Annotated in this window: 53 protein-coding genes and 1 other annotated feature (2 of these 54 only partly in view); of the genes, 37 read left to right on the top strand and 16 right to left on the bottom strand. The window is 43.4% G+C overall.

The window, feature by feature from the left end; all coding sequences use genetic code 11:
• A protein-coding gene (locus IEY18_RS01555) for a cytochrome C assembly family protein (RefSeq protein ID WP_188917138.1) crosses the window boundary here: on the bottom strand, nucleotides 1-678 show its 5' portion. Its footprint begins 114 nt before the window's first position; only the first 678 of its 792 coding nucleotides appear in the window; the start codon lies at nucleotides 676-678; the stop codon falls past the left edge of the window.
• 510 nt (nucleotides 679-1,188) lie between these two features.
• On the opposite strand from IEY18_RS01555, the gene ffh reads away from it, so the two are divergent.
• From ffh to IEY18_RS01505, 10 genes are all read left to right on the top strand, one after another.
• Nucleotides 1,189-2,562, top strand: a complete 1,374-nt coding sequence (ffh, locus tag IEY18_RS01550; protein WP_188917136.1) for a signal recognition particle protein — start codon at nucleotides 1,189-1,191, stop codon at nucleotides 2,560-2,562.
• A 201-nt stretch (nucleotides 2,563-2,763) separates the two neighbouring features.
• Nucleotides 2,764-3,012, top strand: coding sequence for a 30S ribosomal protein S16 (rpsP, locus tag IEY18_RS01545; protein WP_188917134.1), 249 nt, complete (start codon nucleotides 2,764-2,766; stop codon nucleotides 3,010-3,012).
• Nucleotides 3,013-3,032: 20 nt separating this feature from the next.
• Entirely contained in the window at nucleotides 3,033-3,563 is a 531-nt protein-coding gene (rimM, locus tag IEY18_RS01540) for a ribosome maturation factor RimM (RefSeq protein ID WP_188917132.1), read from the top strand.
• A 14-nt stretch (nucleotides 3,564-3,577) separates the two neighbouring features.
• Complete coding sequence (gene trmD / locus IEY18_RS01535) at nucleotides 3,578-4,324, top strand: tRNA (guanosine(37)-N1)-methyltransferase TrmD (protein WP_188917130.1); 747 nt, start codon at nucleotides 3,578-3,580, stop codon at nucleotides 4,322-4,324.
• Between the two features lie 33 nt (nucleotides 4,325-4,357).
• The gene (gene rplS / locus IEY18_RS01530) at nucleotides 4,358-4,711 is read left to right on the top strand and encodes a 50S ribosomal protein L19 (protein ID WP_188917128.1); all 354 of its coding nucleotides are present in this window, start codon (nucleotides 4,358-4,360) and stop codon (nucleotides 4,709-4,711) included.
• A gap of 195 nt (nucleotides 4,712-4,906) precedes the next feature.
• Nucleotides 4,907-5,998 carry a 3-deoxy-7-phosphoheptulonate synthase gene (locus IEY18_RS01525; RefSeq protein WP_188917126.1) on the top strand — a complete coding sequence of 364 codons (1,092 nt, stop codon included), beginning with the start codon at nucleotides 4,907-4,909 and terminating at the stop codon, nucleotides 5,996-5,998.
• A gap of 12 nt (nucleotides 5,999-6,010) precedes the next feature.
• Entirely contained in the window at nucleotides 6,011-7,150 is a 1,140-nt protein-coding gene (tyrA, locus tag IEY18_RS01520; RefSeq protein ID WP_188917124.1) for a bifunctional chorismate mutase/prephenate dehydrogenase, read from the top strand.
• Between the two features lie 216 nt (nucleotides 7,151-7,366).
• Entirely contained in the window at nucleotides 7,367-9,025 is a 1,659-nt protein-coding gene (gene hcp, locus IEY18_RS01515) for a hydroxylamine reductase (protein ID WP_188917122.1), read from the top strand.
• Nucleotides 9,026-9,090: 65 nt separating this feature from the next.
• Nucleotides 9,091-10,173, top strand: a complete 1,083-nt coding sequence (locus IEY18_RS01510; RefSeq protein WP_188917120.1) for an FAD-binding oxidoreductase — start codon at nucleotides 9,091-9,093, stop codon at nucleotides 10,171-10,173.
• 135 nt (nucleotides 10,174-10,308) lie between these two features.
• Nucleotides 10,309-10,644, top strand: coding sequence for a hypothetical protein (locus tag IEY18_RS01505; RefSeq protein WP_188917118.1), 336 nt, complete (start codon nucleotides 10,309-10,311; stop codon nucleotides 10,642-10,644).
• Between the two features lie 69 nt (nucleotides 10,645-10,713).
• Here IEY18_RS01505 and IEY18_RS01500 read toward each other — a convergent pair whose 3' ends face one another.
• Both IEY18_RS01500 and hpf read right to left on the bottom strand, forming a co-directional pair.
• Entirely contained in the window at nucleotides 10,714-12,705 is a 1,992-nt protein-coding gene (locus IEY18_RS01500; RefSeq protein WP_188917115.1) for a chorismate mutase, read from the bottom strand.
• 58 nt (nucleotides 12,706-12,763) lie between these two features.
• Nucleotides 12,764-12,881, bottom strand: a sequence feature (Phe leader region).
• 108 nt (nucleotides 12,882-12,989) lie between these two features.
• Nucleotides 12,990-13,352: a ribosome hibernation-promoting factor, HPF/YfiA family gene (gene hpf, locus IEY18_RS01495; RefSeq protein ID WP_188917113.1), complete on the bottom strand. Its 363-nt coding sequence runs from the start codon at nucleotides 13,350-13,352 to the stop codon at nucleotides 12,990-12,992.
• Between the two features lie 407 nt (nucleotides 13,353-13,759).
• Between hpf and IEY18_RS01490 the strand changes: the two genes are divergently transcribed.
• Nucleotides 13,760-14,437 (top strand): cytochrome b/b6 domain-containing protein, encoded by a 678-nt coding sequence (locus IEY18_RS01490; protein ID WP_188917111.1) that lies wholly within the window; start codon nucleotides 13,760-13,762, stop codon nucleotides 14,435-14,437.
• A 117-nt stretch (nucleotides 14,438-14,554) separates the two neighbouring features.
• Here the strand turns inward: IEY18_RS01490 and IEY18_RS01485 are convergent, their stop codons facing one another.
• Nucleotides 14,555-15,004, bottom strand: coding sequence for a c-type cytochrome (locus IEY18_RS01485; RefSeq protein ID WP_188917867.1), 450 nt, complete (start codon nucleotides 15,002-15,004; stop codon nucleotides 14,555-14,557).
• 209 nt (nucleotides 15,005-15,213) lie between these two features.
• Here IEY18_RS01485 and trpR point away from each other — a divergent pair, with 209 nt between their 5' ends.
• A complete protein-coding gene (gene trpR / locus IEY18_RS01480; protein ID WP_188917109.1) occupies nucleotides 15,214-15,501 on the top strand; it encodes a trp operon repressor in 288 nt (95 codons plus the stop codon).
• Here trpR and IEY18_RS01475 read toward each other — a convergent pair.
• Both IEY18_RS01475 and slyD read right to left on the bottom strand, forming a co-directional pair.
• Nucleotides 15,498-15,872, bottom strand: coding sequence for a hypothetical protein (locus IEY18_RS01475; RefSeq protein WP_188917107.1), 375 nt, complete (start codon nucleotides 15,870-15,872; stop codon nucleotides 15,498-15,500). The genes trpR and IEY18_RS01475 overlap by 4 nt on opposite strands.
• A 180-nt stretch (nucleotides 15,873-16,052) precedes the next feature.
• On the bottom strand, nucleotides 16,053-16,643 hold the full coding sequence (gene slyD / locus IEY18_RS01470; protein ID WP_188917105.1) for a peptidylprolyl isomerase: 591 nt from the start codon (nucleotides 16,641-16,643) through the stop codon (nucleotides 16,053-16,055).
• Nucleotides 16,644-17,224: 581 nt separating this feature from the next.
• Here slyD and thrA point away from each other — a divergent pair.
• Genes thrA through thrC form a run of 3 tightly spaced genes read left to right on the top strand, consistent with a single transcriptional unit; the run spans nucleotide 17,225 to nucleotide 21,947 of the window.
• Nucleotides 17,225-19,693, top strand: coding sequence for a bifunctional aspartate kinase/homoserine dehydrogenase I (thrA, locus tag IEY18_RS01465; protein WP_188917103.1), 2,469 nt, complete (start codon nucleotides 17,225-17,227; stop codon nucleotides 19,691-19,693).
• Nucleotides 19,690-20,628, top strand: coding sequence for a homoserine kinase (gene thrB / locus IEY18_RS01460; protein ID WP_188917101.1), 939 nt, complete (start codon nucleotides 19,690-19,692; stop codon nucleotides 20,626-20,628). Before thrA ends, thrB begins: the two co-directional genes overlap by 4 nt.
• A gap of 35 nt (nucleotides 20,629-20,663) precedes the next feature.
• Nucleotides 20,664-21,947, top strand: a complete 1,284-nt coding sequence (thrC, locus tag IEY18_RS01455) for a threonine synthase (RefSeq protein WP_188917099.1) — start codon at nucleotides 20,664-20,666, stop codon at nucleotides 21,945-21,947.
• Between the two features lie 124 nt (nucleotides 21,948-22,071).
• Here thrC and nfo read toward each other — a convergent pair whose 3' ends face one another.
• A complete protein-coding gene (gene nfo, locus IEY18_RS01450) occupies nucleotides 22,072-22,923 on the bottom strand; it encodes a deoxyribonuclease IV (protein WP_188917097.1) in 852 nt (283 codons plus the stop codon).
• Between the two features lie 309 nt (nucleotides 22,924-23,232).
• On the opposite strand from nfo, the gene IEY18_RS01445 reads away from it, so the two are divergent.
• Nucleotides 23,233-23,778 carry a hemerythrin domain-containing protein gene (locus IEY18_RS01445; protein WP_188917095.1) on the top strand — a complete coding sequence of 182 codons (546 nt, stop codon included), beginning with the start codon at nucleotides 23,233-23,235 and terminating at the stop codon, nucleotides 23,776-23,778.
• 104 nt (nucleotides 23,779-23,882) lie between these two features.
• Here IEY18_RS01445 and IEY18_RS01440 read toward each other — a convergent pair whose 3' ends face one another.
• The 5 genes from IEY18_RS01440 to IEY18_RS01420 form a co-directional block, all read right to left on the bottom strand.
• On the bottom strand, nucleotides 23,883-24,068 hold the full coding sequence (locus tag IEY18_RS01440; protein WP_188917093.1) for a DUF3545 family protein: 186 nt from the start codon (nucleotides 24,066-24,068) through the stop codon (nucleotides 23,883-23,885).
• 229 nt (nucleotides 24,069-24,297) lie between these two features.
• The gene (gene pgi / locus IEY18_RS01435) at nucleotides 24,298-25,935 is read right to left on the bottom strand and encodes a glucose-6-phosphate isomerase (RefSeq protein ID WP_188917091.1); all 1,638 of its coding nucleotides are present in this window, start codon (nucleotides 25,933-25,935) and stop codon (nucleotides 24,298-24,300) included.
• A gap of 18 nt (nucleotides 25,936-25,953) precedes the next feature.
• Nucleotides 25,954-26,907 (bottom strand): transaldolase, encoded by a 954-nt coding sequence (tal, locus tag IEY18_RS01430; protein ID WP_188917089.1) that lies wholly within the window; start codon nucleotides 26,905-26,907, stop codon nucleotides 25,954-25,956.
• Nucleotides 26,908-27,208: 301 nt separating this feature from the next.
• Nucleotides 27,209-28,315: an OmpA family protein gene (locus IEY18_RS01425; RefSeq protein WP_188917086.1), complete on the bottom strand. Its 1,107-nt coding sequence runs from the start codon at nucleotides 28,313-28,315 to the stop codon at nucleotides 27,209-27,211.
• A 204-nt stretch (nucleotides 28,316-28,519) separates the two neighbouring features.
• Complete coding sequence (locus tag IEY18_RS01420; protein ID WP_188917084.1) at nucleotides 28,520-30,886, bottom strand: phosphoketolase family protein; 2,367 nt, start codon at nucleotides 30,884-30,886, stop codon at nucleotides 28,520-28,522.
• A gap of 391 nt (nucleotides 30,887-31,277) precedes the next feature.
• Here IEY18_RS01420 and IEY18_RS01415 point away from each other — a divergent pair, with 391 nt between their 5' ends.
• The 3 genes from IEY18_RS01415 to IEY18_RS01405 all read left to right on the top strand — a co-directional run bounded on the left by IEY18_RS01415 (nucleotide 31,278) and on the right by IEY18_RS01405 (nucleotide 34,541).
• Nucleotides 31,278-32,708, top strand: coding sequence for an alanine/glycine:cation symporter family protein (locus IEY18_RS01415; RefSeq protein WP_188917082.1), 1,431 nt, complete (start codon nucleotides 31,278-31,280; stop codon nucleotides 32,706-32,708).
• Between the two features lie 145 nt (nucleotides 32,709-32,853).
• Complete coding sequence (yaaA, locus tag IEY18_RS01410; protein ID WP_188917080.1) at nucleotides 32,854-33,630, top strand: peroxide stress protein YaaA; 777 nt, start codon at nucleotides 32,854-32,856, stop codon at nucleotides 33,628-33,630.
• A 614-nt stretch (nucleotides 33,631-34,244) separates the two neighbouring features.
• On the top strand, nucleotides 34,245-34,541 hold the full coding sequence (locus IEY18_RS01405; RefSeq protein WP_188917078.1) for an ArsR/SmtB family transcription factor: 297 nt from the start codon (nucleotides 34,245-34,247) through the stop codon (nucleotides 34,539-34,541).
• A gap of 58 nt (nucleotides 34,542-34,599) precedes the next feature.
• On the opposite strand, the gene rpsT is transcribed toward IEY18_RS01405, so the two are convergent.
• Entirely contained in the window at nucleotides 34,600-34,866 is a 267-nt protein-coding gene (gene rpsT / locus IEY18_RS01400) for a 30S ribosomal protein S20 (RefSeq protein ID WP_188917076.1), read from the bottom strand.
• Between the two features lie 251 nt (nucleotides 34,867-35,117).
• On the opposite strand from rpsT, the gene murJ reads away from it, so the two are divergent.
• From murJ to IEY18_RS01340, 12 genes are all read left to right on the top strand, one after another.
• A complete protein-coding gene (murJ, locus tag IEY18_RS01395; protein WP_188917075.1) occupies nucleotides 35,118-36,677 on the top strand; it encodes a murein biosynthesis integral membrane protein MurJ in 1,560 nt (519 codons plus the stop codon).
• Nucleotides 36,678-36,745: 68 nt separating this feature from the next.
• Nucleotides 36,746-37,681 (top strand): bifunctional riboflavin kinase/FAD synthetase, encoded by a 936-nt coding sequence (ribF, locus tag IEY18_RS01390; protein WP_188917072.1) that lies wholly within the window; start codon nucleotides 36,746-36,748, stop codon nucleotides 37,679-37,681.
• Between the two features lie 31 nt (nucleotides 37,682-37,712).
• Nucleotides 37,713-40,535, top strand: a complete 2,823-nt coding sequence (gene ileS, locus IEY18_RS01385) for an isoleucine--tRNA ligase (protein ID WP_188917071.1) — start codon at nucleotides 37,713-37,715, stop codon at nucleotides 40,533-40,535.
• Nucleotides 40,536-40,553: 18 nt separating this feature from the next.
• Nucleotides 40,554-41,063 (top strand): signal peptidase II, encoded by a 510-nt coding sequence (lspA, locus tag IEY18_RS01380; protein WP_188917069.1) that lies wholly within the window; start codon nucleotides 40,554-40,556, stop codon nucleotides 41,061-41,063.
• The gene (gene fkpB / locus IEY18_RS01375) at nucleotides 41,032-41,487 is read left to right on the top strand and encodes an FKBP-type peptidyl-prolyl cis-trans isomerase (protein WP_283103662.1); all 456 of its coding nucleotides are present in this window, start codon (nucleotides 41,032-41,034) and stop codon (nucleotides 41,485-41,487) included. Before lspA ends, fkpB begins: the two co-directional genes overlap by 32 nt.
• Nucleotides 41,488-41,509: 22 nt before the next feature.
• Nucleotides 41,510-42,439: a 4-hydroxy-3-methylbut-2-enyl diphosphate reductase gene (ispH, locus tag IEY18_RS01370; protein ID WP_188917865.1), complete on the top strand. Its 930-nt coding sequence runs from the start codon at nucleotides 41,510-41,512 to the stop codon at nucleotides 42,437-42,439.
• A 377-nt stretch (nucleotides 42,440-42,816) separates the two neighbouring features.
• A complete protein-coding gene (pilV, locus tag IEY18_RS01365; RefSeq protein ID WP_188917065.1) occupies nucleotides 42,817-43,362 on the top strand; it encodes a type IV pilus modification protein PilV in 546 nt (181 codons plus the stop codon).
• Nucleotides 43,363-44,355, top strand: a complete 993-nt coding sequence (locus IEY18_RS01360) for a PilW family protein (RefSeq protein WP_268244240.1) — start codon at nucleotides 43,363-43,365, stop codon at nucleotides 44,353-44,355.
• Between the two features lie 10 nt (nucleotides 44,356-44,365).
• Nucleotides 44,366-44,794, top strand: coding sequence for a pilus assembly PilX family protein (locus tag IEY18_RS01355; RefSeq protein WP_188917861.1), 429 nt, complete (start codon nucleotides 44,366-44,368; stop codon nucleotides 44,792-44,794).
• Nucleotides 44,795-44,797: 3 nt separating this feature from the next.
• The gene (locus IEY18_RS01350; RefSeq protein WP_188917063.1) at nucleotides 44,798-48,349 is read left to right on the top strand and encodes a pilus assembly protein; all 3,552 of its coding nucleotides are present in this window, start codon (nucleotides 44,798-44,800) and stop codon (nucleotides 48,347-48,349) included.
• A gap of 9 nt (nucleotides 48,350-48,358) precedes the next feature.
• Nucleotides 48,359-48,748: a type IV pilin protein gene (locus IEY18_RS01345; protein ID WP_188917061.1), complete on the top strand. Its 390-nt coding sequence runs from the start codon at nucleotides 48,359-48,361 to the stop codon at nucleotides 48,746-48,748.
• A complete protein-coding gene (locus IEY18_RS01340; RefSeq protein ID WP_487250675.1) occupies nucleotides 48,745-49,047 on the top strand; it encodes a TapY2 family type IVa secretion system protein in 303 nt (100 codons plus the stop codon). The genes IEY18_RS01345 and IEY18_RS01340 overlap by 4 nt, the downstream gene beginning before the upstream one ends.
• 191 nt (nucleotides 49,048-49,238) lie before the next feature.
• Here IEY18_RS01340 and IEY18_RS01335 read toward each other — a convergent pair whose 3' ends face one another.
• Together IEY18_RS01335 and IEY18_RS01330 are read right to left on the bottom strand one after the other, a co-directional pair.
• Nucleotides 49,239-49,754, bottom strand: a complete 516-nt coding sequence (locus IEY18_RS01335) for a GspH/FimT family pseudopilin (RefSeq protein WP_188917057.1) — start codon at nucleotides 49,752-49,754, stop codon at nucleotides 49,239-49,241.
• A 116-nt stretch (nucleotides 49,755-49,870) separates the two neighbouring features.
• Nucleotides 49,871-50,380, bottom strand: a complete 510-nt coding sequence (locus tag IEY18_RS01330; RefSeq protein ID WP_188917055.1) for a GspH/FimT family pseudopilin — start codon at nucleotides 50,378-50,380, stop codon at nucleotides 49,871-49,873.
• Between the two features lie 238 nt (nucleotides 50,381-50,618).
• Here IEY18_RS01330 and IEY18_RS01325 point away from each other — a divergent pair, with 238 nt between their 5' ends.
• Nucleotides 50,619-50,957, top strand: coding sequence for a P-II family nitrogen regulator (locus IEY18_RS01325; RefSeq protein WP_188917052.1), 339 nt, complete (start codon nucleotides 50,619-50,621; stop codon nucleotides 50,955-50,957).
• Nucleotides 50,958-51,023: 66 nt separating this feature from the next.
• Here IEY18_RS01325 and ettA read toward each other — a convergent pair whose 3' ends face one another.
• Nucleotides 51,024-52,691 carry an energy-dependent translational throttle protein EttA gene (gene ettA / locus IEY18_RS01320; protein ID WP_188917050.1) on the bottom strand — a complete coding sequence of 556 codons (1,668 nt, stop codon included), beginning with the start codon at nucleotides 52,689-52,691 and terminating at the stop codon, nucleotides 51,024-51,026.
• Between the two features lie 185 nt (nucleotides 52,692-52,876).
• Here ettA and glyA point away from each other — a divergent pair, with 185 nt between their 5' ends.
• The 5 genes from glyA to ribBA all read left to right on the top strand — a co-directional run.
• Complete coding sequence (gene glyA, locus IEY18_RS01315) at nucleotides 52,877-54,133, top strand: serine hydroxymethyltransferase (RefSeq protein WP_188917048.1); 1,257 nt, start codon at nucleotides 52,877-52,879, stop codon at nucleotides 54,131-54,133.
• A 140-nt stretch (nucleotides 54,134-54,273) separates the two neighbouring features.
• Nucleotides 54,274-54,723 (top strand): transcriptional regulator NrdR, encoded by a 450-nt coding sequence (gene nrdR, locus IEY18_RS01310; RefSeq protein ID WP_188917046.1) that lies wholly within the window; start codon nucleotides 54,274-54,276, stop codon nucleotides 54,721-54,723.
• Between the two features lie 45 nt (nucleotides 54,724-54,768).
• Nucleotides 54,769-55,899, top strand: a complete 1,131-nt coding sequence (gene ribD, locus IEY18_RS01305; protein WP_188917043.1) for a bifunctional diaminohydroxyphosphoribosylaminopyrimidine deaminase/5-amino-6-(5-phosphoribosylamino)uracil reductase RibD — start codon at nucleotides 54,769-54,771, stop codon at nucleotides 55,897-55,899.
• Nucleotides 55,899-56,570 (top strand): riboflavin synthase, encoded by a 672-nt coding sequence (locus IEY18_RS01300; RefSeq protein WP_188917041.1) that lies wholly within the window; start codon nucleotides 55,899-55,901, stop codon nucleotides 56,568-56,570. The genes ribD and IEY18_RS01300 overlap by 1 nt, the downstream gene beginning before the upstream one ends.
• Before the next feature lie 54 nt (nucleotides 56,571-56,624).
• Nucleotides 56,625-57,671, top strand: partial view of a bifunctional 3,4-dihydroxy-2-butanone-4-phosphate synthase/GTP cyclohydrolase II gene (gene ribBA, locus IEY18_RS01295; RefSeq protein WP_188917039.1) — the 5' portion only. 57 nt of this gene lie beyond the right edge of the window; the window shows 1,047 of its 1,104 coding nt (coding positions 1-1,047); the start codon lies at nucleotides 56,625-56,627; its stop codon lies beyond the right edge, outside the window.

Raw genomic sequence — 57,671 nt, 5'->3', positions numbered from 1 at the left:
GAAGTGTTGCCACAGCATTGCGACATACACACACCAAGCCATTATCGATAGAATGGCTTTGTGGCCTTTACCATCACCAAACATGTCTTCAAGGAAGATAAAGCCAGTGGCAAGGGATAAGCTTAACATAATGAGGCCCATTATAACGAGGTGATACAGCTGTTTTTCGACCGTCATCAGCGGCGGAATTGCAGGGCTAAGCATAAATTGCTTTTGCTTCAGTTTTTTCTGAATAAAGGACAGCTGAATCGCATAAAGCGCGGCAATCATGAGCGCGCTGTATGCGACTAATGACAAAACCACATGGGTCAGCACCGCAGGATTTGCATCGAATTGCGTTATATATTTTGGTGGCAGTAACCACATTAAAGCGACAGACATCATTGAAAGTGCAAACACAACGGGCACGACAACGATGACCTTGATGCGAGACATCACAAGGGTAAAAGTAAAAGCAATAATCCAACTGACAGAAGAAATAACATTGGTAATGCTGAAGTTTTGGCCTTCTTGGGTAAAGATAGCTTGATATAGGATAAAACCATGCAGAACAACGGCGACAGCGGCTGATGCGGCAACAAGTTTGCGATTGGGGCCGTCAGCATGAAAAAGTCTACTTGTCACTAAGACCAGTGCGATGCAATAAAACAACAAAGCTGATGCGGAAAGGATGGCCATTGGGTTAGAACCTATTTAATAATTGTGAATGACGAATTCAGTGTTGCGAAAGGGCAACTCTGAATGTCTTGAAGTCAATTGTGTACCATTTTGTAAGAAACGATATACAACTCATAAATTGCATGACAACCCCGGTTGTTATCCAACCGTGATCTTGATGAAATCAAGACACTTACTTCTATGCATAGGATAACATGACCCAAAGGAGTTTGGGCAGTGATATCAATGGCAAATTTTAGCAGTTACTATTTGATTCGCTTAATTTCTATGGGCGTAAACAGTATGGATTCTTTGCTGTACTACGAATCAAACATGCGATGACGCAGTGTAGCGAACTTACCTTGATTGAATATTAACAAAAATTGCCAAATTCCATGATTTCAGAATGAGAGCTAGCCAATAAAACTCAGCTTGCTTCAGCACAAGTTGCGTATCGCGGTGGCATATTATACTGGCATCGCTATAATACCAGCCCATTAATGAACATTCTAAGACGGTAAGTACTACACCATGTTTGAGAACCTATCCGACAGGCTGTCCAGCGCACTGAAAAATATCAGTGGTCGCGGTCGACTCACAGAAGACAATATTAAAGAGACGTTACGTGAAGTGCGTATGGCTCTGTTAGAGGCAGATGTCGCATTGCCTGTTGTTCGTGACTTTGTAGCAAGCGTTAAAGAGCGGGCAGTTGGACAGGAAGTTTCTAAAAGCCTGACACCAGGCCAAGTGTTCATCAAGATTGTTCAGCAAGAACTTGAACGCGCTATGGGTAAGGGGAATGAATCCCTAGATCTTGCTGCCCAGCCACCAGCTGTCATTATGATGGCCGGTCTACAGGGGGCGGGTAAAACCACCAGTGTTGCGAAGCTGTCGAAGTTTTTAAAAACTCGAGAGAAGAAATCGGTTCTTGTGGTGAGTGCGGATGTTTATCGCCCCGCAGCGATTAAACAGTTAGAAACGTTGGCAAGTGAAGTAGAGGTTGAGTTTTTCCCATCGGATGTGACTCAGAAGCCTGTCGATATCGCAACGGCTGCGATTGCTCATGCCAAGCTCAAGTTCATCGATGTTGTTATTGTCGATACCGCGGGTCGTTTGCATGTAGATGAAGCGATGATGGACGAGATCAAAGAGCTTCATGCGGCCGTCAACCCGGTAGAGACGCTTTTTGTTGTTGACGCCATGACGGGTCAAGATGCTGCCAATACAGCAAAGTCATTTAATGAAGCGCTTCCGCTGACCGGTGTTGTTTTGACCAAGGTTGACGGTGATGCGCGTGGCGGTGCGGCGTTGTCGATTCGCCATATTACTGGCAAACCAATTAAATTCTTAGGTGTTGGTGAGAAAACCGACGCACTAGAAGCATTCCATCCTGATCGTGTTGCTTCACGGATTCTAGGAATGGGTGACGTTCTGTCATTGATTGAAGAAGTTGAGCGTGGTGTCGATAAAGATAAGGCGCTAAAACTTGCTTCTAAAGTGAAGAAAGGCGGCAGCTTCGATTTAGAAGATTTCAGAGAGCAGCTCAATCAGATGAAGAATATGGGCGGCATGATGAGCATGATTGAGAAGCTACCCGGTGTTGGCCAATTGCCACCAGAGGCACTCGCACAAGTGCAAGATGGCAAAATGACGGGGCAAATGGAAGCGATCATTAACTCAATGACGCCCGGAGAACGTAAACGTCCTGATATTATTAAGGGCTCTCGTAAGCGTCGTATTGCGATGGGGTCAGGTACGCAAATTCAAGATGTTAACCGCCTTTTAAAGCAATTTACTCAGATGCAAAAAATGATGAAGAAAATGTCAGGTAAAGGCGGCATGAAGAAAATGATGCGCGGAATGAGTGGGATGTTACCACCAGGCATGAAGATGCCGGGTCGCTAAATCAATTTATAAACCAAATTTTGGCTTGTTTTTACCTTAGGTAAAACGCTTTGCAGCACTAGGAATCGCCGGATTTTTGTTGCATTAGTTGAAAAGTCAGGTAAAATCTTCCGGCTTTCTTTCTGGGGCTCTTCGCGAACACGGGGTTCCAGTTTTTATTTTTGCTTGAACATAAGCAAATCATTAGAGGATAAAAAACGCATGGTTACCATTCGTTTAGCTCGTGGTGGCGCTAAAAAGCGTCCATTTTACAACATCGTAGTTACTGACAGCCGTAACGCCCGTGACGGTCGTTTCATCGAGCGTGTTGGTTTCTTTAACCCACTAGCCAAAGGCCAAGAAGAAACGTTACGTATCGATCTTGAGCGTATTGAGCATTGGGTTGCTACTGGCGCTGCTACTTCAGAGCGTGTAGCTAAGCTAATCAAAGACGCTAAAGCTGCGGCTTAATAGCGTAAAGGTATAGATTGATGAGCAGTAATCAACAACCTGTTGTACTTGGCAAATTAGGAGCCAGTTACGGCATCAAAGGTTGGATGAAAATCACCACCTATACCGATTCTGTTGAAGGTATTTTTGACTATTCACCTTGGTTGATTAAAGAGCAAGGCGAATGGCGCGAAGTGAAGGTTGTCCAGTGGCGCTATCAAGGTAAAGCAGTTGTTGCTGAGCTTGAAGGTGTTACCACCCGTGAAAAAGCACAAGAGTTAACCAATTGTGAGATCGGCATTGCCGTTGAACAAATGGAACAGCTTCCAGAAGATGAATTCTACTGGCGTGATTTGATTGGGTGTGAAGTGATTAACTCAACTGGCTATAACATGGGTAAGGTTCAAGAAATCGTCGAGACGGGTTCAAATGATGTCTTACTCGTGAAAGCCAACGCAAAAGATGGCTTTGGCAAAACGGAACGTATGATCCCTTTTGTCACCGAACAGTTCATTCAAAAAGTGGACTTGACGGCAAAACAGATAGTCGTGGATTGGGATCCTGACTTTTAGTCGAGGTACAACATATGTGGTTAGGGGTCGTTACCCTGTTTCCCGAAATGTTTCGTGCCGTTACTGATTATGGAGTCACGGGTCGAGCCGTCAACAAGGGCTTATTAGAGTTGCAAACGTGGAATCCAAGAGATTTCACCCATGATAAACACAATACTGTGGATGACCGACCTTATGGCGGTGGCCCCGGTATGTTGATGATGGTGCAACCGCTAAGAGATGCCATTCATGCTGCAAAAGCTGCAGCTGGTGAAGGCGCAAAAGTGATTTACCTATCTCCTCAAGGTCGTAAGCTGGATCAGCGCGGCGCTGAAGAGTTGGCAAAATCAGACAGTTTGGTACTAGTTTGTGGACGCTATGAAGGTGTTGATGAGCGAATTATCCAAACTGAAGTAGATGAAGAATGGTCAATCGGTGATTACGTGCTTTCGGGCGGTGAGTTACCTGCAATGACATTAATCGATTCAGTATCGCGCTTGATTCCTGGTGTTCTAGGTAAACAAGCATCTGCAGAGCAAGATTCTTTCTCTGACGGGTTGCTGGATTGTCCTCACTACACGCGTCCTGAAACCTTGGATGGGATGGAAGTTCCCCCAGTATTGTTAAGTGGCAACCACGAAAAAATTCGACTCTGGCGTTTACAGCAAAGTCTCGGTAGAACTTTTCTCAGACGACCAGAATTAATTGAAAATCTAGCTCTGACTGACGAACAAACGACATTACTGCAACAGTTCATTGAACAAATGAATCAAAGTGAATAGTCGCAGCTCAGTTATTACTAGGACGGAGTAAATATGAACAACATCATTAAAATGCTCAACGATGAGCAAATGAAAACAGACGTACCTGAGTTTGGCCCTGGTGACACAGTTGTCGTTAAGGTACGTGTAAAAGAAGGTAACAAAGAGCGTCTACAGGCGTTCGAAGGTGTGGTTATCGCTAAGCGTAACCGTGGTCTTCACTCTGCTTTCACTGTACGTAAAATCTCTAATGGTGAAGGTGTTGAGCGTGCTTTCCAAACGCACAGCCCTCTAATTTCAAGCATTGATGTGAAGCGTCGTGGTCGTGTTCGTCGCGCTAAGCTTTACTACCTACGTGAGCGTTCAGGTAAGTCTGCGCGTATCCGTGAGAAGTTGGCAACTAAGTAAAACTAGTTTCCGAAAAAACATAATGCTGTGTTCGCACAAGAAACCGCCCTCGAGGCGGTTTTTTGTGTTTTTAGGACTATTAAAATCTTTTACTTGATATTGTCACTTCATCAGGGCATATTGTCACAACGATGTAATGGTGTAGCAGTACAGCATTGCAAAATTTAGTAAATAGCCAATACTCAGGTGAGACAAATGCAACAAGATACCATCAACAATGTTCATATTAGTTCAGAGCAGGTGCTCGTAACACCTGAGGCGTTAAAGCAGCAGCTGCCGTTGTCGCAACACGCTTATCAATACATTGTTGATGCGCGAAAGACCGTTGCAGATATTGTTCATAAACGAGATAACCGAGTGCTGGTGGTGACAGGGCCGTGTTCAATTCATGATATCGATGCTGCGAAAGAATACGCATTAAAACTAAAAAAGTTACACGATGAGCTGAGCGATGAGTTTTACATCTTGATGCGTGTTTACTTTGAAAAGCCTAGAACGACGGTGGGCTGGAAAGGTTTAATCAATGATCCAGATATGGATGAGTCATTCAACGTTGACAAAGGTTTGCGCCAAGCGCGTGAGTTAATGATCTGGTTAGCAGAACTTGAACTACCGGTAGCTACTGAAGCGCTTGACCCTATTAGCCCGCAATATTTATCTGAGCTGGTAACTTGGTCTGCAATTGGCGCTCGAACTACAGAGTCGCAAACCCACCGTGAAATGGCTTCTGGGTTATCAATGCCTGTCGGCTTCAAAAACGGTACGGATGGAAAGCTAGATGTAGCGATTAATGCGCTGAAATCTGCCGCAAGCAGCCATCGGTTCATTGGGATCAATCAACAAGGTCAAGTGGCTTTATTGCAAACCGCAGGTAACCCTGATGGTCACGTTATTTTGCGAGGCGGTAAGCAGCCAAACTATGATGCCAATAGTGTGAGCCAGTGTGAGCAGCAATTGCATAATTCAGGTCAAAATGCGCGGCTTATTATTGACTGTAGCCATGGCAACTCTTCGAAAGATCATCGCCGCCAACAGGCCGTTTGCGAAGATATTTTCGGCCAAATCGCAACCGGAAATCGTTCAATTATTGGTGTCATGCTTGAAAGTCATTTAAATGAAGGTAACCAGCCGAGTAACAAACAGTTGAGCGAACTGGATTATGGCGTATCGATTACTGATGCTTGTATTGATTGGCAAACGACCGAGGTCTTATTACGCAAAGGTGCTGAGCAATTAAAGCCGATTTTGCCATCTCGATTTGCTATGCTCGATGCAGCAAATGCTTAAGGGAATCGCATCATGAATGAGAAGACAACAGAGGATTTAGAAAAGCTGAGAGATTTGATCGACGGTGTCGACCAACAGCTTTTGCACCTGTTAAGAAAACGGCTTGATTTGGTCGCGCAAGTTGGTGCTGTGAAGCATAGCGCAGGCTTACCCATATATGCGCCCCAGCGTGAAGCTGCCATGCTAGGCAAACGCCGTGCAGAAGCCGAAGCTATGAACATTTCACCACAATTGATTGAAGACATCTTACGCCGCTTAATGCGTGAGTCATACTTAAATGAGAAAGATGTTGGCTTCAAACAAGTAAAACAAGATGTTGGAAATGTGGTCATTGTGGGCGGAGAAGGCCAACTAGGACGACTCTTTGGCCAAATGCTGACTTTGTCTGGCTATCCGGTCAAAACACTGGATAAAGACGATTGGGCACAAGCTGATACGCTGTTTGCAGAAGCAGGCCTTGTCATCGTGACCGTACCGATCTCCATTACGTGTGATGTGATCCGCAATAAACTGACTCAGTTGCCAGAAGGCTGTATTTTAGCGGATTTAACCTCGATCAAGACCGAGCCGATGGCAGCAATGTTAGCGGCTCACAACGGTCCTGTATTGGGTATGCACCCCATGTTTGGTCCTGATGTCGGTAGCTTGGCTAAACAGGTTGTCGTGGTTTGCCATGGCCGTGAACAAGAAAAATATCAATGGTTGCTTGAGCAAATTGAAATTTGGGGAGCGAGACTGGTAGAAGCTGAACCAGAGCGCCACGATAAGGCCATGCAACTTGTGCAAGCGATGCGGCATTTCTCGTCGTTTGTTTACGGGTTGAATCTTTGTAAAGAACAGGCAGATATTGATACTTTACTGCAATTTAGTTCTCCGATTTACCGACTTGAGTTAGCAATGGTTGGGCGTCTGTTTGCGCAAAGCCCAGAGCTTTACGCTGATATTATTTTTGCGCAGCAAGATAGTATGGAAGCGATTGGCGATTACCTAGAAAATTATCAACGCGCACTGGAGTTGCTTAAGTCTGGTGATCGTCAAGGCTTCATTGATAGCTTCAGTCAGGTGGCTACTTGGTTTGGGGATTTTGCGCCTCAATTCCAACAAGAAAGTCGTGCCATGCTGCAGTCTGTAAATGATATGAAGTCAAATTAGGCAAGTCATATCATTGCTGGAATATACGAGATAAAGAACCAAAAGAGAGCTACCGGCTCTCTTTTTTTTTTGTGCAATTTAGAAAACACTAAAGGTGATCTTATTCATAGTTTTTGAATCTCATCTGAAAAATGGCTGTTGCTTCTAATTTGAACGGTTAAACTACAACAAAACATGCAAAAAAAAAGCATGATTAAATAACTAGGAGTATATGCCGTGTTTTGTATTCAATGTGAGCAAACTATCCGTACACCAGCTGGCAATGGCTGTAGCTACACGCAAGGAATGTGTGGCAAGCTAGCGTCAACATCAGATCTTCAAGATTTACTCATTTACATGCTTCAAGGCGTTTCAGCTTATGCCGTGAAAGCGCGTGAATTTGGTATCATCGATGCCGAGATTGATACCTTTGTTCCTCAAGCTTTTTTCTCAACGTTAACCAACGTGAACTTTGATGATGAGCGTCTCGTTGAATATACCCAGCAAGCGAATGCTTATCGTGCGCGCTTAAAAACAGCGTATGAAGCAGCGTGTCAAGAAGCTGGTCAAACGCCTGCTGTACTTCCTGAAACTGCGACTTTGGTTCTCGGAACTTCAAAAGTAGAAATGCTTGAGCAGGCGAGTATCGCCGCTCCTAACCGTGGTGATGTGCATGAAGATATTCTAGGCTTGCGTCTTCTATGTCTGTATGGACTCAAAGGTGCAGCAGCGTACATGGAACATGCACGCGTACTTGATCAAACTGATGCAGAAGTCGCTGGACGTTTCCATGAAATCATGTCGTTCCTAGGTGAAGATTCTACCGACGCCGATAAACTGTTTGCGACTTCAATGGAAATTGGACAGTTGAACTACCGCGTGATGGAAATGCTAAATACCGGCGAAACGACGGCTTTTGGTCACCCTGAACCTACGCAAGTAAACACTAAGCCAGTTAAAGGTAAGGCTATTCTTGTTTCAGGTCACGACATGGTTGACCTAGAGTTGATCTTGAAGCAAACCGAAGGCAAAGGCATTAACGTATATACCCATGGCGAAATGTTGCCTGCGTTGGCTTACCCTGAGTTGAAGAAGTACCCACACCTTGTTGGTAACTACGGCAGTGCTTGGCAAAACCAGCAGAAAGAATTTGCTAACTTCCCAGGCGCGGTCGTGATGACTTCTAACTGCATCATTGATCCAAATGTTGGTTCTTATTCTGACCGTATCTTTACGCGCAGTATTGTCGGTTGGCCGGGTGTCACGCATCTAACAAGTGAAGATTTCACGCCTGTTATCGAAAAAGCATTAGCGCTTGATGGCTTCACTTATGATGAGATTCCACATGAAATTACCATTGGTTTTGCGCACAACGCATTGATGGCTGCAGCACCAACTGTTGTCGAAAATGTAAAAAATGGTTCTATTAAGCACTTCTTCCTAATTGGTGGTTGTGATGGCGACAAGAACGAGCGGAGTTACTTCACTGATCTTGCACGTTCAGTACCTGAAGACACTGTGATCTTGACGCTTGGCTGTGGTAAGTACAAGTTCAACAAGCTTGAGTTTGGCGATATCAATGGCATTCCACGTTTGCTAGATATCGGTCAGTGTAATGATGCGTACTCTGCGATTCAGCTTGCGATTGCACTTTCTGAAATCTTTGAGTGTGACATCAACGAATTGCCATTAAGCCTTGTTTTATCTTGGTTCGAGCAAAAAGCAATTGTTGTATTGTTGACCTTACTATCACTTGGTGTGAAGAACATTCGTACTGGCCCAACGCCACCAGCGTTCTTAACTGAAAACCTAGCTAAGATCCTAGAAGATCAGTTTGGCCTGAAGAATACTTCAACAGTTGAAGATGACCTTAATGCAATGATTAAAGTTGCTTAATTGTCGGCTATTGCGCAGATTAACTTTATGTTGATCTGCGCTTTTTCTTTTTAAAGTAGTGTTCTATGGGAGATGCTGAAGTGATTGCTAAGCAGCTCGCTGCCGGTACATGGCAGCAAGGTGAAATTCGCCTCGTTTGTACGGAAAAATGGCAAGAAACTCATGATGTCGTAAGTTTTCGATTTGAGGGAACTGAGCCTGTTAAGTTTAATTTTAAGCCGGGTCAGTTTTTAACATTTGTTCTAGATATCAAAGGCGAAACGGTTTATCGCAGTTATACCATTTCTTCTTCACCGTCTCGCCCATATTCTCTAGTTGTTACAGTTAAACGAATTCAAGATGGATTGGTATCTAACTATTTGGCTGATACTTTGCAAGTTGGTCATAGTGTTATTGTAAATGGACCTAGTGGTGTCTTTAACCTCGTTGATGTGCCAGCAACACAGAAGTATTTTTTCTTGAGCGCAGGTTGCGGCATTACGCCAATGTATTCAATGTCACGCTGGCTCACCGATACTCAAGTTGGGGCAGATATTGCTTTTGTTCATTGTGCCCGTAGCCCGGAAGATGTCATTTTTAAATCGTCTTTAGAGCGGATGGCGCAAAATAACCAAGAATTCAAACTGGGTTATGTCTTGGAGCAAGACGCGGAACGAGAGTCAAATATTGAACAGGTTGCTTCAGGTCGACTTAATGAGCACACGTTACAGCAATTGGTTCCCGATTTTAAAGAACGAACTGTTTTTGTCTGTGGCCCTGAACCCTATATGGCTGCAATGAAGTCGATGCTAGATGAGCTTGGTTTTAATATGGATAACTTCCATCAAGAAAGCTTTGGCGATCCGGCTCTAGTGAACGCCAAAGTAGCAGTTGATCAGAGTGACAGCCTAAAAGGCTTCATGATGAAAATTGGCGATCGCATGCGAGAGCTGAAATCGGAGCAAACCATATTAGATGGTGTCGAAGCTGAAGGGCTACCGATGATCGCCGCGTGTCGTAGTGGTGTTTGTGGTGCTTGCAAATGCCAAGTTGTTGAAGGTGAAGTTGAGTCCACTAGTCAAATGGCATTGACCCCAGATGAAATCGCAAATGGATTTGTGCTTGCCTGTTCAACAAAGCTGAAGTCAGATATTACCTTGAAGGTGTAGCGGTTAAGTCTATTTGTGCATGTAAAGAGAAGATTCTGTTCGCAAAAGTTGCACAAGTAGACATCAGAACGTATGGTTAAAGGCAGAAGGGAATCCTTCTGCTTTTTTTATTTGGTAATGGCTGGAGCAATTTATATGAATTCTTCAACTTCTCAAGCTATACCGATGGAAGATCCCAGTTTGGGACATTTACTATATGGATTGATGACTGGTTTCCCACTGCTCTTGTTGCCAGTTTTTTTAAGCTTGACGATTAACTTGTCACAACGACAAAACGATGTTGGTGAGCTCATTGCGACTCACCTGAAGTGGCAGAAACATTCGATTGCCGGATTGATGGTAATGTTGGTGCTCGCGTACGTGTTACCGCAGTTTTGGTTGAGTATAGTGCTGGCGACGACAGCTTTTACTTGGTTTACTTTACGGATCGTAAAAGGCTGGCTTTCTCTTGCCGATGGGCGTTTGATCTAGTTGAATATTGTAAGTTCTGGATAAATTGAAAAACGAGCCTCAAGGGCTCGTTTTTATTTTTGGTTTAAGCTAGTTTTGATGTAGCTGCCTTAACAGCTTGCCATGTTGCCCTTGGATAAGACCGCTTTCATTGTGCGTCGCAGTACCATCGACTGGTAACACAATCGCATCTGCACCAAGTGACTTTAATGCTTGGGTTTGACACTCAAATGAGACAAGCTCAACGGCATAACTTAAATTGGCCACGACGGGTAAGTGGCTTATACGTTTTAACTCAATTATACCCGCTAAATCTAAGGCTGGCTTTGCGGATTGGTCAAAGGTTCTGATACCAGACTCACACAGGAGTACTTGCTGATTGCCTTGCTCAAGTACAATGTCTGCAGATTTCAGTAATTCGTCAATACTGGCCATGGTATTGCGCTCAAGAATAACCGGAATGTGCAAAGAGCCGACTAGGGACAACAAATCTTGGTTAAACATTTGTTTACCACAAACTTGCAGCATATCAACCACTGGCGCGATTTTACCAATGTCGGGTTGCTGTTCAATCTTGGCTATTGCAACTAAATCAAACTGGTGTAGTGCATGACAAAGTGCTCTTAGTTTTTGTGGCATTTCAGCAACTTGGTTCAAGCCTTGGATAATGACCGCTTGATAACCCGCTTCTTTGATTAATTTCGCTTGTTGCCCCATGACTTCGACGTCATTACCAAGGGTGAGCTGCGCTAGCGCATTGAAGTTTCCGGAACCTATGCTCAATTGGCGATCAACGATCTCAGTAGCTTGTTGTTTGTATTCTTTTGCAGAACGCCTTTGTGCAGGGGCTTCTAAATCATTTTGCAATGGTTCGGTTACATCAGCTTTAGACGTGTCCGGCTCAATCATTAATTGACTGTTACTGAGCTGTGTTGGTTTTACTGTTTCACAGGGGTAGCACCCAAGTACTTTAATAAAACGCGTAATTCGCTCAATCTCTACCAGTGCGGCTTGCATATTGTCACTTGCGAGGTTGGCGTCAATATCCAAATAAAACATCTCTTCCCAAGGGGTTCCGGGAATAGGGCGAGACTCCAGCTTGCTCATATTCAGATCATGTGCTTTTAAGACGAGGAGAGCTTCAACTAACGCGCCAGGCTTTTGACCTGTCGCCATAATTAATGTGCATTTCGCTGGCAATTGCGAAGGGACAGCGACGGACTTTCTGGCAACGACAATAAAACGGCTTTGATTAATATTTTGGTTTGCGAGGCCTTTCTCTATCGCTTCGAGCTGATAAAGTGCGCCGCCTTCGGCACTTCCTATGGCGGCGACAGAGTGGCAATCGGCTTGAAGTACTTTTTCCATCGCTTCTGCGCTGCTTGAGCAATACTCGAGTTTAAACTCCGGATGGAGCCCCAAGAATCGACTGCACTGGCTAATTGGTTGAGGGTGCGCGTAAACAGTTTTAATGTCATTGCTACGGCTACCTTGTTTCGCTAATAAACAATGCCCGACTTCTATCGTTGTCTCGCCAACAATAGAAAGGCTTGTGTGTTGCAGTACGTCATAAACTTCGTTAATTGAGCCCGATGAAGTATTCTCGATTGGTAAAAAGCCATAGTCTGCGTGCCCTGATTCGACCGAATGGACAATTTCATCGAAGCTTTGGCAGCCTAGATCGAGCATTTCGACTTGTCTGCGTTGACAGTAGCGGTTTGCTGCGAGGTATGAATATGAGCCTCGAGCGCCTAAATAAGCAATACAATATTGTTGCTTTTGGGTTTCCGGATTTGCGCGCCCGTGTAGATAGGCCTGTTGGTTGAGAACTGAATCTTCAATAATACCTTGGTATAGCGAGAGCACATAATGGGCATCTAAGCCCTTTTCTCGACCTTGTTTTACGAGTCGCTCCAAGAGTTCTTTTTCTCTTTGAGTGTCGCGAATTGGTCGAACATCAACTTCTTTGCTTTTTGCAACTTCTAGGCTTAGCGATCTTCTCTTTGCCAGCAGCTCTAGTAAATCATTGTCTAAAGAGGTGATCTCTTGTCGAGTTTGATTGAGTGCTTGTGGTTTATTCATGCTGACCTCAGTTGCGCCCTAATTCTTATAGGGGAAATTATTTAGCTTGATGACTTCAAACAAAAAAGCCTCCCGTTTGGGAGGCTTAGGATTTTCACTTTCGTTTTTACACGTAAAATCCGCCTCCAAATCAGCAGAGAATAAAAAAGAAAGTAAAAATATTGCGAGAATTCGTTTTCATAGGAGTTAAATTAATGCCCGGAGCTAGACGCTGTCAACGAAAATTTATTCATCTTCAATAAAAAGCGCACCCGAAGGTGCGCTTGTGAAAATTAAAACGGATATCAAGCTGCGTAACCCTCCGTATCTTCATCGTCGAAGTCATCGTCAACTGACTCAGCCATTGGCTCTAGTGAGGCGTGACGTTGTGCTTCGGGTTTATGTGTCAGGCGATTTAATTGCTTCTCAAGCTTTTGACCCATTGCATTAATTGCTGCGTAAAGGTCTTTGTCTTTCGCCTGGGCGAATAATTTGTGGCCAGGAATGCCGACGTTTGCTTCTATCTTAAAATTGAGCTTTTCCTGGCTCAGGATAATATGTGGATTAATCAGCTGCACATCGTGTCGAGATAGCTTCTCCAAGCGGCTTTCAACACGTTCGCGAATAGAGGTTGTGACTTCAAATTGTTTACTTGTAATCTTTACCATATGTCTAACCTTTTGCTGTTTCCTTGAGTTCAGACTACCAAGCTTTGCCAGCAAAGTCGTGAAGGAAATCACATTTCGAATTACTTTTAATGTTGTTCGCTTCAAATTTGATCACTTAAACCATATCTGAAGTTTTTGCTGCAAAAAGCCTTGTAATGCTAAGAAACTGGCGTCATATTAGAGTGGATAAGCTTCACTACGTATATACCTTTTCTTCTATTTTTCTCGTTTAATTTCTCTAATATGGTAATAAGCACTGAGGTAAATCAAGTGTCTGTGATTGCCACCATTTGCCGATTTATTCAACTAAAGCTTCAGTGCATACTATGAGTGTAGACGATAAAGCGATATTTCGAACAAATGCTTTATCGGCCAAAGGACACTTATAAGTACAGAAAGGAATAGCTATGTCATTAAAACAGCAGCGTATGAAAATCTGGGACTTCCCAACACGTTTTTTTCATTGGGCCATGCTGAGTTTATTGGTCACGCTGTGGTGGACTGCGAACGAAGGCGAAATGACATGGCACCAATATGCAGCATATAGTTTAATGATTCTAATTGTCACTCGCATTATTTGGGGTTTTATTGGCAGTGACACGGCAAGGTTTAACCATTTCATTCTCTCACCTCGGCGAGTTGTAGAGTATATAAAACTCATCAAACAAAGTGGTGTAAAGCCTCATGTTGGCCATAATCCGTTGGGCGGATATATGGTCATCGCTTTGTTAGTTGTGCTGACATTACAATTGGCTTGTGGATTGTTTGCAACGGATGAGATTTTTAGTGAAGGTCCCTTTGTCGCCTATGTTAGCAGTGAGTTTGCGTCGGCTGCGACTTGGTTGCATAAAAAGAATTTTGATTTGCTGTTAGTGCTCGCTTCGGTTCATATTTTCGCTGTATTGGTACATCAGTGGCGAGGAGATAAATTAATTTTACCAATGATTCATGGGTATAAGGTCATTCATTCCGCAAGGGAAACGTCATTGATTTTTGTCTCGACTTGGCGCTGGCTTATCGTCGCTTTATTCGTTTCATCTATTGTCGGCTACGTTTTGATTTACCCACTTACGCTCGCCTTTTAAAATTAGCGGAACCGATGCTCATCAAAAGAAACCCGACTTCTATTGAGTCGGGTTTTAGATGTCATCGAAATCATGAGCATGTTTTTGTTAGCTTTTAGTAATTATTACGTTGCTATATTAATCTTTTTTGTAGCTATCATGACAGCTCTTGCAATTTTTACCGGTTGCGCCAAATGCTTTTTTGATCGCTTTTTTATCTCCAGTTTTCGCAACAACTGCTAGGTTGGCAGCCGCTTTTTGGAATTGTTCCATGATTTGATCAAATTCGGCTTTTTCTTGCCAAATTTTTGGAAGTGCTTCAGTACCGCTATCTACGGTTTTTGTCAGGAAGCCTTCAGCAGGGATGTGCGCTAGCGCTGCGACATTGGCTGCACGTTGTTCGAATACTTGTTGGTCATATGGCTTTTTACCTTTAAGCATTGCAGCCATATCACCAAAGTTATGGGCAATTACACCAAATGCAGACTTCCGATAATGAATCGCGTCTTCATCTTTTTTAAAGTTTGCTGCTTGTGCGCCGCCGACAACTGCAATGGATGCGATTAAAGCGATGATGGTTCCCTTCATGACTTGCTTCTCTCTTTTGTGGTTATTTGTGATCAAGGTCATTCTACATTTTTTTTGTTAGAAAACTAGCAGCCCATAAAACCAATTTGTTAATTATTATTTATGGTGCATTTATAAGATGATTTAATTGTTCAATTTTCTTCAGTGCTTGAATTTTCTATGTTTCTAAGACAGTATTTGTGTACTGTTACGGCAATACGAGTTGGATCATGAAGGCAAATTGGGATTCAGTAGTGGAGAAGATCCTCATTCATAGTAATGAGAAAGAGTTGTCAGTGCTCATGGCACTGTTACTCACTGAAGATGAAAGAGCTGCAATAGCAGGGAGGATGAAGGTTTTTCAGTTACTATTGGATTCAGAATTGAGCCAGAGACAAATTGCCTCAGAGTATCAAGTGAGTATTGCAACGATTACCCGATGTTCCAACTATTTAAAAAATATGAGCACCGAGCATCGTGAGCGGGTGAGGCAAATTTTGTGTCATCAATCGCTTTAAGCCAAAGCTTGTTTAGGGGTTTTATGTCTGCGATATGCTTTACGACGAGCAAGGATATAAAGACTATAGCTCATTAAAATAATGGCCATTACTATGGCACTACTTAAGTCGACTTTGAAAAAAAACAAAGCTAAAAATAGAAATGTAAATGGCATAAAGTCGTAAAAGAACTCAGGCAGTACACCCGGTTTTCTTCTACGTTCCTTGTCGGTTCTGCGGTTTTTGGAGCGTAAGTTATAAATCCTTGCGCCAAGCCAGAAAAGAATGGTTGCTGAAATAAGCGCTATATTTTGTTCTAATAAAATAATGCTCGAGCTACCAAGGGTGATGTAACCCAAAGGCAAAGCCTCGTATATTGTCCGTGTTAACATTAAGCAATCCTTCGCTTGTGTGATCTAGATACCCACTCATTATAAGCCAATAAAAAAAGACCACACAAAAATTTGCATGGTCTTTTCGCTTTATAACTGCATTTTCATACGAAGGTGCGAAACGCTAGTCGCAATTTCCCCTTTAGATATGAATATAGTGTGATTTTATGAAGTTGAGACTTACTCGCGGCAGCCGCAGCCACCATTCCCGTCACAACCTTCTTTCTTCTCATGTTCGTGGTCATGATCGCCACCGCCACAACATCCGCCTTCTTTTTCGCCAGAGCCGCCACAGCAGCCGCCTTCAGAAGCGTGCAAATGTCCATGGGCAACTTCTTCTTCAGTTGCTTCACGAACAGAAACAACTTCAACGCTGAAGCTCAACTCTTTGCCTGCAAGTGGGTGGTTACCATCGACAACAACGACGTCATCTCTGATTTCAGTGATTTGAACAGGGCGCTGGCCCATTTCTGTTTCAGCGATGAAGCGCATGCCTGGTACTAGATCTTCTGCATCGCCAAATGCTTCAAGAGGAACTTCTTGAATTAGGCCTTCATGGCTAGGGCCATATGCGTTTTCAGCGGCAACGGTTACGTCAAACTTGTCACCCTCTTCTTTGCCTTCTAGCTCGGCTTCCAGCCCTGGGATCAAATTTTCTGAACCATGAAGATAAAGTAATGGCTCACCATCGAAAGAGTTTTCAATTTGTTGACCCTGGTCATCGGATAAACGGTAATGGATGCTTACCGCGCTGTTTTGGGTGATTTTCATATCGCCTCCATTTCTGAATGTGGCGCGAATCATAGCGTGAAAAAACTGATCTGGCGATAATTCGAGTCTGCTTATGTTAATTAATGCACAGCTTTTGAAGAATTGTTTGAATTAGGCTTGAAGTTTGCTAGGGCGTTTTTAAAGGTAAAAAATGCCAAGTTTGACTAATTAGTCAAAAATAGTGAATTGTATTTAAACTTGGAACACAGACTTTTTAATATAATATAGCCTATTGAAGGCTGTCTTTAGACCATAAATACAGGCGCTTATAAGATAGTTGTTATGTTTGTGAATGAAAGGTAAAAAATATTCACTTTGAAAAGGTTGACAAGAGTATGCGAAAAAAGCAATTCTGTAGTCACTTAAAGAACTTATTGGTCACTTTAGACGGTTAATCATGTATCGCCAGTATCTAGTCGAAACTCGCATTATTACCACCACAACAATCATTATTGATGTTGGGGCGGGCTGATACACCCTAAAGAAAAAAGATTTACACAAGCCCGCTTCCCAACATGAAGCGGGTTTTTTGTTTAAGCCTACTTCATCAAAAAGAAAGGCGCGGTTCACGGAGAATGAATATGAGAGTAATGAAGTTTGGCGGTACCTCCCTTGCGAATTGGCAGCGTTTTTCTATGGCTGCAAATATCGTTGCAAGCGCAGCGAAAGAAGAACCGATAGCAACGGTATTATCCGCGCCAGCAACGGTAACTAACGCGTTACTTGAGCTGACGGATATGGCTGAAAAAGGCAAAGACTATCAGGATGTTTTAGCGCAGGTAGAACGAGTATTTAATACGCTTTATGCGCATGCTTCGGAGCAGCTGCTGTCAAAAGAGCAACATGATACGTTAAGCGCAACTTTAGCCACACAAATTGAAGAGTGGAAAAGCAAACTTGCTGGTGTAAAACTTCTCGGTGTATGTCCTGATAGTATTCGGGCGCAAGTTGTTGTCTCCGGTGAACGTTTAAGTACAGGCCTAATGGTTGAGGTGCTTCGAGCCAAGGGATTAACCAGTGATAAGTTAGATCCGCAAGCACTATTCCTCGCCCATGGAACGCCACTTGAATCGTCAGTGGATATTAGCCTAAGTAAGCCACGTTTCAGCCTCGTACCTCTTGATGAAAGCCGTGTTTGGGTCATGCCTGGATATACGGCAGCAAATGCAGAAGGTGAAGTTGTAACGCTTGGGCGAAACGGCTCAGATTATTCTGCCGCAGTTCTTGCTGCTTGTCTTGACGCGAGTCGTTGTGAAATCTGGACGGATGTTGATGGGGTTTATAATACTGATCCCCGTGTGGTGACTGATGCCAAATTGCTTTCACAATTGAGCTATCAAGAGGCGATGGAGCTATCGTATTTTGGGGCGAAAGTCTTGCACCCCAAAACCATCGCCCCGATTGCTCAGTATCATATTCCTTGTTATATCCGTAACAGCTTCAACCCAGATGCGCCAGGTACTTTGGTATCCAGTGCTGAGGATAAGACTGGGTTAGAAGTAAAAGCTATTTCGAACCTTGATGATCAAAGTATGTTTGATGTTTCAGGGCCAGGAATGAAAGGAATGGTGGGCATGGCAAGCCGTATGCTAGGCGCGATTAGTCGTGCAGGTGTTTCGGTATCATTGATTACTCAAAGTTCATCTGAATACAGCATGAGCTTTTGTGTTGCCACCAAAGACGCTAGCAAAGTTCTATGGGCACTTGAGCAAGAGTTTGAACTGGAATTAAAGAGTGAATTGCTGGAGCCTGTTGAGGTTCGCCATGATTTAGCAATTGTGTCTCTCATTGGTGACGGAATGCGCACCCATAAAGGCGTTGCTGCCAAGTTCTTTAAGGCGCTTGCACAAGCGAGTGTCAATATCATTGCGATTGCTCAAGGATCGTCAGAGCGATCAATTTCAACCGTCATTGAACAACGTAAAACAAAGCATGCAATTTCAGCGTGTCATCAAGGATTCTTTGATGTTCAGCAGTACTTAGATGTATTCCTCGTAGGCTGTGGTAACGTTGGTGCCGGTTTGCTTGAGCAAATTGATCAACAACAAGAAATGCTTAAAGAGCTTCATATCAGTATTCGCGTTTGTGGTATTGCCAATTCGGAAAAAATGCTCCTCAACGCTCAGGGGATCCCTTTAAGTCATTGGCAGCAAGAGTTGAATGAGAGTGAAACAGCTTCAGATATCCCGGCACTTCTCGCTTGGGCTAAAGAGCAGCAATTGCTTAACCCGGTTATGGTTGATTGTACCTCTAGCAGTTTTATTGCCGATCAGTATGTTGCTGTGATGGAGTCTGGGTTACATGTCGTTACTCCAAACAAAAAAGCGAATACTCGCGATTATGCTTATTACCAAGCATTGCGTCAGGTAGCGTTGAAACAGCGCCGTCAGTTTCTATACGAAACAACGGTTGGCGCCGGTCTTCCTGTCATCGACAATTTGAAAAAGCTTCAATATGCCGGTGATAAAGTGCACAAGTTTAGCGGCATATTGTCGGGTTCTTTATCCTACATATTTGGTATGTTGGATGAAGGCATGAGTTTATCTGAAGCGACGACAATTGCGCGCGAGAAGTGTTTTACTGAGCCGGATCCCCGTGATGATTTGAGCGGGATGGATGTGGCTCGTAAAGTTCTGATCCTTGCCCGTGAAACCGGGATGGAGCTTGAACTAGATGATGTTATTGTTGACTCTGTATTACCTGAACATTTTGACGCTTCAGGGGATGTTGACACCTTTATGGCAAATTTAAGCCAGCTTGATGAAGAGATTGCACAGCGCATCAATGAAGCAAAAGCGCAGGGTAAAGTATTGCGTTATGTCGGCCAAATTGAAGAGGGTAAATGCCATGTCCGTATTATTGAAGTTGATAATACAGACCCGCTTTATAGTGTCAAAGGTGGTGAAAACGCTCTGGCGTTCTATAGCCGCTATTATCAGCCCATTCCATTTGTATTGCGCGGATATGGCGCAGGTACAGAAGTTACTGCAGCAGGGGCATTCTCTGATGTACTGAGAACATTGAACTGGACGCGGGAGATCGGCGCATGAGTTTGACAGTATATGCTCCTGCATCGATGGGAAATGTTGGGGTTGGCTTTGACTTGTTAGGCGCTGCATTAGCGCCAATTGATGGTAGCTTGCTGGGTGATCGCGTCACAATTGAAGCCGCAGGAACTGGTATAGAGCTAACATTAAGTGGACCTTGGGCTGATAAGTTGCCGCAAGAGCCACAAGACAACATTGTTTATCAATGTGCAGAATTCTTTTTGGAACAAGCCAATGTATCTGCCAATGGTTTAAAACTGAACTTAGAAAAAAACCTACCCGTAGGTAGCGGCTTAGGTTCAAGTGCCAGCTCTGTCGTCGCAGCACTATATGCATTAAATGAGTTCTTTGATGCACCGTTCGCCGAGCAAGACTTGCTTAAACTCATGGGTGATTTTGAAGGTAAAATTAGTGGTTCAGTTCACTATGATAATGTTGCGCCAAGTTATTTAGGCGGGATGCAACTCATGTTGGAAGCAGCAGATCGTATCTGTGACTCTATTCCGGCATTTGATTCCTGGTACTGGGTTGTCGCATATCCTGGTATATCTTTATCAACGGCTAGAATGCGTGAACTTATGCCCGAACAATACGATAAAGCCACGGCAATTGATTTTGGACGTTATCTTTCTGCTTTTGTGCATGCAAGCTATCAGCAGAATCAAGAACTCGCTATCGCCGTCCTTAAGGATGTATTAGCTGAACCCTATCGTGCAAGCTCGATACCAGGCTATGAACAAGCTCGCCAAAGTCTTGGAGAACTCGGAATGCTGGCAAGTGGTATTTCTGGTAGTGGCCCGACGTTGTTTAGTGTGACTCAAGATCTAGAAACAGCAAAGCAGGCAAAAGCGCTACTCGAGCAAGATTATCTTTCACAAGATGGGGGATTTGCCCACATCTGTAAATTGGATATGCAAGGGACTCGTCGAGTCGACTAAATTTTCCAATTAAACTCATCAAGGCAGATTTTAATATGCAGTTATACAATTTAAAGCATCCGACCCAAGTGGTGAACTTCAGTGAGGCAGTAACACTGGGGTTAGGTAAAGACCGAGGGCTTTTCTTTCCAACCGAAATCCCACAGATTAAAGATATTGATGCTTTATTGGCTTTGCCTTTTGCTGAGCGTAGCAAAAAGGTTTTAGGTGCTTGGTTGGCCGAAGAGCTTGGGCAAGATGTTGTGGATGGACTTGTGGATCGCGCTTTTAATTTTGAAGCGCCAGTAGCTCAAGTTGATGATCGCCGCAGCTGTTTAGAGCTGTTCCATGGTCCAACTTTGGCGTTTAAAGATTTTGGTGCACGTTTTATGGCGCAGTGTGTAAGCCATTTAGCGGGTGATAAGCAGTTGACTATCCTAACTGCTACTTCAGGGGATACCGGTGCAGCGGTTGCCGATGCTTTTTATGGCTTAGCGAATGTTAACGTGGTGGTGCTGTACCCAGAAGGTAAAATTAGTGAACTGCAAGAAAAAATGTTTACTACTCTTGGAAAAAACATCCATACGGTTGCAGTTCAATCAGACTTTGATGATTGCCAAACGATGGTGAAACAAGCATTTGACGATCCAGAAGTTCGCGATGGTTTACATTTAAACTCAGCCAACTCTATCAATATTAGTCGTTTGTTGGCTCAGATATGCTATTACTTTGAAGCTGTCGCTCAGTTCTATACACAGCACCAGCAAGCACCTGTCGTTGCTGTTCCTAGTGGTAACTTTGGTAATTTAACTGCAGGATTATTTGCTAAGGCGATGGGGCTACCGATTCAGCGCTTTGTCGCTGCAACGAATAGTAATGATACCGTGCCGCGCTACTTGGCATCTGGTCAATGGCTCGCGAATCCTACTGTTGCGACGATGTCGAATGCAATGGATGTCTCTGAACCAAGCAATTGGCCAAGAGTTGAAGCAATTTGTGCGAAACTAGAATGGCCTTTAGCAGATATTCAAGGTGTAATGGTTAACGAAACTGATACAAGCAAAGCTTTAAAACAATTAGAGCAAGTGGGTTATCAATCAGAGCCCCACGCGGCGATTGCTGCACACGCATTGACGTTGACGATGGATGTATCGGAAAAAGGCCTGTTTCTTGGAACAGCGCACCCTGCTAAGTTTAAAGATGTCGTCGATCGTGAACTTGGTACCGATCTACCGCTACCAGCAGAACTCGCAGCAGTCGCGAATAAGCCAAGCTTGTCGGTTTCTCTGAATGCTGATTTTGCTGAGCTGAAAGCGCATATGTTTAAAGTGTTAAAATAAATTTGATGGTTGTATAAAAAGGAGCTTCGGCTCCTTTTTGTTTTATCAATTCCGCGTAACGTTTTAGTATCTGCAAGACCCTATCTAAGAGATAAAAATCCTCAGCATTAGACGATTTTTATCGCTACGTGCTTAAGCTATTTAGCCAGTTAATTTCCTCAGGCCATATCTCAGGCTCAACCGTTTCTAAAATGAGTGGAATTGAACGTGTTGCGTCAAGCTGCATGATAAACTCGAATGCAGTTTTGCCTATATGGCCCTTTCCTAGTGAAGCATGCCGATCGACGCGGCTGTTAAGTGCAGTTTTACTGTCGTTGAGATGCATCGCTTTTAAATACTGATTCCCAACGATTGAATGGAAAGCGGCAAAAGTTGTTTGGCACCCTTGTCTCGAACTTAAATCATACCCAGCAGCAAATAGATGGCAAGTGTCTAGACACACGCCGACTCGACATTTATCTTCTACGCCATGGATAATCTGCGCAAGTTGCTCAAAGCTATAGCCGAGGTTCGATCCTTGGCCTGCGGTATTTTCAATGACGGCTGTAACCGACGTTGATTTGTCGAGGGCGATATTGATTGACTCACTTATTCGCTGTAAGCATTTGTCCTCTGAAATTTTCCGAAGGTGGGAGCCTGGATGGAAGTTTAAGAGCTCAAGGCCGAGTTGCTCACAACGATAGAGCTCTTCGGTAAAAGCTGTTCTGGATTTGTCAATCAGCTCATCGTCGGGATGACCTAAGTTAATCAGATAGCTATCATGGGGAAGGATAGTATTGGGTGTAAATCCCAAGTCGTGACAGTGTTGCTTAAACTGTTCAATCTCTTGTGGCGCTAATTCCTTTGCCTGCCATCGACGCTGATTTTTGGTAAATAATGCAAAAGCCGTGGCGCCAATTTTATTCGCATTAATTGGAGCGTTTCTCACGCCGCCTGCAGCACTCACATGTGCTCCGATAAACCGTTTGGGTTGCATTTAGTGATAACCTTGCAGGTAAGAAGAAGGGGGAGTGGCCCCAAAAATAAGCCACTCAGTTTAGGTTTTGAAATAGCTCAGTTCAAGCCGTTGTGTCTATTTTCACCGATACGTAGGTGACTGAAAGTCAGAAATGCATTGAATTGGGCGTTACCTTGCAGAATTGACATTTTGCTTTTAACTCTATGGAGATCAGATTGTTGGAAGTTGATCTTCATCATGTAAAAACAAATTAGCTATCTGTTATATTGTGCGTTCTTTCACCACTTAACTATTATAAAGTTGAGAATTTATTCGATGGAGACGGCTATGCTTCCTAGATTGAAGAATGACCATAAGCATATCGCAATACTGCTTAAGATACTGAAAAATAAGTACAAACGATTAGCGGATGGTGAGTATATAAGTTTCAGCCTTATTCGAGATATTGTTGAATATATGCAAGGATATGCCGAGCATAGTCACCACCCTCTTGAAGACATCGTTTATGAATATTGCTTAACGAAAGTATCCGCTGAAGATAAATCGAAGCGCCTATTCGCTGAACATGACCGATTAATTGAAGCGTCTGCTTCTTTGATGTCGACTTTAAGCCTTATCTTAAATGACGTTGTTGTGGCTAGGGAGCAAGTGGTTCAAGATCTTCAAGACTATGTCGTGCTTCAAGAAGCGCATATGTTATTTGAGGAAGCAGAGATTTTTCCATTACTTGCCTCAACAATGGATGAAGAAGACTGGCAAAAGATTACGACTATATGTGAAGAAAAGCTTGTTGAAGACCCTCTGTTTAGCAATGATGATAATCAGTTATTCGAAGAGCTCAAGCAGCATATCGCAAAGGACGAAGAAAGGTGACTCTCTCAGTTTACCGAGGAGACTCATCGCTAAATATGAGATGTCTATTTAGGTGAACAAAGAGCAACAAAAAAGAGCGCTTTATGCGCTCTTTTTGATTGTTGTTACAACAGAATAGTATCAATATCTAACTCGAAGCTGTCATCAATATCTTGCAGCTCTTTCATTAAGCGCTGTCTATCTTTTATGGCTTCAATTTCACGCCATTTACGCTTTTTGCTCGAGCTTCTTGAGCGGGTAGGTTTCTCAACGACATTATCTAGCGCACTACCATAATCTAAACGATCCATGGCGACCTCCTGTAGTATTGATACTGTACAATTACTTAATAGCATGTTTTTTCAGCATAGTGCAATAGATATGTTTCAATCATGTTAATGAATGATGGCATTTTCAAGAAGCGTTAAGAAAGCCATGCAAGGTGCCGTCTAGGGTTGGACGCAGTGAGAGGCTAAAAAAACAAAAGCCAGCGAACGCTGGCTTTTTGAACAGGTGTTTATTGTCCTAAATTAAGAACAGCTACAGGGTGCCTTGTCGAAATAGGTTAATTAGCCCGTTGCTTGATGCATCGAGTGTTTGGCTCGGCTTGCTGGATTCAAGACGCTCTAGTACGTCATTGCCAAGGATTTTTCCGAGCTCAACACCCCATTGATCAAAGGAGTTAAGCTGCCATATCACACCTTGGACAAAAGTTCGGTGTTCATAGAGGGCTATGAGTGCACCAAGGGTGTCAGGGGTTAGTTTATCCATTAACAAGGTGTTGCTTGGCTTATTTCCCGGCATGACCTTATGTTTAGCGATAAGCGCCTTGTCTTGCTCATTGAGTGAGCTAGAAGAAAGCTCTGACAGAGACTCTTCGTAAGTTCGGCCTTGCATTAATGCCTGGGTTTGTCCAAAACAATTTGAAGCAAGTTGTATATGGTGTTCCCCGATAGGGTTATGGCTTTGCAAAGGCATAATAAAATCAGCTGGAATGAGCCCTGTTCCTTGATGCAATAACTGGTGATACGCATGTTGTCCGTTGGTGCCTTCTCCGCCCCAAATCACCGGTCCGGTACTGTAATCCACTGACGCGCCATTTAACGTTGTTGTTTTACCGTTACTTTCCATATCAAGCTGCTGGAAATAAGCCGGAAGGCCGCGTAGATAATGATCGTAAGTCAGAACAACATTTGACTGGGCACCATAGAAGTTTGTATACCACAAAGACAACATGGCCATAATTACAGGCATATTTTCTTCAAAAGGTGCGCTGGCGAAGTGCTTATCCATCTTGTTTGCACCTGCGAGCAAAGCTTTGAAGTTGTCCATGCCAATAAGCATCGCAATTGGCAAGCCAATCGCGGACCACAAAGAGTAGCGACCACCAACCCAGTCCCACATCGGGAAGATATTCTTGGGATCAATTCCAAATTCAGTTGCCTTGGCAACGTTGGATGTAATTGCAACAAAATGATGGGCTACATCTTGCTGTTTAGCCCCATGTTCCAGCAACCAGGCTTTTGCCGTGAGTGTATTGGTTAGTGTTTCTTGAGTGCCAAATGATTTAGATGACATGAGAAACAGCGTCGTTTCTGGGTTTAAGCCTTTGAGTTTCTCACTAATCGAGGTGCCGTCAACATTGGCAACAAAATGGCAATTAACGTGTCCACTCCAATATGGGCGAAGTGCTTGCGAGACCACTTTGGGCCCTAAGAAAGAGCCGCCAATCCCGATGCTAACAACATCAGTCATCTTTTTGCCAGTATAACCTTGCCACCGCCCCGAAGTCACAGCGTCAATAAATTGCGCCATCTTATCAAGTGTGGTTTGAATCTCTGGCGCAATATTGATGTCATCAACAAGTGTTGCTTTACCTGAATTGTCCCTTAATGCGGTATGAAGCACAGCTCGTTGTTCGGTGGTGTTGATTTTATCACCCTTGAACATCGCTGCGATATGCGTGCTTAAATTCGACTCTTTTGCCAACTGAAACAATAAAGAGAGCGTTTTATCGGTGGCTCTGTTTTTTGAGTAATCAAGAAACAACCCCGCAGCACTGAGAGACATGTTGTCAAATCGCTGTGAATCTTGTGCAAACAAGTCTCGCATGTGTGGAATTTCTTGGACGTGATCTGTTAAAGCCAACCAACTTGGAAGTTGAGTGAGTTTAGTCATAATTGTGGCCTCTACTCTTTACTGAAGTTTCTCTTTCAGCATCACTTCTAATTTGTCTTGATCCACGGCAAAGTTGCGAATGCCTTCTGCTAGCTTTTCAACGGCCATTGGGTTCTGATTAAACTCCCAACGGAATTCAGACTCACTTAAAGAGAAAGGCTGTTCTTTTTGTGGTTGCTCTTGTAAGAGTTTGCGCTCAATCACTTGATTTGAGTTAGCCAGTTCTTCCAATAGAGCTGGGCCAATGGTCAGTCTGTCACAACCCGCTAGCTCGATTATCTCACCAGTGTTTCTGAAGCTCGCTCCCATGACTACGGTTTTATAGTCATGCTGTTTATAGTAATTGTAGATTTCGGTCACTGACAGGACACCAGGATCGTCCTTTGCGCTGTAATCTTGACCAGTATCCTTTTTGTACCAATCTAAAATCCGGCCCACAAATGGTGAGATAAGGTAAACATGCGCCTCAGCACACGCGCGAGCTTGTGCAAAGCTGAACAACAAAGTGAGGTTACAGTTTACACCTTCAAGTTCGAGTTCTTTTGCTGCACATATGCCTTCCCATGTTGCAGCGAGTTTGATCAGAATACGCGACTTATCGATTCCCGCTTCTTTATAGAGACGAATAAGCTTGTGTGCTTTCTCTATAGAGCCTTGTTTGTCGAATGATAATCTTGCATCGACTTCCGTAGAAATTCGGCCCGGAACGAGCTTGAGGGCTTCTACACCGATATTCACAGCTAACTTATCGCCAGCATCTATGATTTGTTGCGGCAGCAGGTTGCTTTGCGATTTAGCCCATGCAATAGCATCGTCGATGAGTGGCGCATACTCTGGGATTTCTGAAGCTTTAAGAATCAAAGATGGGTTTGTGGTGGCATCTTGCGGGTGATAACGTTTGATTGCCTCAATATCACCGGTGTCAGCAACTATGGTAGTAAGAGATTTCAACTGCTCTAGCGTTGTAGCCATACAAAAATATCCTTCTTTAATTCGTAAATCCGAAAACATAATTCTCAATACGCACTATTAGAAGCGATTTCGTACAAAATGCCAACCATGTATGAAAAATAATTACATATAAGATATGAAATCTTTAAGACGGAGTTGTGAATATCATTAAGGCTGTAGAAAATTTGGTCTAATTAAGTGGGGCGCGTTACACCGCGCGGCTTTGATTTGTTGAGCAATTGGGTAAACGGTAATAAAAAAGACTAGGTGAAGACTCACCTAGTCTTGAATATATTGAAGGATGTTTAAAGTCTAAACTGACTTATTTAAGCAGTGGTTTTTTCTCACTACCTGTCACTAAACCTTCAATGCGACGGTTCGCAGCATTGGCTTCAGCAGAGCTTCCTTCAATGAGAGGCATCGTCACACCATAACCTTTCGCAGTGACGCGACTTTGGCTAATGCCATAGCGCTCCACTAGAATCTTCGCAACTGCATTTGCGCGCTTCTCTGACAGCGTCAAGTTGTAGCTTGCAGAACCGACATTTGAAGCATGGCCCGAAATGGCTACTTTAGAGTTCGGGTACTTATTCATGAAATCAGCTAGACGCTCAATTTCACTGTAAGAGGCCGTTTTTACAACTGAAGAGTTATTATCAAATTTCGCGGCAATTTGGATTTTTTCTACTTTATCTACATAGATAGAGCAGCCGTACTTGTCGACCTGGTGATTTGAAGGCGTGCCTTGACAGCGATCCATATCATCCATCACACCATCACCGTCAGAATCAACTGGCTCGGCAACAACCGGTGCAGCCGCAACGGGAGCTGGCTTCGCAACTTCGCCAAAACGGTAGCTTAGCTCCAGACCATAATAGTTGCTCTCGAGATCCAGAGTATTCCACTTATCTTCGTCTAGGTTTTCGTAACGACGGTATTTAGCGGCAAGGTTTAGCTTTTCTGTAAGCTTGTATGCGATACCGGCACCAAAGTATGGTGAGACATCATTGTCGCTATAGTATTCAGAACCGTACTGCTTATTGTTAGAAATAAGGTAGTTCAATGCACCAGCTTCCACCGTAAACAACCAGCGCTCGGCGACAGGCCAGAAAGAGTTCAGACCAATGGAGACACCTTTCACACCAACATCGTTCATTGCGTTGCTGTAGTCTACCCACTCGGTCTTACCTAGATTACGATAACCCAGTTCAATACCGATATTCTCGTTGAGTAGGTAACCACCAAATACATCAAATGCATAAGGCTCATCTTCACCACAAACCTTCATGGTTTTTTGGTCACAATTCGGCTCGTAGTTATTTAGACCAAGGCCTGCACCAACGTACCATGGTGAAAGCTCTTGCTCTGCATGTGCCGCAAACGGAAGGATTGAGGCAAGTAATGCGATTTTAAGTGTTTTGTTCATCATTAATAATTCCTTTATTTTATTGTTCACCAGTGCGCCATGGCTCGTATGGCGAGTCTGCTCTTTTTATTGGGCGATTCATTTTTTGTCGCAAACTGTGACAATTATCCATTTTATTACTGGAAAATTCCATAAGTAGTTGCTAGAAAGCAAAAAAAAACACCCGAAAGGATGCTTTTTTGTAATCTTTTTGTTCAAGTTAACGAATTAACGAGTCCAAACCCAATTTTCGATTTCTTTCGGGTCAACACCATTTTCTTTGATGTAGTTGCCATGGTCAACTAGGCGCTTCAACATATCCGTTGTAATAGCAACGTGCTGAGTTTCGTCGATCACACCTTGTTGGAATAGCTTGTAAGCCATATCAATCACTAAGTGGTAACGAGAGGTACCGTTACGAACACCCATATCAAATGGTGTTGTCGTTGAGCCTTCCTCTTCGTAACCTTTAATACGGAAGCGAGAGTTGCCTTTGTAATCAAATACAAGCTTCTTAATGGTGTTTGGATAGCCGTGGTAGTTGAATACAACACCTTTATCAGCCGTAAACACTTCATCCATTAACCAAGGCTTGCTTTGGAAGTCAAGGCTACCAAGACCACTACTGGTTAACTCAGTGACGCTGACGAAACGGATGCGAACACGTGGAAGCATTTCTCTGATGAGAACAAGTGCCGCCATTGCCTCTTGAGTGACATAGTCACCACATGCCGCAAGTACAACATCAGGATTATCATCAGATGCAAAATCCCAAACCATAACACCGTCATCGGCTTGCTTGCGTGCTTCATCAAGGGTTAGCCACTGTGGAAGCTCTTTCTTACCCGCAACGATGATGTTTAACTTGTCACGACCTTCGTATGCTTTCTCGGTGTATACAAGCGTGCTGTTACCATCAGCAGGTAAATAAGCTGAGATGATGTGCGGGTGCTTCTCGAGCATCGCTCCGAGGAACGACGGGTTCTGGTGCGAGTAACCATTGTGATCTTGACGCTCTAATAGTGAAGATAGAACGACGTTACATGCCGGAACCGGTTTGCGGAAGTGCACGCCTTGGCTCGCATAAACATACTTACAGTATTGATCAGCCATAGACGAAACGACTTGTGAGAATGCTTCATAAGTTGGGAACATCGCGTGACGACCAGTAACGGTGTAACCATGCATCATGCCGAAAAGTAAGTTCTCTGAAAGTAGTTCTACAACACGGCCATCGCGAGTCATGTCATTGTCCCAGCTTTCGATTGGCCATGTCCAACCACGGCTGGTTTCTTCGAACACTGCCTGTAGCTGATTCGAGTACGTTTCGTCAGGGCAGAAGATACGTAAGTTGCGTTGATCTCTGTTGAGTTTAAATGCATCGCGCATCCACTCACCCATTTTGTACATTGATTCACCGCGAGTTCCGCGAGGTGTTTCAGCGCCATAACCGAGCTTTTCGAGATCTGGCTTTGCAAGTGAACGAACGACTTCACCGCCATAGCTTAAGTGTTGGCGACCACAACACAGATCTTTCCTAGGAATAAGCGACTGAATATCTTTATCAAAGATCAGTTCACCAGCTTCATTCATTTCATATAATTCATGGAATTTGTAGCTGTCTAACCAAGTATTTAGAGCGTCAAGGTGGCCTTTATCGGTTGCACACTTGTTGACGATAACTTGGTGCGAATCACAGTTACCTTCAAGCTTTTTCCCACCAAACTCAGCAGTACCTGTCCAGCCTTTTGCTGTGCGCATAAGAATGACTGGCCAACGTGGTTTGCAAATATCTTCACCGGCACGAGCTCGGGTTTGAATGTCATTGATCATTTCGTAAGAAAGATCCATCGCATTCGCCATTTGTACGTAAACGTCTTCTTCTAGCTCATCATCAACAATGATTGGGTGGTAACCCAGGCCGCGGAATTCGAGATCCAGCTCTTCATGGCTCATACGCCCCATACGTGTTGGGCCAGAAATTTTATAACCATTGATATGAACGATAGGCAGAACTGCACCGTTATTGACTGGGTCGACTAAACGGTTTGCATACCAAGATGCGGCTAATGGACCGGTTTCAGCCTCGCCATCGCCCACAAGACATGCTGCAATTAAGTCAGGATTGTCGAGTACAGCACCCCAAGCAACAGAAAGCGAATAACCTAGCTCACCACCCTCTAGGATCTGGCCAGGTGCTTCAGGGTTTGCATGCGAAGGGTAACCATAAGCGGCAGAAAACTTTTGACAGATATCTGTAATACCATCTTCATTGTATGGGATGACATCTGGATAATAGTGGCTTAACGAGCCTTCTACGAATAGGTTTGCTTGCACAGCAGGGAAGCCGTGACCAGGACCAACAAGGTAAACAAATGAACGGTTGTGATTCACAATCAAACGGTTCACGTTTGCATACACAAAGTTAATACCCGGGCAGGTACCCCAGTGGCCTAGAAGTCTTGGCTTAATGTCTTCGTGTTTTAGTTCACGTTTGAAAAGAACGTTTTGCTTTAGATAGATCTGCGACGTTGCAAGAAAGTTAGTGGCACGAACTAGTTTCTTAAGTGCAGTAATCTCTTGTGGTTGTGTCATTATTAGCCTCACTCGAGCATTCGAAAAGTTAATTATCTCTGTTGGTGAACACTATATTTGTAATTTAATTACAATAACGTGCTCTACATCCAGTTTTTCGCTGTAAACCGAACCAAACTGTTCATTTTGGGTGTGTGAATGTAAGTTATTGGTCGATATTTAACCACTTGGCGCTCTGTTTGGTTGTGATGGCGATCTGGTTTTTTAGTGTTTGTGTGTGGGTTGTGCGTATTCGTTGGGTTGTAGGGGTGTAAGATCGAATTAAATTGGTGTAATAATTTAACAAGCTCGCCAGTAGTTTGGATTTTTGTCGTTTTGACCTTTATGCTTGCTAACCATAACTATACGAAAGTGCCTGCCGGCACCCCATAACTATAAGAAGTAAAAATTTATGTTAGAAGAAAGTGTTAGTTTTTTGAATTCATTACTTTGGGGTAATTTAATTATTTATGGCCTTGTTGGGGCAGGGTTGTATTTTACCGTTCGGCTCGGTTTTATTCAGGTTAGTTATCTTTGGCACTCAATAAAGTTAATGGTGCAAAGTAAAGGGGAAACCAAGCGAGGGCTTTCTTCTTTTCAAGTTTTTTGTACTAGCATGGCGGCTCGCGTTGGTGCTGGTAATATGGCGGGGGTCGCGGTAGCGATTACCGCTGGTGGCCCAGGAGCGGTGTTCTGGATGTGGTTAATTGCGATGCTAGGGATGGCGACGGCAATGATAGAGGCAACACTCGCCCAAGTTTTTAAAATAAAAGATGAAGAAGGTCAGTATCGTGGTGGGCCTGCTTATTATATGGAAAAAGGGCTGGGCTTACGTTGGATGGGAGTGTTGTTTTCTGTTCTATTAATTGTTGCATTTGGACTTGTGTTCAACGCTGTACAAGCAAATACGATTACTGGCGCAATGACCCAAGTTTTTGGCGTGAATGAAGTTTATGTTGGAATAGGTTTAGTTGTTTTCAGTGGCGTGGTAATTGCCGGAGGCTTACGTAAGGTAGCCCATGTGTCTGAGGTTTTAGTTCCGGTTATGGCGATAGCTTATATTGTGATTGCCTTTGTCGTGGTTTTGATGAATGTCGAAAAGCTACCCGGGGCGTTATCACTTGTTATAAATAGTGCGTTTGGCTGGCAAGAAGCTGCTAGTGGCGGTGTTGCCTATGCAATGGCGCAGGCGATGCAAAACGGTATTGCGAGAGGATTGTTTTCTAATGAAGCTGGCATGGGTAGTGCGGCGAATATTGCTGCGAGCGCATCACCAAACCCAAATCATCCGGCGTCGCAAGGGTTTGTGCAAATGTTAGGTGTTTTTGTCGACACCATCGTGATTTGTACTGCGACCGCGGCAATCATTATTTTGGCTGGTGACGGTCAAGGAAGCAAAGATGGTATTCAAATTACCATTGACGCAATGAGTTTTCATGTTGGTGATTGGGGAGCTTTTTTTGTCGCAGGGGCTATTTTGCTGTTTTGTTTTACTTCCATTATTGCGAATTACTCTTACGCTGAAACGAACGTTGTATTTTTAGCAAAGAACAGTACGAAGGCCTTACCGGTATTTCGCCTGTGCGTGCTGGGGATGGTGATGTTTGGTGCCATCGCTAAAGTTTCTTTGGTGTGGGATCTTGCTGACGTCTCTGCAGGCTTGATGGCGATGGTTAACTTAGTTGCATTAATCTTGCTGTCCAAGCTCGCGTTTAAGGTGATACGAGACTATCAAAAACAGCTGAAGTCAGGTCGAGTACCAACGTTTGATCAATCAAAATATCCAGAGCTTAGAAATAAGGTTGATGCTTCTATATGGCAAGGTCGGCCGTATGAGCAATAACCAGTAGATGTGTAAGTCTCTTTTTGAACGTTGTGACCGATAAACTCAATGATTCCTATCTAAAAAACCACGCTTTTTAAGCGTGGTTTTTTGTGAGTGCTTCAGTATTATAGTGCTTCATTTATTAGTTTGTTTGGAAATCGCCATGTTAATTCTAGTCTCGCCGGCAAAAACGCTGGATTATGAAACGCCAGCTTCAACAGATGAATATACTTTGCCTTCATTGCTTCCCCACAGTGAAGAATTAATTAAAATTTGCCGAGAGTTAACCCCCGCACAAATCTCTTCTCTCATGAAAGTGAGTGACAAAATAGCGAGTTTAAATGCGGTACGGTTTTCTGAATGGCATACAGGCTTTGATTTAAGTAATGCAAAGCAATCTATTTTCGCTTTTAAGGGAGATGTCTATACCGGGTTAGATGCGGATAGTTTGTCGCAAGAGTCGCTTCACAAGGCACAAGACAAATTGAGAATTCTTTCGGGGTTATATGGCGTACTTAAGCCATTAGATTTGATGATGCCTTATCGATTAGAAATGGGAACCTCCTTAATGAACGGCCGAGGGAAGAACCTGTATCAATTTTGGGGCGATTTGATCACCAAAGAGATCAATGAAGCGGGTTCAAATGAACAAAACGGTATGATTGTAAATTTAGCTTCTAATGAATACTTTAAAGCGGTGAATAAAAAGCAATTGAATCGTCAGTTGATTACTCCAATTTTCAAAGACTGTAAAAATGGGCAGTACAAGGTGATTAGCTTTTATGCGAAAAAAGCAAGAGGATTAATGGCTCGGTATTTAATTGAAAATGACGTGAACTCTATGGAAGCACTGATTCAATTCGATGTCGCTGGATATGTATATGCTGCCGAGGAGTCGAAGCCAGATTCTCCGGTCTTTAAAAGGGAAGAGCAAAAGTAGATGTTACGATTCAGGGCTGCTCATATCTTCGGCCAAGTGGATATCTCGTAATGAGTATACTGTACATACAAAATTGGATTTGCTAGGTAGAGCACTTCTAAGTCAGAAAAGGCGTACTCATGTACGCCTTTTTTGTGAGTAAAAACGTCGTAAATTAGTTCTTTTTACGGGCTTAAGCTTGAGCTTTTACCGCAACAATACATCGCACTCTATTCAATTGTTATGCACTTTCCCATATGTATTTAGTATTGGATTTAACCCAGTGGTTGTAAGTCTCATCGCTGATTTTGTCGACAGTGATGTATATCATGTTTTTTTGATATGCGCCTAAATCATTGTTTTGTAGCAGTTTGACGTTTTCATCTGAAAAAGTGGGAGGCATAGCCATATTGAATATTAGATTTAAGTTGTACTTATGGTTTTAAGTTTTATGCACTGTTTAGTCACTGAGTACTGCTGTCTTCGCTTCTGCTTTTTTAGACTTTCCTTCATTTTTATTACGTACGTCCCATTTTTAAAAACAATCTAGTAAAAACTGTGCAATACATCCCGACTATCTGTGTAAGTCAACGCTATATTAGTGGCGGGGTTTGTATTAGGAGATTTAGCTCGGAATGAATATTGAATTGATGCAAGAACGAGCCGATCATGCTGTGGTGCTTTTAAAGGCACTGGCAAATGAACGTCGTTTGTTTATTTTATGTTATTTACTCAACGAAGGTGAAATGTGCGTTGGTGAAATGAACAAAAAGCTCGGTCTAAGCCAATCAGCATTATCTCAGCATTTAGCATGGCTGCGTAAAGATCAGTTGGTCGTGACTCGTAAAGAGGCGCAAACAGTATTTTATTCACTGAAAAGTGAAGAGGTGCGCGAAATTATTAAGTTACTTAATAACATGTACTGCCATTAGTAAATTGCAGATATAAAAAAACCGGCAATTGCCGGTTTTTTTGTATCTAAGATATTAATTAAGCAGCGAGTGCTTTGATCTTAGCATTTAAGCGAGCCTTATGACGTGCAGCTTTATTCTTGTGAATAAGGCCTTTAGTCGCCATACGGTCAACAATTGGTTGTGCAGCGTTGAAAGATTCAACTGCAGCAGCGTGATCGCCACTTTTGATTGCAGCGATAACTTTCTTCAGATATGTACGTAACATAGAACGACGGCTAGCGTTATGCTGACGACGTTTCTCAGATTGAAGCGCGCGCTTCTTTGCAGACTTGCTATTAGCCAAGGTGCAACTCCTAAAACTGGATTTGATACTTTTAAAGGCCGAGGAATATGCCCGTTTATTATCACTTTGTCAATGATAATGATGGAATATTCATCGTAAAGATGAAATTTACCAAGCTAACTTAGCTATCTACGACCCAACTCGTGTAAGATGTGGCGCAATTCTAGCAGCAATTCAAGCTGGGTGACAGGGCTTGCTTCGAATTTTTCAGGTATAAAACCCAATTAAATAAAAGTCAGTTAGGAGACAAATTGAGCAAAAAACTGCTTCGCTCTGGTGCAATTGTTAGTGCTATGACATTGATTTCCCGCGTTTTAGGTTTGGTTCGTGATATCGTTATTGCCAATCTAATGGGGGCTGGCGCGAGTGCCGATGTATTTTTCTTTGCCAATAAAATTCCAAATTTTTTACGACGCTTGTTTGCTGAAGGCGCATTCGCGCAAGCTTTCGTTCCAGTTTTAACTGAATACCAAGAAAAATATAGTGAGAATGATACTCGGGAGCTTCTGGAAAAGGTTGCTGGTACGCTCGGTGGTATTATTACGATAGTGACCTTGGTTGGTGTTATCGCCTCTCCAGTGCTTGCTGCTCTTTTTGGTGGCGGTTGGTTTGCTGCTTGGTTAAATGATGAAGCAGATGGCGAGAAGTTTTTACTTGCGGCCTTTATGCTTAAAATTACCTTCCCTTATTTGTGGTTTATTACCTTTACAGCACTTGCGGGGTCGATACTAAATAGTCGTGGTCGATTTGCTGTGTCCGCATTTACTCCAGTGTTTCTGAATATCGCGATTATCAGTGCCGCTTTATTGCTGTCGCCTCAGTTGGCAAGCCCTGAGATTGGGCTTGCTTGGGGGGTATTTTTCGGTGGCTTGATTCAATTCTTATTTCAGATCCCATTCCTATATAAAGAAAGAGCGCTTGTTCGCCCCTCATGGGGCTGGAACCACCCGGGCGTTGTTAAAATAAGAACCTTAATGATCCCCGCACTTTTTGGGGTTTCTGTGTCTCAAATTAACTTACTGTTTGATACCTTCATTGCCAGTTTTCTTATGACAGGTTCAATTAGCTGGCTCTATTATTCGGACCGTTTGTTAGAGTTTCCTTTAGGGCTATTTGGTATAGCCATAGCAACAGTTATTTTGCCAGCCTTGTCAAGAAAGCATGCACATGAGCAAGGAGAAGATTTTAGTGCGACGATGGACTGGGGGGTGAAAGCTATACTTCTTCTTGGTTTGCCTGCGATGGCTGGTTTGATTGTTTTAGCCGAACCTATGTTAATGGTGCTATTTATGCGCGGCGCTTTTACTATTCACCATGTGGAGATGGCGTCCTACAGCTTAGTGGCATACGGTTCTGGCTTACTTAGTTTTATGTTAGTGAAGGTGTTAGCTCCTGGGTATTATTCTCGCCAAGATACGAAGACTCCCGTGCGCTTTGGAATTATTGCCATGATTAGCAACATGGTTTTCAATTTAATATTTGCCATACCGTTTGGCTATGTTGGATTGGCAATTGCTACATCATTATCTGCACTTTTGAATGCAACATTACTGTATCGAGGCCTAGCGAAAGCCAAGGTTTATCGCGTTTCTAAAAATACAGTCAGCTTTTTCCTAAAAACCTTGCTTGCCACCCTTGTGATGGTGTTAGTCTTATACACTTTGCTACCTAGCCAACAAGAATGGCTATCGTGGGATATTATTCAGCGTGGGTTAAAGCTTGGTGGGCTAATCGGGGCAGGTGCTGTGAGTTACTTTTTGGGGCTTATTTTGCTTGGTGTGCGTCCTTGGGCGTTGAAACCTAACGCATGAATGCTGAATCTAATTTGTAGCTGTTATATAATCCGCCAGTTAACGTCATATAACGATCAAAGAGAGTAATGGAATTAATCCGCGGGATACACAATATTCTAAGCAAGCACCATGGTTGCGTACTGACTATTGGTAATTTTGATGGTGTCCATCGCGGGCACGCTGAGGTTATTTCAAAACTGCTTCGCAAATCGCAGCAGTATAATTTGCCTGCAACGGTGATGACTTTTGAACCGCAGCCCCAAGAGCTTTTTCGTGGAGAACGAGCCCCTGCACGCTTAAGTAAGCTAAGAGATAAATTCCTTTTATTGGATGAGCTGGGTATCGAGCGTCTATTGTGCGTTAACTTCAACCGCGAATTCGCCAGTCAGCCCGCGCAAGATTTTATCGAGCAGCTCCTTGTTAAAAAGCTCGGGGTGAAGTACTTGGTTGTTGGTGATGATTTTTGTTTTGGTAACAATCGAGAAGGGACATTTGAGCTGCTTTGTGAGGCAGGGTTGAAACATGGGTTTACCGTGGTCAGCACTCAGAGTTTTGTTTTGGGTGATAAGCGAGTGAGTTCTACGATGATCCGTGAAGCATTAGGTAAAGGGCAATTAGAGCAAGCAAGACGTTTGCTTGGTCACCCTTATACTTTAAGTGGACGAGTCGCCCATGGGCAGAAACTAGGCCGAACAATTGGCTTCCCGACAGCAAATGTCGCTTTAAAACGCAAAGTCGTACCCGTACGAGGAGTCTTTGCCGTAAGAGTTTTTTGGCAAGATAGTGATATCTATGAAGGTGTCGCTAATATAGGTTTTCGGCCAACAGTTAATGGTCAAATATGCCAACTGGAAGTTCATTTGTTTGACTTTAACGATGATATTTATGGACGACAAGTCGAAGTCGAGTTGGTAGCAAAAATACGAGATGAGCAACCGTTTGAATCTTTGGATGCTTTGAAAAAACAGATTAAAAATGATGCCGATAGAGCGAGAGCTTTATTTGGTGATGATGCAAGCTAATGAGCTTTGCTAGACGAATGGTATAGGATCAATGAGCGACTATAAATCAACTTTGAATTTGCCGGAAACAGAGTTTCCAATGCGCGGTAATTTGGCTAATCGTGAACCAGAAACTCTAAAACGCTGGTCACAAGAGAATTTGTATCAACAAATTCGTGACAGTCGTATCGGCCGTAAGCCATTTATTTTGCACGATGGCCCTCCATATGCGAATGGCGATATTCATATTGGTCACTCAGTAAACAAAATTCTGAAGGACATTATTGTTAAATCAAAGACTATGTCAGGCTTTGATGCGCCCTACATTCCAGGTTGGGACTGTCATGGCTTACCAATCGAACTCAAAGTTGAACAAAAAGTCGGCAAGCCAGGCAAAAAGATTTCTGCAGCAGAGTTTCGTCAAAAGTGTCGCGAGTATGCGGCAAAGCAGGTTGACGGTCAGCGTAATGACTTTATCCGTTTAGGTGTCTTTGCTGATTGGCAAAAGCCTTATTTGACGATGGACTACTCCACGGAAGCCAATATTGTTCGCTCCTTAGCTAAGGTGATAGATAGTGGTCATCTTCATAAAGGTGTAAAACCTGTTCATTGGTGTACTGATTGCGGCTCAGCTCTTGCGGAAGCCGAGGTTGAGTATGAAGACAAGAATTCACCTGCAATCGATGTCGGTTTTGCGGCAGTGGACTCTGCCGCCGTCGCGAAGAAGTTTGGCTTCAATGAGCATTTAGACAAGGTCTCTATGGTGATATGGACCACCACACCTTGGACACTCCCTGCGAATAGAGCTTTAGCTGTTAGCGCCACCTTAGAATATTCTTTGGTTGAGTTTTCCCATGATAATGGTGTTCAGCACATTATCGTTGCAACCGACTTGCTTGAGTCATGCGTCGAGCGCTATGGCGCAACAGGGCACAATGTTTTAGGCATTGCAGCGGGTCAAGATTTAGAGCTTCTTCGCTTCAATCATCCATTTTATGATTTCGATGTGCCTGTTATTTTAGGTGAACATGTGACTACAGATTCAGGTACCGGTGTTGTTCATACCGCCCCTGGTCACGGTCAAGACGACTTCGTGGTTGGTCAACAGTATGGCCTAGAGGTCGCCAACCCTGTCGCTGACAATGGCGTATTTAAACCGGATACACCATTGTTTGCGGGTAAGCACGTGTTTAAAGCGAACGCAGACGTAGTCGCTGTGTTAGAAGAGAATAACGCACTGCTAAATCACGTGGTTTACAACCATAGTTACCCACATTGTTGGCGTCACAAAACACCAATCATATTTAGAGCGACGCCACAATGGTTCATTTCCATGGACAATAATGGTTTGCGAAAGCAAGCTTTAAGTGAAATAGAGTCAACTCAGTGGATCCCTGAGTGGGGCGAAAGCCGTATTGAGAAAATGGTAGAGAACCGCCCAGATTGGTGTATCTCAAGACAAAGAACTTGGGGGGTTCCAATTACTCTATTCGTGCATCGTGAAACAGAAGAATTACATCCTGACAGTGTTTCATTGATGGAACGTGTTGCGCATCGTATCGAACAAGAAGGTATTCAAGCGTGGTGGGATCTTGATGAAGCCGAGCTATTGGGAGAAGAAGCAGAACATTATCGTAAGGTCACTGACACTTTAGATGTTTGGTATGACTCTGGCTCCACATTTTCTTCGGTTGTCGCATCTCGCCCTGAATACAATGGTCATGACATTGATTTGTATCTAGAGGGGAGCGATCAGCATCGTGGTTGGTTTATGTCATCGTTAATGATTTCTACGGCGATGAATGGTAAAGCTCCTTATAAACAGGTCTTAACGCACGGCTTCACTGTCGATGGTAATGGTCGCAAAATGTCTAAGTCGCTTGGTAACGTAATTTCTCCGCAGCAGGTGAACAATAAACTGGGTGCAGATATTTTACGGTTATGGGTCGCTGCGACGGATTATAGCGGCGAAATGACAGTTTCTGATGAAATCCTCAAGCGTAGCGCCGATGCTTATCGCCGTATTCGAAATACTGCTCGCTTTTTACTTGCTAACTTGAATGGTTTTGATCCAAAGCAAGATACAGTTGCGGTTGAAGATATGGTTGCACTTGACCGCTGGGTTGTGCGTCGTGCTTCAGCTCTTCAAACTGAAATATTAGAAGCTTACGAGCAATATAACTTCCACTTGGTGACGCAAAAGTTGATGCAATTTTGCTCGGTGGAATTGGGTAGCTTCTACTTAGATATTATTAAAGATCGTCAATACACTGCAAAAGGCGATAGCCATGCAAGACGGAGTTGTCAGTCAGCACTGTACTTAATTGCTGAAGCTATGGTGCGTTGGATGGCACCGATCTTAAGTTTCACTGCCGATGAAGTGTGGCAGCAACTGCCTGGTGAAAGAGACAAGTTTGTGTTTACCCAGGAGTGGTTTACTGAGCTCAGCGCTGTCACTTTAGCGGGTGATCTTCCTGATGATGTATGGCAGCAATTCCTTGATGTGCGCAATGAAGTGAATAAAGTGATAGAGCAGGCGCGTCGAGATAAGCGCCTCGGTGGTTCGCTTGAAGCGGAAGTCGTTTTGTATGCTGATGAACAGCTTGCATCACAACTGGCATTAATTGACGATGAACTTAGATTTGTTCTTCTAACTTCAAGTGCGTCCGTTTCTGCTTTAGCTGATGCGCCGAGTGATGCTGTTGAAACGGATATGGCTTCGCTTAAATTAGTGATGCGTAAGAGCGAAGCTGAAAAATGTGAGCGCTGTTGGCACTACCGTGAAGATGTTGGTTCTGTTGAAGCACATCCAAGTTTATGTACGCGTTGCGTAACAAATATCGAAGGGGAAGGCGAACAACGTCAGTTCGCATAATAAGGCTAGGAAAACAAAATGCCATTGAATTGGAAGGAAAGTGGCTTGCGTTGGTATTGGGTAGCTGTCATCGTCATTTTGGCCGATCAGCTATCTAAACAATGGATCGTTGCTAATTTTGAATTGCGTCAGACGATAGAGCTATTACCTATTTTTAATATTACGTATGCGCGTAATTATGGAGCAGCTTTTAGCTTTCTGAGTGATGCGGGCGGTTGGCAGCGTTGGCTTTTTACTATTATTGCTGTTGGTTTTAGCGCATTGCTTACCTATTGGCTAAGGAAGCAGCCAAGCGATATGTGGCGCCTCAACTTGGCCTACACATTGGTGATTGGTGGCGCGATTGGTAACCTCGCAGACCGTTTATATTATGGCTATGTCGTAGATTTTTTAGATTTTTATTGGAACACCAGCCATTTCCCAGCTTTCAATATTGCGGATTCGGCGATTTGTGTGGGTGCTGGATTAATCATTTTAGATTCATTTATTGCACCAAATGAAACACAAAATACAGGGAAGGAAATCTAACGTGCAGATTAATAAATCAATCATTTGCCATATGAACATTTTGTTAGAAGATGGTTCGACTGCCGAAAGTACCAAATCTTCAGGAAAACCGGCACGATTAAATATAGGCGATGATAGTTTAAGCCCTGCATTTGAAGCGCAAATACAAAGTCTTAATGTGGGTGATGAACACCAATTTACGCTAGCACCTGAAGATGCGTTTGGTCTATCTAATCCTGATGCCATACATCATATGGATAGAAATAAGTTTCCTGGTGACATGACATTAGAAGCAGGTGTTATCGTAAGCTTTGGTGGGCCTGGTGGTCGCGAAATACCGGGAATGGTTCGAGAGATTCTTGGTGATTCTGTCACCGTGGACTTGAATCACCCGCTTGCGGGCCAGACTGTCACATTTGAATTGGAAGTTGTTCAGGTACTTTAAAATGCAAAAAACGGATAACCAATTGGATATTTTGTTGGCTAACCCACGAGGCTTCTGTGCCGGTGTGGATCGTGCGATTAGTATTGTTGAAAGAGCACTCGAGCTATTTGAACCGCCTATATACGTGCGTCATGAAGTTGTTCATAACCGCTATGTGGTGCAAAATTTAAAAGACCGCGGTGCTATTTTTGTTGATGAGCTAGAGCAAATCCCGGACAACAGCATCGTGATATTTAGTGCCCATGGCGTGTCACAGGCTGTCCGTAATGAAGCGAAAGAGCGAGGGTTAAAAGTTTTTGATGCCACTTGCCCACTTGTGACAAAAGTTCATTTGCAAGTCACACGCGCAAGTCGCAAGGGTATCGAGTGTATACTCATTGGTCACCAAGGACACCCTGAAGTTGAGGGCACCATGGGACAATACGATAACCCAAATGGTGGCGTCTATTTAGTTGAGTCACCAGAAGATGTCGCAGCTTTAACCGTTAAAGATGCTGAGAACTTGTGCTTCGTAACGCAAACAACGCTTTCGGTCGATGATACGATGGATGTCATTGCTGCACTTCAACAGAAATATCCATCAATTGAAGGGCCGCGCAAGGACGATATTTGTTATGCGACGCAAAATAGACAGGATGCGGTAAGAAATATGTCTTCCGACGTTGATTTATTGATTGTGGTTGGTTCGAAAAATAGCTCTAACTCAAACCGTTTGCGAGAGCTCGCGATTAAAACGGGCACGCAATCTTATCTTGTCGATACTGCTGCGGATGTTGAACTAGATTGGTTCGATGATGTTAAAAAGGTTGCTGTCACTGCTGGTGCTTCTGCGCCCGAGGTCCTCGTTCAACAAGTGATAGCAGCTATTGCGAAGCTAGCGCCGAGTGTTGTCACCGAGCTTGATGGTAGAAAAGAGGATACTGTATTCGCTGTACCAGCTGAGCTGCGTTAATTCATGACACATGATAAAAAGGAGGCAAATGCCTCCTTTTTTTCTACCTAGCATTTGGCCTTTAAATATTAAATTTACTTAATGTGCGCGTAATGATTATACTAATCAGTATATTAGGACGATTTGCCAGCTTACAATGATACGAAAGCTTACCTCATAAATTGTTTTTCTATTTTCGCTAGAAAAAGGAAGCTCGAAGAATATTGTAAGCGATAGGTATAACAGGTTATTTTTTATACTCTAATGTTACTGGCATGCAATCTAGGTCTAATCTATTATTAATAGATGATCATCAATATCGTAAGTAAAAGATTTTAAAAGGGTAATTGTCGAATTTAAAGTCAATAAGTTGACAGGGCGAAGGAGTTTTGACGCAAATGCATGTACAAGGGAAAGGGTTTTCCCTCATCGAGGTTATGGTTGCTTTAGTAATTTTAGTGATCGGCTTGGTGGGCGTATTTAACCTACATATCGTTTCCAAAAGAGGCAGCTTTGAGTCTTTTCAACAGACTCAAGCGGCTTACTTTGCGAATGATATTGTAAACCGCATGAAGTTGAATAAAAGCGAATTAGCTTCCTACGTTGGAAATTATAGTGGCGGTGGGACTGAACCTAAAAAGTGTGATGTCGCACCAGGCGCCAATGTTATTTGTACAAATTCTGAAACGAGACTGTGGGATCTTTACCAATGGCAATCACAGTTTACTGGTCATAACGAAAAATCAGGCACCCAACTTGTAGGTGGGCTAGATAAACCAACTGCATGTATCAAGCTCCAAGGTAATCAAGTCTCAGTCATCATGACATGGCAGGGGATCCGCAAGTTAAAAGATGGTGCTGCTAATCAGTCAACAGAAATTCAAGGTTGTGGTACGGCGAGCGATCGCCGTCGTGTCTTTGTTCTTAATACAAGGATTTTATAAGTGAAGGCATTGAATCAAAAATCATTTAAGGCTGATGCCGGTTTTTCCCTTACTGAGCTGATGGTGGCAATGGTCATCGGGCTATTTCTTACCCTTGGCGTATTTTCAATGTTTTCGATGTCGTCAACGAACGTAACGACGACAACCCAGTTTAACCAATTGCAAGAAAACGGGCGTATTGCCTTAGCTTTGATAGAACGAGATGTCAGTCAGCTTGGTTTTATGGGGGATATGACAGGAACAGATTTTATTCTTGGCGGCAACACCAGTTTAGTCGCAGCACCAATTGGGGCTGCAAACGACTGTATTGGTGGGGGAGCAAATAATGCATCGTTCCCTAACAATACACCGGCACACTTTCGGAGGCTTTGGGGCTATGAAGTTGGCGTGGGCAGTGAATCTCTTGCGTGTTTGAGTAGTGTGAAAAATAACACGGATGTGTTGCAAATCAAGCGGCTATCAGGACCAGCGATTGTTGCGACAGAACCTAATCGTTACTACATGGGAACAACTGCGAACGAAGCCATATTGTTTGCAAGTTCGGATGGCATTCCAGCGATGACTAATGGTCGATACTGGGAGTATATTCATCACGTCTATTATTTGGCGAATGATGGCACGATACCAGTACTTCGTCGCAAAGTTTTGAAAGAGGGTGGCATGAAAGTCGCGGGGAGTGATGAGCAGCTTGTCGAAGGCATTGAAAACATGCGTGTTATGTATGGTTTTGACAATGATGGTGATGATTCGGCGGATAGTTTCATGCCTGCAGAAAATGTCACGTCGCTCATGTGGGATAACGAGTTATTTCAGAGATTAGTGGCCATCCGAGTTTATCTGCTGGTTCGTGCGATTGAAGAAGACAAGTCGTATAAAAATAGTACTGTGTACGTACTCGGTGATAAAACATTTAGTGCATTTGGTGACGCCTACCGCCGTAAAGTTGTCTCAACGACCATAGTTCTTGAAAACCCTGTGTTGATCCGAAATTAGGAGCGTAATGATGAATAAGCAAAAAGGTTTAGTGCTCTTCTTTTCACTTATCGTTTTGTTGATGATGACCGTGATTGGGGTCGCTTTAGCTGTGAGTTCTGGTCAGTCTCTTCGGATGGCTGGCGCGGGTTCGGAGCGTGTGGAAGCAATGGCTTTAGTTCAAGGGCAGCAAGCCCATCAAATTAGTACAAATCAGGGAGCAACCATGGCAAATATGCTAAACGTAATAACTATGCCCCCTCAGGAAAGTGTAACAAGTGTATTTTCTCCTCTGACGGCAGGAGACGTGAATTGTCAGCGCAGTACCAATGCTAATTCAGCGAATCTCATTAGTTGTCGCCGCATAGAGGTTTCTAGTACAGCTGCGTTTGGCCGCAATAATTTGGGTCAGCTCACAGTGGTATCTGGTGTTGAGCAAGAGGTGCTCACGGGGAGTTAGATCATGTTTATCAAAAAGTGTGTACTTTTCTTGTCTGCTGTATTTGCAGCGTTTTCTAGCGGTGTTTATTCAGATGATACGGAGCTATACGTATTCGAGTCTTCTGCACGAACAGGAGCGAGACCGAAAGTCTTAGTTATATTCGATAACTCAGGTTCGATGGCCACGATTGAGGAAGATGCTGCGGGTGCATATGATCCAAATTACGTCCAGGAAGACGGAACCCTAGGGTATCCTGCAGTAGGTTCTTCAAATGCGTATCAAGGCAGAATGCTTTATTTTACAAAAGGGACGGGTATTGATGGTACAAGCGTCCCTACTCCTGATAGTCCTTCTGAAGCCCGTCGATTTTTAGATATAATCAACGGTTGTCAATCAAGTCGTGCTTCTCTAGATAAATATGGTCGGTTTACTGGTTATTTAAGAGAGTATTCTACAAAAGGGAAAACTGGAACTTGGGAAGAAGTTCCTGACAATAACGGCGCAAACATTGAAATTATAGATTGTTGGGAAGATATAGAAGTCGTTAACCCGAAAAACGCGAATAGTATTAGTGATGGGTTCCCTGTTGATGGCGCTAAACAAGGAAAAAATGCAATTCCATACAACCATGATGATGGTTCTGGGGATTGGGCCGAAGCAATTGCTCAGGCAAAAAACACGCAATTTGGCCTAGGTGAGCCCGTGACCTTGTATACCGATGACTATTTACGTTGGTATAAGCTTTCTCAAGATGGTTTATTACCAACGGTTCCTCAGTCTCGGCTCGAAATAGCAAAAAATGCTGTTAATAGTATTTTTAATTCAACATTATCCGTAGATTTTGGATTAGCAGTTTTTAATCTCGATTATCCATACGAAGGCGACCGTGATGGCGGACGGATTGTTTCAGGTATTCGCAATATGACTCAGTCAGCCAAAGAGTCATTGCTATCGACGCTTGACGGGTTGCCTGCAAATACCAATACCCCATTATGTGAAACACTTTTTGAAGCGCATCAATATTTCTCCGGTGGCACCATTACCTATGGTCACGGGGACAGTGATTATAATTTTGGTGGCGGTAACAAATATAACGCAAACAATCCCCCCTACGATTCAAGTATTGAATCCAATGGCAAATATACCAGTCCGCTAAGGGTGTGCCCTGATGGAGCTTATGTTGTGTACATTACCGATGGTGTACCGACAGTTGACAGCCATGCCAATAGTGCCATCGTTGCATTAACGGCAGGGGCAGATTCCGAAGGTGATTATACGAGCTTTTCTGAGGGGTTAAGTTCAGCCAGTTATTTACCAGCGCTTGCGAGTTACATGTATCGAAATGATATTGTTTCAGGTGTCGATTCAGAAGGTACCGATCATTTCCAAAATGTTAGAACATTTACTATTGGTTTCAGTGAAGGTGCTGAAGATGCAGCTCCTTTATTAAAAGAAACAGCCAAAAGAGGCGACGGACTATACTTCCCTGCGAAAGATGCCGCAGCGTTAGAAGAAGCTTTGAATGATACTTTAACGTCGATTCTTGCGATTGACTCGAGCTTCACGTCGCCAAGTATTGCCAGTAATAACTTTGATAGAACACAAACCTTTGATGCCGCTTATTATGCGATGTTCTTACCGAGTAAAGGGCCAAGATGGAGCGGGAACCTTAAAAAATTGAAGGTGACAAGTAGTGGTAAATTAGTTGATGCGGATAATAAAGCCGCCATTAGCGCTACGGGTAACATCAGTGATAAAACATGTACCATATGGAGCGATTGCTCAGCTAAGCCTGACGGTAATAAAGTTGTTGAAGGTGGGGTCAACGCTATGCTCGCAAATGCCAGCAAGCGGAAAATTCTGGTAAATAGTGGTGGCAGTGGGGCGTTAGAGGAGTTAAACGTTAGCAATATTGCAAATGGTGATTTAACCTTTTTGGCCAGCTTTATGGGGATCCCTGAAGATGAAATTGCGTCCACTGTAAAATGGTTATATGGGTTTGATGTTGATAATGACCGTAATTTCAATCCGTTTAACGCATCCTCCCCACAAATGCGTACCGATATTATGGGCGATCCACTGCATTCGAAACCACTTGCATTGAACTTTGGTTCCCCGTCAGCGCCTGATGTTCGAATTCTATTAGGAACCAATCAGGGTTTAGTCCATATGTTCCAAGACCATGGTGACACAGTGAGTGAACCATGGGCATTTTTACCCTATGAGCTTTTACCTAACGTTGCCAAACTAAGGAATAATGTTAGCAACAACGGGCACTCCGTTTATGGAATGGACGCGTCTCCTGTGAGTTATGTTGAATCTGGGGAGTCTGGTATTACGAAGGCATGGGTGTTTATGGGGATGCGTCGAGGAGGCCGAGCATATTATGCATTAGATGTAACCTCTCCAGATAACCCTCAGCTCATGTGGCGTATTTCTGATGAGAACTCTGATTTCAGCGACCTCGGACAATCTTGGTCCAAACCTGTGGTCACTTCTATTCCAGGTCATGAAGGGCCAGTTCTTATTTTCGGTGGTGGTTACGATGTGAGTTATGATTCTGCGCCATCGCCTTTACCAGCAGGTCGGGCGGTCTATATTGTGGATGCAGCGACAGGGCAGCGACTTCATGTATTTAATGCGTCAGGTTCAGGTGGAACCAAAATTCCAGGTTTAGCGGATAGTATTCCAAATAGTGTGGCAGTCCTTGATAGCAATAGTGATGGGAAGACAGATCGAATTTATGCGACAGATGTAGGTGGAAATATTTGGCGAATGGATATGCCTTCTGAGAGTCAATCTGATTGGTCTGCATATAAGCTTGCTGATCTTGGCGGAACTTTAGCTGATGATCGCCGCTTTTTCTCTGAGCCTGCCGTCGCTCAAACGGTGTTTAGTAATATTTCGGAGATTACTACTACGGTAAACGGTGAAACTAAGACGATCAAAACTTATCAAAATGTTCCTTACGATGCCGTAACTGTTGGTAGCGGTAATCGACCGACACCTAGTGCAAAAGATATCAATGATATGTTTTTTGTTATTCAAGATCGTAATGTCATAACAAAAACCTTTGGTACAACTGATGATCCCATCCCATCTACAATTCAGCTAGGTAATTTGTATGATGTAACTAGTACCTATCCTGATAATGAAGCTGAAAACATAGCATTTGGACAAAAAAGAGGGTGGTACTATAACTTTACCAATGAAGGGGAGAAGAGTTTGTCTGCCCCCCTTATCGTTGCTGGTAAGGTTTACTTCACATCGTATATGCCGCCATCATCAAATATTTCCGAAACTGTATGTACTATATCGGGGCAAGGGCGACTTTATGTTTTTGATTTGCATAAAGGAACACGCAATTATACCCATTACTTTTATGACTTGGGAGAGCGAGTGCCTGATACTCCACAAATTGTTATCCCTGCACCTGAAAGTGGTGAGGACCCTTATGTTTATATTATCGGTGTCGGTAAAGGAGAAAAAGGCGACGACGGTGACTTCACTGGAACCATCAATGTTGGGTCCGGTCTTGGGGTAAACAAAATTTATTATCATATTCAGGAGTAAAAGAGCTTTATGAATAAGCAAAGAGGTTTTTCTTTAATTGAGCTCATGATAGCTTTGCTGATTATTGGCGTTGTAAGTTCAATTGCTTATCCGTCGTATGTACAATATGTTGCTCAAGGAACCCGCTCTGACGGTTTGGCTGCGATTATGCGAGTTGCTAACTTGCAGGAGCAATACTATTTGGATAATCGTCAATATACGACAGATATGACAGAGCTCGGTCTTGATACAGACCCTTTCTTGACAAGGGACGGTGACTATCAAGTAGATGCTACGGGCGGGACGACTTTCACTATTACCGCTACAGCAAAGGGGGCTCAAGCGACTCGAGATAGCGCTTGTGCGTCAATCACTTTAACTGAATCAGGCGTGAAAGCACCTGAGGAGTGTTGGAAATGAGGACAAGTATAGCAGCTCTATTTGCGAGCCTAGGCCTGTTAGTTAGCGGCTCAGCAATGGCAAATTCTAGTGATTATAAATGTTATTTGGAGACAACTCAGGGCGTGCAAGTTTCATTTTTTAAGTGGAATGATAAAAAAGCAACTTTACGCCAGTCGAAATTGCTTGCATCTCAAGTGAGCGTTTCAAACAAGATTAATCAAAAGGCATATGTTAAGAAAGTTGTTGAATGCGTCAAATTGGAGCAAGAGTTTCAAAGCCCTGCTGCAAAAAAATATGATGCTGTAACATTGAGGTAGTTTGAGCGGTTGATTGAAAAATTGAGCTGTGTATGCAAGATGCTCTCGACTGGAAAGTTTATTAAAAACTAAAGAACAAGCTTAAGTAGATACTAAAATCCGAGGCACTAAGTTGTAATTGTTCTCAAGCAACTCGATGCCAGCAAGTTAAAATACTCATGTTTATCTGTTTTTGAAGTGCGATTTAGCTATTAGTTACAAGTAATTGTTGCTGAAGTTTCCATTCTCAGGTTTCCTGATGGACTGACGTTGAATGCTTGAGATGCTTCACTGGTTTTCGTTGTTGGGCAATAAGCGAATTGCCCTGATGTGCCACTGACGAGACCATCTGCAGTAAAGCTAATAAAACTCGCCCCAAAACTTACAAAATCTTTATCATTAAAACCTTCGACAACTTTGATAATGGAGTCATCACCATTTAAGTTGCCCTGTGGGTTATTTCGATCTAAGAAAATAGTGAAGCCCTTATTCCAGTTGGTTGTACAAGCGCCACTTTCAAGAGGACACACAGTGACTCTGCCACCATAACTAACCGCTTGGCTGCGGGCAAAAGTAATTGAAGACTGTAAAGTTTGGATACCAGCTTCTGCACGTGACGCTTCATATAGCGTAGTCATTGATGGTAGGCCTATAGCAATAACAATTGCTGCAACAAGAATTGCTACCAATAGCTCAACTAATGTGAGCCCTTTCGTACTGCTAATCATGCCTACACTCCAGATAGCACTTGTATTATCCGGTTAAGTATAAGCGACTTTACATGTTTTAGCAGTATGAAATATGCGCTTATTTGGTATTTGCATCGCCATATTATTGACTTAGGTCAAATACATACGATGGATTTCTTTTTGGAGTACCGAACGCGGCCAGATTGATTGACAACAATTGCTCTGGAATAAGGGCTGTTTTTTGCGCCAGGACAAAATTTGAGCGTACCGTTTGTGCCGGATGCGAATCCTTCGGGTTGAAATCGTATCGCGTTTCTATTGTATTGCACCCAATCTTTTTTGTTAAAAGGTTTTGACTTATATAGTAAAACATCTTTGTCACCAAAAGAGTTTGCAATGTCTCGATCAATGAAAATGCTATAGCCTTGTTGCCAATTCTTATGACACAAACCGTTTTCAAGTGGGCAGATTGTTACCCGTGCACCGTAACTAATGGCTTGGTTTCTTGCATAAACGATAGATTGCTGTAGGACTCTGATGTGGCTATCTGCTCGAGTATGTTCATAAATATCAGTGAATGTTGGCGAACCAACAGTGATGAGTATGCCTGCGATGCTAATCGCAACGACTGATTCAGTCAGGGTAAATCCTTTTGTTAGGCACATTGGCAACTCCTTTGCCGTTGTTGAATAATCCAATCAATATTATTTAGCGTTTGCTGAAGTAAATTGTAGAAGGTGGTGACAAGCTTTCCAGCAATCCATCATAAGATTTAGTAATAATGAGAAGTTTTTAATCTATTTTTGATATAACTAGGGTGATTGTTGTTCTTGCTTCGAGTTTCATCGTGTTAAGATAAAATTTTGGTTCCATGATCAGTTGATTGACGTAAGGAGTTTTTTGATGAAGAAGGTCGAAGCCATAATTAAGCCTTTTAAGCTAGATGATGTTCGAGAAGCTTTGGCTGAAATTGGTATTACAGGGATGACCGTGCTTGAAGTGAAAGGTTTTGGCCGACAAAAAGGTCATACCGAGCTGTATCGTGGTGCAGAGTATATGGTTGATTTTTTACCGAAAGTAAAAATTGAGCTGGTGATCCAAGACGAGCTAGTTGAGCGTGCCATTGAAGTGATTGTTGAAACGGCGCATACCGGTAAGATTGGTGACGGAAAAATATTTGTGACCGATGTTGAACGGGTAATTCGAATTCGTACCAGTGAAGAGAACGAAGACGCAGTTTAATTGACGAGTCTATTTGTCGAATTGAAAAGCTCGGTATTATATACCGAGCTATTTTGTGGGTATTTTTTATTTACTGATCTTTTTATATTTCAGCTTGTGAGGCTCAGTTACGTCTGTACCAAAGTTTTCTTTTAACCAAGTTGAATATTCAGTGTAGTTCCCTTCATAGAAGTTAACCTGGCCTTCATCGCGGTAATCAAGAATATGTGTTGCGATTCTATCGAGGAACCAACGGTCATGCGAAATGACCATTGCACAGCCTGGGAACTCTAAGAGTGCTTCTTCTAAAGCTCGCAGGGTTTCTACATCTAAATCGTTTGTTGGTTCATCAAGTAGTAAGACGTTGCCACCGGCTTGTAGCAGTTTGGCTAAGTGAACTCGGTTTCTTTCACCACCTGATAACGTGCCGATAATTTTTTGTTGGTCGCCGCCTCTAAAGTTGAATCTACCGACATAGGCTCGACTTGGGATCTCCGTATTATGAATGCGCATAATATCTTGGCCATCAGATATTTCTTGCCAGACCGTATTACTATCATTCATTGAGTCACGGAATTGGTCGACTGATGCAAGTTCAACTGACTCCCCAAGCTCAATTGAACCGCTATCTGGTTGTTCAGCTCCAGAAATAAGCTTAAATAACGTAGACTTACCTGCACCGTTAGCACCAATAATACCAACAATTGCACCCTTAGGAACACTGAAGCTTAAATTATCGATTAGAACGCGATCACCATATGATTTGGTGATGTTGTTTACTTCAATGACTTTGTCACCTAAGCGAGGCCCAGGTGGAATAAACAATTCATTCGTTTCATTTCGCTTTTGGTAATCATTGGTATTCAATTCTTCAAAGCGCGCCATGCGGGCTTTGCCTTTAGATTGGCGTCCTTTCGAACCTTGTCTGACCCATTCAAGTTCTTTCTGAATGGTTTTTTGACGTGCACTTTCAGTAGCAGACTCTTGTTGCAAACGCGCATCTTTTTGCTCTAGCCAAGAAGAATAGTTGCCTTCCCATGGAATGCCTTCACCGCGGTCGAGTTCTAAAATCCATCCCGCAGCATTATCGAGGAAATACCTATCATGGGTAATCGCCACCACGGTGCCAGTGTAGTCTTGTAAGAATCGCTCTAACCATGCAACTGATTCGGCGTCTAAGTGGTTAGTCGGTTCGTCGAGTAACAGCATATCTGGCTTTTCTAGTAGTAAGCGACAGATTGCTACTCGGCGTCGTTCACCACCCGATAGAACTTCTACTTTTTCATCCCAATCGGGAAGGCGCAAAGCATTTGCTGCTCGCTCTAAAACGTTTTCCAGATTATGTGCGTCCTGGGCTTGAATAATAGCTTCTAGTTCACCTTGTTCTTTCGCTAATGCGTCAAAGTCAGCATCTGGCTCGGCATATAAAGCATAAACTTCGTCTAATCTGACCAATGCATTTTTTGCAGCAGCTACCGCTTCCTCTATTGTTTCACGAACCGTTTTTGTTGGATCTAACTGAGGTTCCTGAGGTAAATACCCAATTTTAAGATCTTGCATCGGGCGAGCTTCACCCTCAATTTCGGTATCTAGGCCAGCCATGATGCGCAATAGAGTTGATTTACCTGAGCCGTTTAATCCCAAAACACCAATTTTGGCCCCAGGGAAAAAGCTAAGAGAAATATCTTTGAGAATTTGCTTTTTAGGAGGAACAATTTTGCCCACGCGGAGCATGCTATATACAAATTGAGCCATTTTAATCGTCTAGTTCGTAAATAAGTGCCCTAATTCTACTTGATTCGACACACAACTCAAATTGGTGATGTAACTAGGATTTGCTAAAAGCAAGGATTTTCATGTTTCAAAAACTGGGATTGTGATCAATAGCAGAGTAGAATACGCGCAACCCTACCTATAAGATTTTGTTGCTGGAGTAAGCAATGCTAAAAAAAGATATGAATATTGCTGATTTTGACCCTGAATTGTTTCAAGCGATGGAAGACGAGACTCGTCGCCAAGAAGAGCACATAGAGCTCATTGCGTCAGAAAACTACACCAGCCCTCGTGTATTAGAAGCTCAAGGTTCGCAGCTCACGAATAAGTACGCTGAAGGATATCCTGGTAAGCGTTATTACGGTGGTTGTGAGTATGTTGATATTGCGGAAGACCTAGCGATTTCCCGTGCTAAAGAGTTGTTTGGCGCGACTTATGCTAACGTGCAGCCTCACTCAGGCTCGCAAGCAAATGCAGCAGTATTTATGGCATTGCTCAATGGTGGCGATACTTTGCTAGGCATGAGTCTTGCGCATGGTGGTCACTTGACCCACGGTTCACATGTGAGTTTTTCTGGCAAACTTTATAACGCTGTCCAATATGGTATCGATGAAACAACTGGTCATATTGATTACGCTGAAGTGGAGCGCCTAGCCGTAGAAAATAAACCAAAAATGATTATTGCTGGTTTTAGTGCGTATTCAGGTGTTATTGACTGGTCTAAATTCCGTGAAATTGCTGACAAAGTCGGTGCGTATTTATTTGTCGATATGGCACATGTTGCTGGTCTAGTTGCTGCTGGCATCTATCCAAACCCGCTTCCTCATGCGCACGTAGTGACAACCACAACACACAAAACATTGGCCGGCCCACGTGGTGGTTTGATTCTTTCTGCAGCTGATGATGAAGGCATTTATAAAAAACTAAACTCTGCTGTATTCCCGGGTGGTCAAGGTGGCCCATTGATGCATGTCATTGCAGCGAAAGCGGTTGCCTTTAAAGAGGCGCTGGAGCCGGAGTTTGCAGAATACCAAAAACAAGTGGTTGTCAATGCAAAAGCGATGGCGACAACTTTCATTGAGCGTGGTTATGACGTGGTATCAGGCGGTACTGAAAACCACTTATTCTTGCTTGATCTCATCAGTAAAGACATTACTGGTAAAGACGCTGATGCCGCACTTGGCAGAGCGAATATCACGGTCAACAAAAACTCAGTACCTAATGACCCACGTTCCCCGTTTGTAACTTCAGGACTACGCATTGGTTCACCAGCGATTACTCGTCGTGGCTTCAAAGCGGAACAAGCAGTTGAATTAACGCACTGGATGTGTGACGTGATCGATGATATTGAAAATGAGCAAACTATCGAGCGTGTCAAAAAGCAGGTCGTTGAATTGTGCGCTAAGTTCCCTGTTTATGGTTAACCTATAGACCTAAATAGGATAGACTTCGATGGCCGCTTATTTAGCGGCCATTTTTGTTTGTGGTCTTTGTCCAGCCTTGCAGTATTTTTGTGCAGGAAGTCGCTGGATATAATTCTTCGACGTTCAAAGCAGGAGGCTCAATGCATTGTCCATTTTGCAACGCAACCGATACCAAAGTTATTGATTCTAGATTAGTCGCTGAAGGTCACCAAGTCAGACGTCGTCGCGAGTGCGCGGTTTGCCATGAGCGATTTACAACGTTTGAAGGTGCTGAGTTAGTTATGCCAAGAGTCGTTAAGCAAGATGGTACTCGGCAGCCATTTGACGAAGAAAAACTGCGTTCTGGTATGCTCAGAGCTGTTGAGAAACGGCCGGTATCAACGGATGATATTGAGCAAGCATTGACTAAGATTAAGTCAACTTTACGAGCAACGGGCGAGAGAGAAATTAAATCAGAAATGATCGGCAATTTGATGATGGATCATCTTATGGTTTTAGATAAAGTGGCTTACATTCGCTTTGCATCGGTTTATCGAGCGTTTGAAGATGTGTCTGAATTCGGCGAAGCCATTGCCAAGCTAGAAAAATAATACAATAAATCGCTTCGGTTAGAAGCTAGCGCCAAGGGTATTGCCATGACTGTGTGGTCTCGCCACGATATATTGATGATGAATCGAGCCGTTCAACTCGCTCGAAAAGGCCTGTATACCACGCGCCCGAATCCTAGTGTCGGCTGCGTTATAACCCAAAATGACATTATTGTTGGTGAAGGATTTCATCAGAAAGCTGGCGAGCCCCACGCTGAAGTTCATGCGTTAAATGCTGCAAAAGAAGCCAGCTTAGGCGGGACGGCTTACGTTACGCTTGAGCCTTGCAGTCATTTTGGCAGAACGCCACCTTGTGCAAAGGCATTAATTGAAGCCGGAGTAAAGCGGGTTGTGGTTGCAATGAAGGATCCAAATCCGCAAGTGGTGGGCCGTGGATTAGCCATGTTAACCGCGGCTGGTGTGCAAGTCGATATTGGCCTATTAGAGTCACAGGCCGAAGCACTCAATCCCGGCTTTATTAAACGGATGAAAACCAATATTCCGCTGGTAACAGTGAAGCTTGCAGCGAGTTTGGATGGTAAGACTGCGTTGGCCAATGGAAAGTCTCAATGGATTACTGGCTCAGAAGCCAGACAAGATGTACAAAGACTTCGTGCAAAGCATGGTGCGTTGGTTACTGGTGTTGAGACGGTTCTTATCGATAACCCCAGCTTGAATGTCCGTTATGATGAACTCGGTGGTTTAACTGATGTTTATGATGAGAAAGATCTACAGCAACCGCTTCGAGTCATTTTAGACAGTAAAGCACGATTAACGGGAAAAGAGCGGATATTTGACATAGAGTCGCCATTATTACTCGTTTCGTGTACCGCTTATCCGGACGAGTTCACCGCAAAGTTACCAAAACATGTAGAAAAGGTTGTTCTTCCTGATATCAAAGGACGAGTCGATTTGCATGCACTGCTTGCCCATTTGGGCCAATGCGTTAATTCAGTTATGGTCGAAGCTGGTGCGACACTAGCCGGCGCATTTGTTGAAGCTGGCTGTGTTGATGAGATTGTACTGTATCAGGCTCCTAAACTCCTCGGTGCGAAGGGGCGTAACTTACTCGCATTAAACGACTATGAATCAATGGCGGAAATACCGTCATTGAAAGTAATAGATGAAAGAAAAATAGGTGTGGACACACGCCTTGTGATTCAATTAGGTCATATTTAATGTTTACTGGAATTATTGAAGCAGTTGGAAGTTTACGTAAAATCGAGCGACTCGGCGACGACATAAGGTTAACGGTCGCAAGTGCGAACTTGGATTTGTCTGATGTAAAACTTGGGGATAGCATTGCAACAAATGGGGTTTGTCTCACGGTTGTTGAATGCCTAGGTGATGGTTATGTGGCGGATATATCTGCTGAAACAGTAAACCTAACTGGGTTTGCAAATTACCAAGTCGGTGAAAAAGTTAATTTAGAAAAAGCTGTGATGCCAACGACACGGCTTGGTGGGCACCTTGTCAGCGGCCATGTTGATGGCATTGCTAAAGTTGACGCCGTGCAGCAGCGCGGAAAAGCCATTGAGTTTTGGTTAAGCGCACCCCATGAGCTAGCAAAATATATTGCGCATAAGGGGTCAATTACAATTGATGGCGTGAGTTTGACGGTGAATGAAGTTGATGGTTGTCGATTTCGTTTAACCATTGTGCCACACACGGCGCAGGAGACCACGCTTATAGAACTGTCGCCCGGTGATGCGGTCAATATCGAGGTTGACTTAATTGCGCGGTATTTAGAGCGTTTGATGTTCAAAGTGCCTGAAAACGAAACAGAAAAAAATGCACCAAAAGATACGATAACGATGGAGTTACTCGCGCGTTCTGGTTTTTTGCGATAGAGAACAAACATCGAAATTCAGCAAATTAATATTTAGTACATAAAAGGTCTGACAATGGCGTTACATAGCATAGAAGAAATCATTGAAGATATTCGCCAAGGTAAAATGGTTATCTTGATGGATGATGAAGACAGAGAAAATGAAGGCGATCTCATCATGGCCGCCGAAAAGGTGACGCCTGAAGCGATTAACTTTATGGCAATGTATGGCCGAGGCTTGATTTGTCAGACTTTAACTAGAGCCCGTTGTGAGCAGCTAAGCTTGCCTTTGATGGTATCAAATAATAATGCTCAGTTTTCGACTAACTTTACGGTGTCAATTGAAGCTGCTGAAGGGGTGACTACAGGTATTTCTGCTCATGATAGAGCTGTGACCGTTCAAGCCGCAGTCGCCAAAGAGGCGGTTGCTGCTGATCTAGTTCAGCCCGGGCATATTTTTCCATTGATGGCACAAGATGGCGGTGTATTGATCCGCGCGGGTCATACTGAAGCAGGTTGTGATCTCGCAAGATTAGCAGGTCTCGAGCCATCATCTGTGATTGTCGAAATTCTGAATGATGATGGCACCATGGCTCGATTCCCAGATCTTGAAGTTTTTGCTGAGAAGCACGACATTAAAATGGGGACCATTGCTGATCTTATCGAATATCGAAATACCCAAGAAACGACAGTTGTTCGAGAAGCTAAATGTAAATTGCCGACGCGTTTCGGGGAGTTTGATTTAGTAACGTTTAGAGACACAATTGATAATCAACTGCACTATGCATTGCTAAAAGGCGAAGTGAAAGAAGATACTTTGGTACGAGTCCATTTGCAGAATACTTTCAATGACCTTTTGTTTTCTGAGCGAGATCAAGAGCGCAGCTGGCCGCTCGATAAGGCCGTCGAGCGCGTTAGCAATGAGGGCGGCGTAGTTCTTCTACTGAGCAGCCATGAACACAATAGCGATATTTTGGCGAAAGTGAAGGCGTTTGAAGCAGAAGATAACGGTGAAGCCCAAGCTGCAGCGAAGTGGCATGGTACATCACGACAAGTAGGAGTAGGGTCGCAAATCCTTTCCAGCTTAGGCGTGACAACGATGCGGTTGTTGAGCTCTCCAAAA

This window comes from Shewanella gelidii (genome assembly GCF_014647855.1).
GTDB classification, from domain to species: domain Bacteria; phylum Pseudomonadota; class Gammaproteobacteria; order Enterobacterales; family Shewanellaceae; genus Shewanella; species Shewanella gelidii.
The sequence above is the reverse complement of the archived record's forward strand: the minus strand, read 5'-3'. Positions and strand labels throughout refer to the sequence as shown.

Excerpts from the sequence above, each read along its gene's own strand:
- ffh (WP_188917136.1), top strand. The coding sequence starts at position 1,189 with ATGTTTGAGAACCTATCCGACAGGCTGTCCAGCGCACTGAAAAATATC.
- rpsP (WP_188917134.1), top strand. The coding sequence starts at position 2,764 with ATGGTTACCATTCGTTTAGCTCGTGGTGGCGCTAAAAAGCGTCCATTT.
- rimM (WP_188917132.1), top strand. The coding sequence starts at position 3,033 with ATGAGCAGTAATCAACAACCTGTTGTACTTGGCAAATTAGGAGCCAGT.
- trmD (WP_188917130.1), top strand. The coding sequence starts at position 3,578 with ATGTGGTTAGGGGTCGTTACCCTGTTTCCCGAAATGTTTCGTGCCGTT.
- rplS (WP_188917128.1), top strand. The coding sequence starts at position 4,358 with ATGAACAACATCATTAAAATGCTCAACGATGAGCAAATGAAAACAGAC.
- IEY18_RS01525 (WP_188917126.1), top strand. The coding sequence starts at position 4,907 with ATGCAACAAGATACCATCAACAATGTTCATATTAGTTCAGAGCAGGTG.
- tyrA (WP_188917124.1), top strand. The coding sequence starts at position 6,011 with ATGAATGAGAAGACAACAGAGGATTTAGAAAAGCTGAGAGATTTGATC.
- IEY18_RS01510 (WP_188917120.1), top strand. The coding sequence starts at position 9,091 with ATGGGAGATGCTGAAGTGATTGCTAAGCAGCTCGCTGCCGGTACATGG.
- IEY18_RS01505 (WP_188917118.1), top strand. The coding sequence starts at position 10,309 with ATGAATTCTTCAACTTCTCAAGCTATACCGATGGAAGATCCCAGTTTG.
- IEY18_RS01500 (WP_188917115.1), bottom strand. The coding sequence starts at position 12,705 with ATGAATAAACCACAAGCACTCAATCAAACTCGACAAGAGATCACCTCT.
- hpf (WP_188917113.1), bottom strand. The coding sequence starts at position 13,352 with ATGGTAAAGATTACAAGTAAACAATTTGAAGTCACAACCTCTATTCGC.
- IEY18_RS01490 (WP_188917111.1), top strand. The coding sequence starts at position 13,760 with ATGTCATTAAAACAGCAGCGTATGAAAATCTGGGACTTCCCAACACGT.
- IEY18_RS01485 (WP_188917867.1), bottom strand. The coding sequence starts at position 15,004 with ATGAAGGGAACCATCATCGCTTTAATCGCATCCATTGCAGTTGTCGGC.
- trpR (WP_188917109.1), top strand. The coding sequence starts at position 15,214 with ATGAAGGCAAATTGGGATTCAGTAGTGGAGAAGATCCTCATTCATAGT.
- IEY18_RS01475 (WP_188917107.1), bottom strand. The coding sequence starts at position 15,872 with ATGTTAACACGGACAATATACGAGGCTTTGCCTTTGGGTTACATCACC.
- slyD (WP_188917105.1), bottom strand. The coding sequence starts at position 16,643 with ATGAAAATCACCCAAAACAGCGCGGTAAGCATCCATTACCGTTTATCC.
- thrA (WP_188917103.1), top strand. The coding sequence starts at position 17,225 with ATGAGAGTAATGAAGTTTGGCGGTACCTCCCTTGCGAATTGGCAGCGT.
- thrB (WP_188917101.1), top strand. The coding sequence starts at position 19,690 with ATGAGTTTGACAGTATATGCTCCTGCATCGATGGGAAATGTTGGGGTT.
- thrC (WP_188917099.1), top strand. The coding sequence starts at position 20,664 with ATGCAGTTATACAATTTAAAGCATCCGACCCAAGTGGTGAACTTCAGT.
- nfo (WP_188917097.1), bottom strand. The coding sequence starts at position 22,923 with ATGCAACCCAAACGGTTTATCGGAGCACATGTGAGTGCTGCAGGCGGC.
- IEY18_RS01445 (WP_188917095.1), top strand. The coding sequence starts at position 23,233 with ATGCTTCCTAGATTGAAGAATGACCATAAGCATATCGCAATACTGCTT.
- IEY18_RS01440 (WP_188917093.1), bottom strand. The coding sequence starts at position 24,068 with ATGGATCGTTTAGATTATGGTAGTGCGCTAGATAATGTCGTTGAGAAA.
- pgi (WP_188917091.1), bottom strand. The coding sequence starts at position 25,935 with ATGACTAAACTCACTCAACTTCCAAGTTGGTTGGCTTTAACAGATCAC.
- tal (WP_188917089.1), bottom strand. The coding sequence starts at position 26,907 with ATGGCTACAACGCTAGAGCAGTTGAAATCTCTTACTACCATAGTTGCT.
- IEY18_RS01425 (WP_188917086.1), bottom strand. The coding sequence starts at position 28,315 with ATGATGAACAAAACACTTAAAATCGCATTACTTGCCTCAATCCTTCCG.
- IEY18_RS01420 (WP_188917084.1), bottom strand. The coding sequence starts at position 30,886 with ATGACACAACCACAAGAGATTACTGCACTTAAGAAACTAGTTCGTGCC.
- IEY18_RS01415 (WP_188917082.1), top strand. The coding sequence starts at position 31,278 with ATGTTAGAAGAAAGTGTTAGTTTTTTGAATTCATTACTTTGGGGTAAT.
- yaaA (WP_188917080.1), top strand. The coding sequence starts at position 32,854 with ATGTTAATTCTAGTCTCGCCGGCAAAAACGCTGGATTATGAAACGCCA.
- IEY18_RS01405 (WP_188917078.1), top strand. The coding sequence starts at position 34,245 with ATGAATATTGAATTGATGCAAGAACGAGCCGATCATGCTGTGGTGCTT.
- ribF (WP_188917072.1), top strand. The coding sequence starts at position 36,746 with ATGGAATTAATCCGCGGGATACACAATATTCTAAGCAAGCACCATGGT.
- ileS (WP_188917071.1), top strand. The coding sequence starts at position 37,713 with ATGAGCGACTATAAATCAACTTTGAATTTGCCGGAAACAGAGTTTCCA.
- lspA (WP_188917069.1), top strand. The coding sequence starts at position 40,554 with ATGCCATTGAATTGGAAGGAAAGTGGCTTGCGTTGGTATTGGGTAGCT.
- fkpB (WP_283103662.1), top strand. The coding sequence starts at position 41,032 with ATGAAACACAAAATACAGGGAAGGAAATCTAACGTGCAGATTAATAAA.
- pilV (WP_188917065.1), top strand. The coding sequence starts at position 42,817 with ATGCATGTACAAGGGAAAGGGTTTTCCCTCATCGAGGTTATGGTTGCT.
- IEY18_RS01355 (WP_188917861.1), top strand. The coding sequence starts at position 44,366 with ATGAATAAGCAAAAAGGTTTAGTGCTCTTCTTTTCACTTATCGTTTTG.
- IEY18_RS01350 (WP_188917063.1), top strand. The coding sequence starts at position 44,798 with ATGTTTATCAAAAAGTGTGTACTTTTCTTGTCTGCTGTATTTGCAGCG.
- IEY18_RS01345 (WP_188917061.1), top strand. The coding sequence starts at position 48,359 with ATGAATAAGCAAAGAGGTTTTTCTTTAATTGAGCTCATGATAGCTTTG.
- IEY18_RS01340 (WP_487250675.1), top strand. The coding sequence starts at position 48,745 with ATGAGGACAAGTATAGCAGCTCTATTTGCGAGCCTAGGCCTGTTAGTT.
- IEY18_RS01335 (WP_188917057.1), bottom strand. The coding sequence starts at position 49,754 with ATGATTAGCAGTACGAAAGGGCTCACATTAGTTGAGCTATTGGTAGCA.
- IEY18_RS01330 (WP_188917055.1), bottom strand. The coding sequence starts at position 50,380 with ATGTGCCTAACAAAAGGATTTACCCTGACTGAATCAGTCGTTGCGATT.
- IEY18_RS01325 (WP_188917052.1), top strand. The coding sequence starts at position 50,619 with ATGAAGAAGGTCGAAGCCATAATTAAGCCTTTTAAGCTAGATGATGTT.
- ettA (WP_188917050.1), bottom strand. The coding sequence starts at position 52,691 with ATGGCTCAATTTGTATATAGCATGCTCCGCGTGGGCAAAATTGTTCCT.
- glyA (WP_188917048.1), top strand. The coding sequence starts at position 52,877 with ATGCTAAAAAAAGATATGAATATTGCTGATTTTGACCCTGAATTGTTT.
- nrdR (WP_188917046.1), top strand. The coding sequence starts at position 54,274 with ATGCATTGTCCATTTTGCAACGCAACCGATACCAAAGTTATTGATTCT.
- ribD (WP_188917043.1), top strand. The coding sequence starts at position 54,769 with ATGACTGTGTGGTCTCGCCACGATATATTGATGATGAATCGAGCCGTT.
- IEY18_RS01300 (WP_188917041.1), top strand. The coding sequence starts at position 55,899 with ATGTTTACTGGAATTATTGAAGCAGTTGGAAGTTTACGTAAAATCGAG.